Source organism: Marinimicrobium sp. LS-A18, from assembly GCF_000463525.1.
GTDB lineage: Bacteria > Pseudomonadota > Gammaproteobacteria > Pseudomonadales > Cellvibrionaceae > Marinimicrobium > Marinimicrobium koreense.
Window position 1 is genome coordinate 57,672 of record NZ_AWEP01000002.1, and the last position, 57,032, is coordinate 114,703.

53 protein-coding genes and 2 tRNA genes (2 of these 55 cut by a window edge) are annotated in these 57,032 nt (G+C 60.0%); 43 read left to right on the forward strand and 12 right to left on the reverse strand.

Annotation, left to right across the window (positions count from 1 at the left end; translation table 11 throughout):
• Positions 1–207: the beginning of a phosphoribosylformylglycinamidine cyclo-ligase gene (purM, locus tag N645_RS0100260; RefSeq protein ID WP_024459506.1), read on the reverse strand. It extends 861 nt beyond the left edge of the window; 207 of the gene's 1,068 nt are visible here — the first part of the coding sequence; its start codon is at positions 205–207; the stop codon falls past the left edge of the window.
• Positions 208–446: 239 nt separating this feature from the next.
• Between purM and N645_RS0100265 the strand changes: the two genes are divergently transcribed.
• The 4 genes from N645_RS0100265 to ggt all read left to right on the forward strand — a co-directional run bounded on the left by N645_RS0100265 (position 447) and on the right by ggt (position 6,326).
• Complete coding sequence (locus tag N645_RS0100265) at positions 447–1,568, forward strand: DUF2066 domain-containing protein (protein WP_238559174.1); 1,122 nt, start codon at positions 447–449, stop codon at positions 1,566–1,568.
• Positions 1,569–1,608: 40 nt separating this feature from the next.
• Complete coding sequence (gene hda / locus N645_RS0100270; RefSeq protein WP_024459508.1) at positions 1,609–2,319, forward strand: DnaA regulatory inactivator Hda; 711 nt, start codon at positions 1,609–1,611, stop codon at positions 2,317–2,319.
• Between the two features lie 145 nt (positions 2,320–2,464).
• Entirely contained in the window at positions 2,465–4,222 is a 1,758-nt protein-coding gene (locus N645_RS0100275) for a glycoside hydrolase family 9 protein (RefSeq protein ID WP_024459509.1), read from the forward strand.
• A 400-nt stretch (positions 4,223–4,622) separates the two neighbouring features.
• Positions 4,623–6,326 carry a gamma-glutamyltransferase gene (gene ggt / locus N645_RS0100285; protein WP_024459510.1) on the forward strand — a complete coding sequence of 568 codons (1,704 nt, stop codon included), beginning with the start codon at positions 4,623–4,625 and terminating at the stop codon, positions 6,324–6,326.
• 9 nt (positions 6,327–6,335) lie between these two features.
• On the opposite strand, the gene N645_RS0100290 is transcribed toward ggt, so the two are convergent.
• On the reverse strand, positions 6,336–7,295 hold the full coding sequence (locus tag N645_RS0100290) for a tRNA-dihydrouridine synthase (protein WP_024459511.1): 960 nt from the start codon (positions 7,293–7,295) through the stop codon (positions 6,336–6,338).
• A 305-nt stretch (positions 7,296–7,600) separates the two neighbouring features.
• Between N645_RS0100290 and N645_RS0100295 the strand changes: the two genes are divergently transcribed.
• From N645_RS0100295 to N645_RS0100350, 11 genes are all read left to right on the forward strand, one after another.
• Positions 7,601–7,864 (forward strand): OadG family protein, encoded by a 264-nt coding sequence (locus N645_RS0100295; protein ID WP_024459512.1) that lies wholly within the window; start codon positions 7,601–7,603, stop codon positions 7,862–7,864.
• Between the two features lie 43 nt (positions 7,865–7,907).
• Entirely contained in the window at positions 7,908–9,692 is a 1,785-nt protein-coding gene (gene oadA, locus N645_RS0100300; protein ID WP_024459513.1) for a sodium-extruding oxaloacetate decarboxylase subunit alpha, read from the forward strand.
• Positions 9,693–9,742: 50 nt separating this feature from the next.
• Complete coding sequence (locus N645_RS0100305) at positions 9,743–11,050, forward strand: sodium ion-translocating decarboxylase subunit beta (RefSeq protein WP_024459514.1); 1,308 nt, start codon at positions 9,743–9,745, stop codon at positions 11,048–11,050.
• 311 nt (positions 11,051–11,361) lie between these two features.
• The gene (locus N645_RS0100310) at positions 11,362–12,153 is read left to right on the forward strand and encodes a PhoH family protein (protein WP_024459515.1); all 792 of its coding nucleotides are present in this window, start codon (positions 11,362–11,364) and stop codon (positions 12,151–12,153) included.
• Between the two features lie 791 nt (positions 12,154–12,944).
• Positions 12,945–13,427, forward strand: coding sequence for a hypothetical protein (locus N645_RS0100320; RefSeq protein ID WP_024459517.1), 483 nt, complete (start codon positions 12,945–12,947; stop codon positions 13,425–13,427).
• A 103-nt stretch (positions 13,428–13,530) separates the two neighbouring features.
• The gene (locus tag N645_RS0100325; RefSeq protein WP_024459518.1) at positions 13,531–14,409 is read left to right on the forward strand and encodes a hypothetical protein; all 879 of its coding nucleotides are present in this window, start codon (positions 13,531–13,533) and stop codon (positions 14,407–14,409) included.
• Positions 14,410–14,487: 78 nt separating this feature from the next.
• Positions 14,488–15,294, forward strand: coding sequence for a hypothetical protein (locus tag N645_RS0100330; protein ID WP_024459519.1), 807 nt, complete (start codon positions 14,488–14,490; stop codon positions 15,292–15,294).
• 141 nt (positions 15,295–15,435) lie between these two features.
• Positions 15,436–15,822: a tautomerase family protein gene (locus tag N645_RS0100335; RefSeq protein WP_024459520.1), complete on the forward strand. Its 387-nt coding sequence runs from the start codon at positions 15,436–15,438 to the stop codon at positions 15,820–15,822.
• Between the two features lie 473 nt (positions 15,823–16,295).
• Positions 16,296–16,727 (forward strand): hypothetical protein, encoded by a 432-nt coding sequence (locus N645_RS0100340; protein WP_152521593.1) that lies wholly within the window; start codon positions 16,296–16,298, stop codon positions 16,725–16,727.
• An 11-nt stretch (positions 16,728–16,738) separates the two neighbouring features.
• Positions 16,739–17,593 (forward strand): DMT family transporter, encoded by an 855-nt coding sequence (locus N645_RS0100345; protein ID WP_024459522.1) that lies wholly within the window; start codon positions 16,739–16,741, stop codon positions 17,591–17,593.
• 76 nt (positions 17,594–17,669) lie between these two features.
• Entirely contained in the window at positions 17,670–18,779 is a 1,110-nt protein-coding gene (locus tag N645_RS0100350) for a helix-turn-helix transcriptional regulator (RefSeq protein ID WP_024459523.1), read from the forward strand.
• A 56-nt stretch (positions 18,780–18,835) separates the two neighbouring features.
• Here N645_RS0100350 and N645_RS0100355 read toward each other — a convergent pair whose 3' ends face one another.
• Positions 18,836–20,161, reverse strand: coding sequence for a glycoside hydrolase family 2 TIM barrel-domain containing protein (locus tag N645_RS0100355; protein WP_036159672.1), 1,326 nt, complete (start codon positions 20,159–20,161; stop codon positions 18,836–18,838).
• Positions 20,162–20,309: 148 nt separating this feature from the next.
• On the reverse strand, positions 20,310–20,639 hold the full coding sequence (locus N645_RS0100360; RefSeq protein WP_024459525.1) for a hypothetical protein: 330 nt from the start codon (positions 20,637–20,639) through the stop codon (positions 20,310–20,312).
• A gap of 147 nt (positions 20,640–20,786) precedes the next feature.
• Between N645_RS0100360 and queE the strand changes: the two genes are divergently transcribed.
• The 8 genes from queE to N645_RS0100405 all read left to right on the forward strand — a co-directional run bounded on the left by queE (position 20,787) and on the right by N645_RS0100405 (position 26,929).
• Entirely contained in the window at positions 20,787–21,437 is a 651-nt protein-coding gene (queE, locus tag N645_RS0100370) for a 7-carboxy-7-deazaguanine synthase QueE (protein WP_024459526.1), read from the forward strand.
• A 16-nt stretch (positions 21,438–21,453) separates the two neighbouring features.
• A complete protein-coding gene (gene queC, locus N645_RS0100375; RefSeq protein WP_024459527.1) occupies positions 21,454–22,134 on the forward strand; it encodes a 7-cyano-7-deazaguanine synthase QueC in 681 nt (226 codons plus the stop codon).
• A 105-nt stretch (positions 22,135–22,239) separates the two neighbouring features.
• Positions 22,240–22,315 (forward strand) — tRNA-Lys (locus tag N645_RS0100380).
• Between the two features lie 44 nt (positions 22,316–22,359).
• Positions 22,360–22,435: transfer RNA gene (locus N645_RS0100385), tRNA-Lys, on the forward strand.
• A 629-nt stretch (positions 22,436–23,064) separates the two neighbouring features.
• Positions 23,065–24,126, forward strand: coding sequence for a quinolinate synthase NadA (gene nadA, locus N645_RS0100390; RefSeq protein ID WP_024459528.1), 1,062 nt, complete (start codon positions 23,065–23,067; stop codon positions 24,124–24,126).
• A gap of 175 nt (positions 24,127–24,301) precedes the next feature.
• The gene (gene dapA / locus N645_RS0100395; protein ID WP_024459529.1) at positions 24,302–25,177 is read left to right on the forward strand and encodes a 4-hydroxy-tetrahydrodipicolinate synthase; all 876 of its coding nucleotides are present in this window, start codon (positions 24,302–24,304) and stop codon (positions 25,175–25,177) included.
• A gap of 59 nt (positions 25,178–25,236) precedes the next feature.
• Positions 25,237–26,403: an outer membrane protein assembly factor BamC gene (bamC, locus tag N645_RS0100400; RefSeq protein ID WP_024459530.1), complete on the forward strand. Its 1,167-nt coding sequence runs from the start codon at positions 25,237–25,239 to the stop codon at positions 26,401–26,403.
• A 253-nt stretch (positions 26,404–26,656) separates the two neighbouring features.
• The gene (locus N645_RS0100405; protein WP_024459531.1) at positions 26,657–26,929 is read left to right on the forward strand and encodes a PilZ domain-containing protein; all 273 of its coding nucleotides are present in this window, start codon (positions 26,657–26,659) and stop codon (positions 26,927–26,929) included.
• Positions 26,930–26,950: 21 nt separating this feature from the next.
• Here the strand turns inward: N645_RS0100405 and N645_RS0100410 are convergent, their stop codons facing one another.
• Entirely contained in the window at positions 26,951–27,433 is a 483-nt protein-coding gene (locus N645_RS0100410) for a hypothetical protein (RefSeq protein WP_024459532.1), read from the reverse strand.
• 193 nt (positions 27,434–27,626) lie between these two features.
• Here N645_RS0100410 and N645_RS0100415 point away from each other — a divergent pair, with 193 nt between their 5' ends.
• Positions 27,627–28,277: an OmpA family protein gene (locus N645_RS0100415; protein ID WP_024459533.1), complete on the forward strand. Its 651-nt coding sequence runs from the start codon at positions 27,627–27,629 to the stop codon at positions 28,275–28,277.
• A gap of 108 nt (positions 28,278–28,385) precedes the next feature.
• Positions 28,386–29,231 (forward strand): class I SAM-dependent methyltransferase, encoded by an 846-nt coding sequence (locus tag N645_RS0100420; protein WP_024459534.1) that lies wholly within the window; start codon positions 28,386–28,388, stop codon positions 29,229–29,231.
• A gap of 50 nt (positions 29,232–29,281) precedes the next feature.
• Here N645_RS0100420 and nadC read toward each other — a convergent pair whose 3' ends face one another.
• Both nadC and N645_RS0100430 read right to left on the reverse strand, forming a co-directional pair.
• Positions 29,282–30,136: a carboxylating nicotinate-nucleotide diphosphorylase gene (gene nadC / locus N645_RS0100425; protein ID WP_024459535.1), complete on the reverse strand. Its 855-nt coding sequence runs from the start codon at positions 30,134–30,136 to the stop codon at positions 29,282–29,284.
• A 4-nt stretch (positions 30,137–30,140) separates the two neighbouring features.
• On the reverse strand, positions 30,141–30,665 hold the full coding sequence (locus N645_RS0100430; RefSeq protein ID WP_024459536.1) for a TIGR02281 family clan AA aspartic protease: 525 nt from the start codon (positions 30,663–30,665) through the stop codon (positions 30,141–30,143).
• 237 nt (positions 30,666–30,902) lie between these two features.
• Between N645_RS0100430 and N645_RS0100440 the strand changes: the two genes are divergently transcribed.
• The 10 genes from N645_RS0100440 (at position 30,903) to N645_RS0100485 (ending at position 41,844) form a co-directional block, all read left to right on the forward strand.
• Entirely contained in the window at positions 30,903–33,317 is a 2,415-nt protein-coding gene (locus N645_RS0100440; protein ID WP_024459537.1) for a DUF1631 domain-containing protein, read from the forward strand.
• Between the two features lie 71 nt (positions 33,318–33,388).
• A complete protein-coding gene (gene ampD, locus N645_RS0100445) occupies positions 33,389–33,946 on the forward strand; it encodes a 1,6-anhydro-N-acetylmuramyl-L-alanine amidase AmpD (protein WP_024459538.1) in 558 nt (185 codons plus the stop codon).
• The gene (ampE, locus tag N645_RS0100450) at positions 33,943–34,785 is read left to right on the forward strand and encodes a regulatory signaling modulator protein AmpE (RefSeq protein ID WP_024459539.1); all 843 of its coding nucleotides are present in this window, start codon (positions 33,943–33,945) and stop codon (positions 34,783–34,785) included. The genes ampD and ampE overlap by 4 nt, the downstream gene beginning before the upstream one ends.
• A 29-nt stretch (positions 34,786–34,814) precedes the next feature.
• The gene (locus N645_RS0100455) at positions 34,815–35,300 is read left to right on the forward strand and encodes a YajQ family cyclic di-GMP-binding protein (RefSeq protein WP_024459540.1); all 486 of its coding nucleotides are present in this window, start codon (positions 34,815–34,817) and stop codon (positions 35,298–35,300) included.
• Positions 35,301–35,408: 108 nt separating this feature from the next.
• Positions 35,409–36,764 carry an MFS transporter gene (locus N645_RS0100460; protein ID WP_024459541.1) on the forward strand — a complete coding sequence of 452 codons (1,356 nt, stop codon included), beginning with the start codon at positions 35,409–35,411 and terminating at the stop codon, positions 36,762–36,764.
• Between the two features lie 56 nt (positions 36,765–36,820).
• Positions 36,821–37,870: a DUF481 domain-containing protein gene (locus N645_RS0100465; RefSeq protein ID WP_024459542.1), complete on the forward strand. Its 1,050-nt coding sequence runs from the start codon at positions 36,821–36,823 to the stop codon at positions 37,868–37,870.
• A 202-nt stretch (positions 37,871–38,072) separates the two neighbouring features.
• Positions 38,073–38,363 (forward strand): co-chaperone GroES, encoded by a 291-nt coding sequence (groES, locus tag N645_RS0100470; protein ID WP_024459543.1) that lies wholly within the window; start codon positions 38,073–38,075, stop codon positions 38,361–38,363.
• A 59-nt stretch (positions 38,364–38,422) separates the two neighbouring features.
• A complete protein-coding gene (gene groL, locus N645_RS0100475) occupies positions 38,423–40,072 on the forward strand; it encodes a chaperonin GroEL (RefSeq protein ID WP_024459544.1) in 1,650 nt (549 codons plus the stop codon).
• Between the two features lie 228 nt (positions 40,073–40,300).
• Positions 40,301–40,885, forward strand: a complete 585-nt coding sequence (locus tag N645_RS0100480) for a superoxide dismutase (RefSeq protein ID WP_024459545.1) — start codon at positions 40,301–40,303, stop codon at positions 40,883–40,885.
• A 152-nt stretch (positions 40,886–41,037) separates the two neighbouring features.
• Entirely contained in the window at positions 41,038–41,844 is an 807-nt protein-coding gene (locus N645_RS0100485; RefSeq protein ID WP_024459546.1) for a hypothetical protein, read from the forward strand.
• Between the two features lie 8 nt (positions 41,845–41,852).
• Here N645_RS0100485 and N645_RS18500 read toward each other — a convergent pair whose 3' ends face one another.
• Positions 41,853–42,110 carry a Lar family restriction alleviation protein gene (locus tag N645_RS18500; protein WP_024459547.1) on the reverse strand — a complete coding sequence of 86 codons (258 nt, stop codon included), beginning with the start codon at positions 42,108–42,110 and terminating at the stop codon, positions 41,853–41,855.
• A 331-nt stretch (positions 42,111–42,441) separates the two neighbouring features.
• Between N645_RS18500 and N645_RS0100495 the strand changes: the two genes are divergently transcribed.
• A complete protein-coding gene (locus tag N645_RS0100495) occupies positions 42,442–43,962 on the forward strand; it encodes a fumarate hydratase (RefSeq protein ID WP_024459548.1) in 1,521 nt (506 codons plus the stop codon).
• 161 nt (positions 43,963–44,123) lie between these two features.
• The gene (locus N645_RS0100500) at positions 44,124–44,903 is read left to right on the forward strand and encodes a PhzF family phenazine biosynthesis protein (RefSeq protein WP_024459549.1); all 780 of its coding nucleotides are present in this window, start codon (positions 44,124–44,126) and stop codon (positions 44,901–44,903) included.
• Between the two features lie 134 nt (positions 44,904–45,037).
• On the opposite strand, the gene N645_RS0100505 is transcribed toward N645_RS0100500, so the two are convergent.
• The 3 genes from N645_RS0100505 to N645_RS0100515 are packed head-to-tail and all read right to left on the reverse strand — an operon-like array spanning position 45,038 to position 48,260.
• Complete coding sequence (locus N645_RS0100505; RefSeq protein WP_024459550.1) at positions 45,038–46,132, reverse strand: ABC transporter ATP-binding protein; 1,095 nt, start codon at positions 46,130–46,132, stop codon at positions 45,038–45,040.
• Positions 46,133–46,135: 3 nt separating this feature from the next.
• Complete coding sequence (gene argF, locus N645_RS0100510; RefSeq protein WP_024459551.1) at positions 46,136–47,050, reverse strand: ornithine carbamoyltransferase; 915 nt, start codon at positions 47,048–47,050, stop codon at positions 46,136–46,138.
• 46 nt (positions 47,051–47,096) lie between these two features.
• On the reverse strand, positions 47,097–48,260 hold the full coding sequence (locus tag N645_RS0100515) for an aspartate aminotransferase family protein (RefSeq protein WP_024459552.1): 1,164 nt from the start codon (positions 48,258–48,260) through the stop codon (positions 47,097–47,099).
• 375 nt (positions 48,261–48,635) lie between these two features.
• Between N645_RS0100515 and N645_RS0100525 the strand changes: the two genes are divergently transcribed.
• The 3 genes from N645_RS0100525 to grxD all read left to right on the forward strand — a co-directional run bounded on the left by N645_RS0100525 (position 48,636) and on the right by grxD (position 53,851).
• A complete protein-coding gene (locus tag N645_RS0100525; RefSeq protein ID WP_081665761.1) occupies positions 48,636–50,723 on the forward strand; it encodes a TonB-dependent receptor domain-containing protein in 2,088 nt (695 codons plus the stop codon).
• A gap of 262 nt (positions 50,724–50,985) precedes the next feature.
• Positions 50,986–53,403, forward strand: a complete 2,418-nt coding sequence (gene hrpB / locus N645_RS0100530) for an ATP-dependent helicase HrpB (RefSeq protein WP_024459554.1) — start codon at positions 50,986–50,988, stop codon at positions 53,401–53,403.
• A gap of 124 nt (positions 53,404–53,527) precedes the next feature.
• Positions 53,528–53,851, forward strand: a complete 324-nt coding sequence (gene grxD, locus N645_RS0100535) for a Grx4 family monothiol glutaredoxin (protein ID WP_024459555.1) — start codon at positions 53,528–53,530, stop codon at positions 53,849–53,851.
• A gap of 69 nt (positions 53,852–53,920) precedes the next feature.
• Here grxD and N645_RS0100540 read toward each other — a convergent pair whose 3' ends face one another.
• Positions 53,921–54,247 carry a hypothetical protein gene (locus N645_RS0100540; protein ID WP_024459556.1) on the reverse strand — a complete coding sequence of 109 codons (327 nt, stop codon included), beginning with the start codon at positions 54,245–54,247 and terminating at the stop codon, positions 53,921–53,923.
• A gap of 168 nt (positions 54,248–54,415) precedes the next feature.
• Here N645_RS0100540 and corA point away from each other — a divergent pair, with 168 nt between their 5' ends.
• The 3 genes from corA to N645_RS0100555 form a co-directional block, all read left to right on the forward strand.
• A complete protein-coding gene (gene corA / locus N645_RS0100545; protein ID WP_024459557.1) occupies positions 54,416–55,369 on the forward strand; it encodes a magnesium/cobalt transporter CorA in 954 nt (317 codons plus the stop codon).
• Between the two features lie 338 nt (positions 55,370–55,707).
• Positions 55,708–56,358 carry an HAD family phosphatase gene (locus N645_RS0100550; RefSeq protein ID WP_024459558.1) on the forward strand — a complete coding sequence of 217 codons (651 nt, stop codon included), beginning with the start codon at positions 55,708–55,710 and terminating at the stop codon, positions 56,356–56,358.
• A 52-nt stretch (positions 56,359–56,410) separates the two neighbouring features.
• Positions 56,411–57,032, forward strand: partial view of an SDR family NAD(P)-dependent oxidoreductase gene (locus tag N645_RS0100555; protein WP_024459559.1) — the 5' portion only. 101 nt of this gene lie beyond the right edge of the window; 622 of the gene's 723 nt are visible here — the first part of the coding sequence; the start codon lies at positions 56,411–56,413; the stop codon falls past the right edge of the window.

Genomic DNA, 57,032 nt, shown 5'->3' on the forward strand with positions numbered 1-57,032 from the left:
CCCGTCGGTTCCGGATACCAGCACCGGCTCGCGGTAGCCTTTGGGCAGCTCGCACAGGGCGCCAAAGCCACCCAGCCCGCCCATGACCTCGGGGCGGCTGGTGCGTTTGGCCACACCTTTAATGCGATCTACCAGGGCTTCACCCGCGTCGATATCGACGCCGGCATCTTTGTAACTCAGTGACGGTTGCGCGTGTTTTTCAGTCATGAATGGGCTGTGCTCTTGATGTGCTGTCGGGACGACGGCAGCGTGCTGCCGCGCTGGACGGGAATTTTCCGAATCGATGGGCGCGTATTCTATCAGTTTATGGTCGAAATGCGAGCGAGTGCCGGTTTCCGACCCCACGGGAACCTTTCGCCATTTTGACAGCCTGCTACAATGCGGGCTTTTACCCGCCAACCAGAGCGACAGCTGTAACCCGACAACGAGCAGACAGAGGCGAAATCTTGAGGCGATTATTGGCAGTATGGCAGACAGGACTCCGGGCACTGGTCATCGGCCTGACGCTCGGCGGGTTTGCGGTTCCGGCCCAGGCGGAGCAGGTCGTGGACCTGTACAGCGCGAATGTGTTGGTGGCCTCCCAGTCCGCCGCCGAGCGTCGCCGCGGCGCGAGCGAGGGCCTGGAACAATTGATGGTGAGAGTCTCCGGTGACCCCGAGGCCAGTGATCATCCCGCCGTGCGGGAAGCGCTGTCCCGGGCCGAGGACTTCATCTATGAGTTCAACTACGTCTCTACCGATGAGACCCTGGAAGTCGACGGCGAGGAGCGCCCGGCCAGCCGCCTGATGATGAAATTCTCAGCGCCGGAAGTGGAGCGGCTGTTGCGCTCGGCGAGCCTGTCTCTCTGGCCCGCCAACCGGCCGGCGGTGCTGGTCTGGATGGTGCGACGCGACAGCGATGGCTTACAGCGGGTGTCCGACTCTGAAGAGCGCGATTGGCTCAGGGCGCGCGCCGAAGCTCGGGGATTGCCACTGGTCATGCCTCTGGATGACCTGGAAGACCGCCTGGCGCTGTCCGCCCGCGAACTCTGGTCTCTGGACGAGGAAACCATCCGCAAGGCGTCGCAGCGCTACGACGCAGAGGCGATTCTGGTGGGCCGCTACAGCGAAACCTCTGCCGGACAGTGGCGCTCCGATTGGCAGTTGTATCACGACCTGGGCAACCCCACCTTCTACCTGCGCAATGACTCGGTGAACGGGCTGCTGGTGGAGGCGATTGACGAAACCGCCAATCACTTTGCCGGACTCTATGCCATTGTACCCCGGGAAGAGGGGCCGGATGCGGTGTTGATGGAAGTCGGCGGCATCGACGGTTTTGGCGATTACAAGGCGGTCGAGCGCTATCTGGAAGACTTGGCGTTGGTGCGTCGGGCCGAGCTGGTATCGCTTCGCCCGGGCGTGTTGACCCTGCGGTTGGTGACCGAGGGCGAACAGGCGCGACTGCTGGGCACGTTGGAACGCGACGGCCGGCTGGTGCCATCCGCCGACAGCAATCGGGTCAACCTGACCGGCAGCCGCTTCATGCCCGAGGGGACCCAGGCCAACCCGTTGGTTTATACCTGGCAATAACCGCCGTCCCGGCACCAACAAAAGAGAATCAATCACGGCCATGCCCACGCCTCAACAGCTTTCACTGAGCGTCAGTCTTAACGACGACGCCACCTTTGATAACTTCTACGCCCCGGAAGGGGCGACCAACGCCCGCACCCTGGCGTTGCTGAAAGCGCAGGCAGGCGGCCAGGGGGAGCCTTTCATCTATCTCTGGGGGCAGCCGGGCGTCGGGCTCACCCACCTGCTGCAGGCGGCGGGGCACGAAGCGCAAGACGCGGGCCTGAGCATTCAGTACCTCCCGCTACGGGAGCTGGTGGGTTTTGCGCCCCACGAATTGCTGGAAGGGCTGGAGTACCTGGATCTGGTCTGTCTCGACGGGCTGGAAGTGATTGCCGGCAAGCCCGACTGGGAAGAGGCCCTGTTTCATCTATTTAACCGCCTACGCGATGCCCAAAAGCATCTGCTGGTGGCCGCCGTGCAAGGGCCCCAGGAGCTCCCCGTGGCGCTGCCGGACCTGCGCTCGCGCCTGCAGTGGGGCGTTACCTGCCAGGTGCAGGCGTTGAGCGATGAAGACAAGCAGAACGCCCTCCGCCATCGGGCCCGGGCCCGGGGGCTGGAGCTGAGCGAGGATGTGGCTCACTATATTCTGCAGCGGGTGCCCCGGGATATGAACGAGCTGTTCTGTTACCTGCAGCGACTGGACCACGCCTCGCTGGCCGAGCAGCGCAAACTGACCATCCCCTTCGTAAAGAAAGTGTTAAACCTCTGAGTCGATCCTGACGGGCGAAATGGAATAGGGTATTCTTACCGGGCTAACAGTCCTTGGAACCATAACAGGCTGAACGGTCTGTCCGGGGCTGTGGCATCGGTCGATACCCAAAACCATAACCAATAAAAGCCCATGAGGTGTTCCCATGTTGCACACTGCCTATCGCACTCTGGCGCTATCGGCGCTGGTCAGTACCCTGATCGCCTGTCAGTCAGACCCCGCACAAACCGAGACGCCCACCTCGTCGGGTGAGTCCCCATCCATTCAGGTCAACCAGCTTGGTTTCTACCCGCACGCCGCGAAAGTGGCCACCGTACCGGCCGGAGCCGCGGCGGATTTTGCGCTGGTGAATACCGCCACCGGGCAGGTGGTTTACCAGAGTGAGCTGGGGGAGGCGAAAGTCTGGCCGGTCTCCGGCGAGACGGTTCAGTTGGCCGACTTCTCTGACGTTGAAGCGCCCGGCCGCTATGTGGTGCGGGTCGAAGGCCTGGCCGATTCGGCTCCGCTGGAAATCCGCGATGCGGTATACGGCGAGCTGAACGATGCCGTCATCAAAGCCTATTACTTTAACCGTGCCAGCACGGAGCTGCTCGCCGAGCACGCCGGAGACTATGCGCGCCCCATGGGCCACCCCGACGACAGCGTCGCCATTCACAGCTCGGCAGCCTCTGAAGCGCGCCCGGAAGGCACCGAGCTGAGCAGCCCCAAAGGCTGGTACGACGCGGGCGACTACAACAAGTACATCGTCAACTCGGGCATCAGCACCTATACCCTGTTGGCCGCCTATGAGCACTTCCCGGCGTTCTATCGCGATCGTGACCTGAACATCCCGGAAAGTGGCAACGCCGTCCCCGATCTGCTGGATGAGTCCATGTGGAACCTGAGCTGGATGCTCACCATGCAGGACCCGCATGACGGCGGTGTGTACCACAAGCTGACCACCCTGAACTTCTCCGGTGCAGTAATGCCCCACGAGGCCACCGAGCCTCGCTATATGGTTCAGAAAGGCACGGCGGCGGCGCTCAACTTTGCCGCCACCATGGCGGTGGCCAGCCGCGTATACGCCGACTACGAGGCCGAATACCCGGGCTTCTCCGGGCGGGCGCTCTCGGCGGCGAAGGCCGCCTGGGATTGGGCCAACGCCAACCCCGATGTCATCTATCGCAATCCGGAGGATGTGCGCACCGGCGAGTACGGCGATGATGAATTCTCGGACGAGTTTGTCTGGGCCGCGGTAGAGCTGGCCCTGACCACCGGTGATCAGCGTTACTGGGACGAGGTCGAATTGGCCGAGGCCGCCATTGAGGTGCCTAACTGGGCCGATGCCGTCGGTCAACCCTGGATGTCCATGGCGCAGCACCTGGAACAGGTACCCGAGGCGCTGCAGGCGCAGGTGAAGGACAAGGTGGCCGGTTTGGCGCAGCACCTGCGCGATGAGTGGCGGGCATCGGCCTCCGGTGTTCCCATGCGCGCACAGGACTTCGTCTGGGGCAGCAACGGCGTGGCCATGAACATGGCGATGATGATGCTGACCGCCCACCAGTTGAGCGACGACCCCGAGAACCTGCAGGTGGCGCAGTCCCTGATGGATTATGTTCTGGGGCGCAATCCCACCGGCTACTCCTACGTGACCGGTTTTGGCGCGCGCACCCCGCAGCACATCCATCACCGCCCCTCCGAGGCCGATACTGTTGCTGCGCCGGTTCCGGGCTTTCTGGCCGGCGGCCCTCACAGCGGCCAGCAGGACGCCGGTGACTGTCCGGTCGCTTATCCGTCGGATAAGCCCGCCAAATCCTATCTGGATCACTGGTGCAGCTATGCGTCCAACGAAATCACCATCAACTGGAACGCACCGCTGGTCTATGTTTCCGGCGCATTGGAGGTATTGAGCGAGCGCCAGTAACGGCCTGTTGGGTGGCAGGCCCTGCGGGCTTTCCGTATAATGTCACCCAACAACGCATTCGAATAAAAACCCACCTTGATCCCCAGGCGATTATCACGCCCAGGGGGCGGTGGGTTTTTTTATGGCTGCGCGATTGACCGACAGACGTAACCGGAGATGTTTATGCGCCGTTTATTGCAGTTTTGCTGGGTTCAACACCGGGTCATTACCCGAGGCAAATTGATCGGTGGAATGAATATCGAAGGACGGCGCAGTGACAGCTTCTGGTTCTGACACAGTGACCGCTCCCTCACAACACAAACCCCGCACAACGCGGGGTTTGCTGTTTTTGCGGGCCCACAATGCTAGTCTTCGCACTACTTTTATCACTTCTTGGATAACACAGGATTCAATTTTCACTATGTTTCAGCGCTCACTGAAAAAGGGCTTGTGGGTCAGTGCGGTACTGCTCACCAGCGCCTTGGCAGCCCTGGTCCGGGCCGATGATTATGCCGCGGTGACCCCCGACGGTCGCGGGGCCGTTGCCACCGTTCAGCCGAGAGCCACCGAGGCGGCCATGAAGGCCTACGCCGAGGGCGGCAACGCGATTGACGCCGCCGTGGCCGCCGCCTTGACTCTGGGGGTGGTGGACGGCCACAACTCCGGCATCGGTGGAGGAATTTTTGCCGTGGTGCACTGGGCCGACGGTCGGGTGGAGGCCATCGACGGCCGGGAAATGGCCCCGGGTAAAGCCCATCGCACTATGTACGTGCGCGATGGCGACTATCGGCCCGAGCTGAGCAAAAAAGGCCCTCTCGCGGTGGGGATTCCCGGCGCCGTGGCCGCTTACGATTACATGATGAAGAAAGGCGGTAAGGCCCGCTTTGCCACGCACCTGGAGGCGGCCGCGACCCTCGCCGACGAGGGTTTCGCCATCGATGGCATTTTTGCCCGCCGCCTGGCGCGCCACGCGGAGGACCTTCTGGAGTATCCCGGCTCGGCCGCCATTTTCCTGACCCCCGAAGGTGAGCCCTGGCCGGTGGGGCACCGCATCCGCCAACCCGATCTGGCCCGCACCTATCGTGCGATTGCCAGCGAAGGCCCCGAGTACTTTTACGGCGGTGGCTTTGCCAAAGCCGTCGGTGACTGGATGGCCGAGCACGGTGGCATCGTGACCCGGGAGGACTTTGCGAACTACGAGCTGCTACGCCGCAAGCCGGTGGTCAGCGACTATCGCGGTTACCGGATTTACGGCTTCCCGCCGCCCAGCTCCGGCGGTGTGCATGTGGCCCAGATGCTCAACATTCTCGAAGGGTTTGATGTCGATGCGCTCTCAGAAGCGGACCGCTACCACCTGCTGGCGGAAGTCATGCGCCTGGCCTTTGCCGACCGCGCCTACTGGCTGGGCGACCCGGCGTTTGCGTCTGTGCCCAAGGGCCTGATCAGTGAACGCTATGCGGACAAACTGCGGGAGCGGCTGTCATTGACGTCGGTGGCCGAGGTGACGGGCCACAGCACGCCCCCCAAATCCCGGGAGGAGCTGTTCGGCAAACACACCACCCATATCGCCACGGCGGATCAGGATGGCAACTGGGTGGCCATTACCGCCACAGTGAATACCAACTTCGGCTCCAAGGTGGTGGTGCCGGGCACCGGGGTGATTCTGAACAACCAGATGGATGACTTCTCGGCCCAGCCCGGCGAACCCAATGCCTACGGCCTGTTGGGGGCGGAAGCCAACAGTATTGCCCCGGGTAAACGGCCGCTGTCCAGCATGAGCCCCACGGTGGTGACCCGCGGTGGCAAGCCGGTACTGACACTGGGAGCGGCGGGTGGCCCCACCATTATTACCCAGGTGGTGCAGGCGCTGGTGAATCACATCGATCTGGGCATGCCGCTGGAGGATGCGCTGGTGATGGACCGCATCCACCACCAGTGGCGGCCCAATCAGTTGTTCGTGGAGAAAACTCTGATTACTCCGCTGCGCACCGCGCTGGAGGGAAAAGGGCATGAATTGCGTCGACTGGGCGATTATGGCTCCACCCAGGCCATTGGCCTGGATGAACAGGGGCGCTTTATCAGCGTGGCCGAGCCCCGTCTGGAGGAGCGCAACAAAGTCGAGTAAACCGCTTGCTCAGGCCGCTTGGCGAAAGGCGGCCTCAAAGCGCGCCGGCTCCCGCTCGCGTTTGATCTGCTCAAAAAACGTGGCCGCCTCCGGGTACTGGCGCTGCAAGTACATCAACCACTGCTTGATGCGATTGCCGCAGTACTTGGAGGCGTTTTTGGTGCCCCAGTGAGGCTGGCTCATCCGGTAATACCGGTGCAGCATCTGGCAGACCTCGTGCCAGGGCATGGGGGTGTACTCTTCCCCCGCCACCTGCGCCTTGATGGCCCGCGCCAGGTCCGGCCGCGCCAGTAATCCCCGCCCGAGCATAAACCGGTCGCAGCCGGTCACCGCACGGCAGCGCTCAAAATCCTCCGGGCTCCAGATCTCCCCATTGGCGATCACCGGCATCGCCACCGCCTCCCGAATGCGGGCAATGTACTCCCAGTAGGCCGGCGGTCGGTAGCCGTCGCGCTTGGTACGCGCATGCACGGTCAGCTCGTTGGCCCCCGCCTCGTAAACCGCCAGGGCGTTGTCGAGATAGCGGCTGGCATCGTCAAAACCGAGCCGGATTTTGGCGCTGACCGGCACGGTGTCGGGCAGCGCATTGCGCACGGCAGCCACAATGGCGTGCACCCGCTCCGGTTCGCGCAGCAGGCAGGCCCCGCCATCGCTTTTGTTCACGGTTTTGGCTGGGCAGCCAAAATTCAGGTCAATGGCGGTGGCGCCAGCGGCCACTGCGCGTTGGGCATTGCGGGCCACCGGCTCGGGTTGCCCGCCCAATAGCTGAACCTTCACCGGGGTGCCGCTGGGGGTCAGGCAGTGTTGCTCGATCTCCGGGGCGTAGCGCAGGAACACCCGCCGGGGCAGGCTGCTGTCGGTCACCCGGATAAACTCGGTGACACAGCCATCCAGCCCGCCCAGCGCGCTGAGCAGGTCCCGAACCTGATAATCGACGACGCCCTCCATTGGGGCGAGAAACAATTGCATGACTGGGCCGAACTCCCGGTGTGGAAAAGGCGGCCATTTTAACGGCATCTGGTTGCCATTGCAGGCCCAATCCCGCCCTGATTGCAGCCAGAAGTTGTAAGTTTATGAAAGATAAGAGAAAATGGCCGGCCGTTTTGCGCTTGGCAAAAGCTCCTCGAGCCACTGCCAAGGGCAAAAAATGTGACGCAGTTGCCACATTTTGGGAATCAAGCTACATTGGCGCGCCTCGCTCCACCGGACCGAGGTGGCCCCGCGCGGATACGTTCCGCTGTAGCCAATGACTTATCGTACACAGGGTGCCCGATATGAGTGACACACTGATGCAACAAGGCGTAGACCTGATGCTGTATGGCATGGGGTCCGTCGTGGTGTTTTTGACGCTGCTGGTGATTGCCATGGTACTTATGAGTGGCAGCATCAACCGTTGGTTCCCCGAGTCCAAAGCGCCTCAGGAACCCCGCAGCCGCAAACCCTCCAGCGCCGCCCGCCCCGCCGCGGGCAAGGTCGATGACAAAACCCTGGCCGCAATCAAGGCCGCCATTGAGCAACATCGCGCCCGTCGCCGATAGCCGATGGTTCCGCGAACGCTAACTGTGAGAAAGGTACAACGCCATGAGCGATGCTAAAAAGCCGTTGGGCATTACGGAGCTGGTACTGCGGGATGCCCATCAGTCCCTGCTGGCCACCCGGATGCGCCTCGACGACATGCTGCCCATTGCCGAGAAACTGGATCAAGTGGGTTTCTGGTCTCTGGAAACCTGGGGTGGAGCGACTTTCGACGCCTGTATCCGCTACCTGGGCGAAGACCCCTGGGAGCGCATTCGCGAGCTCAAAAAGGCCATGCCCAAAACCCGCATGCAGATGTTGCTGCGCGGGCAGAACATTCTCGGCTATCGCCACTACGCCGATGACGTAGTGGACAAGTTTGTCGAGCGCGCCGCCACCAACGGCGTGGACGTGTTCCGCGTGTTCGATGCCATGAACGACATGCGCAACATCGAAACCGCCATGAAAGCGGTCAAGAAGCAGGGCAAGCACGCTCAGGGCACCATCTCCTATACCATCAGCCCGGTGCACGACATCGAGTTGTGGGTGGATCTGGCCAAGCGCATTGAAGACATGGGCGCTGACTCCATTGCCATCAAAGACATGGCCGGCCTGCTCAAGCCGTATGTGGGTTACGAGTTGGTGACCCGCCTGAAAGAAAGCTGTTCCATCCCGATTCACATGCAGAGTCACGCCACCACCGGCCTGGCCCACGCCACCAACCTCAAGTGCGTGGAGGCGGGCATCGACAATATCGATACCGCCATTTCCTCCATGTCCATGACCTACGGTCACAGCCCCACCGAGACCATGGTGTCCATCCTGGAAGGCACCGATCGGGATACCGGGCTGAACCTGGAACTGCTCGAAGAAATCGCCTCCTACTTCCGCGAGGTGCGCCGCAAATACGCCAAGTTCGAAGGCTCCCTCAAGGGCGTCGACTCGCGCATCCTGATTGCTCAGGTGCCCGGCGGCATGCTGACCAACATGGAAAACCAGCTGCGTGAGCAGAACGCGGAAGACAAATTCGACGCAGTGCTGGAAGAAATTCCCCGCGTGCGCAAGGACCTGGGCTACATCCCGCTGGTGACCCCGACCTCACAGATTGTCGGCACTCAGGCGGTGATGAACGTGCTCACCGGTGAGCGCTACAAAACCATCACCAAAGAAACCGAAGGTGTGCTCAAGGGCGAGTACGGCGCTACGCCAGCAGACGTCAATAAAGAGCTGCAACAGCGCGTTCTGGATGGTGGCGAGCCGATTACCTGTCGCCCGGCGGATAAGCTGGAGCCGGAAATGGACCGCCTGGCCAAAGAGCTGGAAGAAGTGGCCAAAGAGAAAGGCATCAACCTCACCGAGGGCGAAGGTCGCATCGACGATGTGCTCACGTATGCCCTGTTCCCCCAGGTTGGTCTGAAATTCCTGGAGAACCGTGGCAAACCCGACGCCTTTGAACCGGCACCGACCGGTAAAAAGGGCAGTGCGGTGACCACCGACAGTGGTGAAGAGGTGTACACCGTCGACGTGGAAGGCCAGAAATACACTGTGACCGTCAGCGACGGTGGTGATGTGACCGGCCTGGCCCCGGTGGGCGGCAGTGCCTCCAGCGGTGGTGCAGAAGCCGCACCCGCCGGCGAAGGTGAGCCGGTTCCCGCTCCGCTGGGCGGCAACATCGTGAAACTCATGGTCAAGCCCGGTGACCAGGTGGAAGAGGGCGATACCCTGCTGATTCTGGAAGCCATGAAAATGGAATCCGAAGTGGCCGCGCCCCGTGCCGGTACCGTGACCAGCGTGCATGTGCAGGCCGGAGACGCGGTGACATCCGGCGATCCGCTTCTGGATCTGGCGTAATCGCGAACCGCCTGGACCACTACTTCCAGCAACACTGTTGAGAACGTTTTATGCAGAATTTTATTCGATTGTGGCAGGAATCGGGCATCAACCAGATGGAGTGGGGCACCTTCACCATGATTCTGGTGGGGCTGTTGCTGCTGTTCCTGGCCATCCGCAAAGGATTTGAGCCGCTGCTGCTGGTACCGATCGGCTTTGGCTGCATCATGGCCAACATCCCCGGTGCTGGGCTCGCCATGTCCGCGACCCAGCAGGCCATTGATGTGGGCGGCGTGAAAGTGCTCGCGGATCTGGCCGAAGTCTTCGGCGTTGCCGCCAGCACCTCGGCGGAAGAGCTGATGGCGCTGTACAAAACCGCTTCGGCCTCTGAGCTGGCGGCCGCACACAAGGTGGCCCTGGACTACGGCTACACCAATGGCATGATCTACAACTTCTATCAAGTGGCTATCGGTTCCGGCGTTGCGCCGCTGGTCATCTTTATGGGCGTGGGTGCCATGACCGATTTCGGTCCGTTGCTCGCCAATCCGAAAACCCTGTTTCTCGGCGCGGCCGCCCAGTTCGGTATTTTTGCGACCGTAATGGGGGCGGTTGGCCTGTCTGTTACAGGCCTGATGGACTTCTCCATTGCCGATGCCGCTGCCATCGGGATCATCGGTGGTGCGGACGGTCCGACCGCCATCTACGTGTCCAGCATTCTGGCGCCGGACCTGCTGGGTGCCATCGCCGTTGCGGCCTACTCTTATATGGCGCTTGTGCCCCTGATCCAGCCGCCGATCATGCGCGCGCTGACCACCGAGTCCGAGCGGCAGATCAAAATGGAACAACTGCGTCCGGTCAGCCGCCTGGAAAAGATTGCCTTCCCGGTGATTCTGCTGATTCTTGTGGCGCTGTTCCTGCCCTCCGCCGCACCGCTGCTGGGCATGTTCTGCTTCGGTAACCTGATGCGCGAATGTGGTGTGGTGGAGCGTCTGAGCGATACCGCCCAGAATGCCCTGATCAACATCACCACCATTTTCCTGGGCTTGGCTGTAGGTTCCAAGCTGGCGGCCTCCGCCTTCCTGGATACCAAAACGCTGGGTATCCTGTTGCTGGGTATCATCGCCTTCGCCATCGGTACCGCAATGGGCGTACTGGTGGCCAAGTTCATGAACCTGTTTGTGCGTCACAAGATCAACCCGCTGATCGGTTCCGCCGGTGTATCCGCCGTGCCCATGGCCGCTCGGGTATCCAACAAGGTAGGGCTGGAGGCCAACCCCCAGAACTACCTGCTGATGCACGCCATGGGGCCGAACGTCGCCGGGGTGATCGGTTCCGCCGTCGCCGCAGGCGTTATGATCTCCATCGTGTCATCCATGTAAAACCCTTTTGCCGGGCGCTCGATGCGCCCGGCAAAATCCCCCCTCCCGCTTTGCCTTTTCCGGTTTGCTGCATCAAAAGCATTGACCCCCCAATAAAAACCACCTACTATTTTTGGTAAGCGCTGATTCATCAGTGCGTTTGTCACCCACCTGCCAAGAGGAGGAGCCTGCCAACAGAACATGTCGGGGCGCCTCTGTCACCCCGAAAATCGCGTTACCTTTTGAGTCTTACAGGGCCGGGCCCTTGGCCATCCGTAGCGTTGCCAGCCCGAGTTGTCCCTGATCACCTGGAACCTGATGGGGAATTATCCATGGCGAAACGATCTCACGCGAAGCGCAAAAGACATCAGAACCACGCCGCTGAAGAGCGGTTCCACCAAGACGACCGCGGCCGACACTGGGCACCCCCCAACGGCAACATCGTCGAAATCAATGCCTCCCGACAACTGCAAACCGCTTACGCTCCACCCCGCGCCAACAAACCCCTCACCGCCTACACCACCGCCCAGCAAGACTACATCGACGCGATCCAGCGCTACCATTTAACCTTTGGTATCGGCCCCGCCGGAACTGGCAAGAGTTACTGCGCCGGTGCCATCGCTGCCGAAGCGCTGGAGTCCGGGCGCATTGAGCGGATCATCCTCACACGGCCCGCCGTGGAAGCAGGGGAACAACTGGGCTTCCTGCCCGGCGCCCTGGATGAAAAGTTCTCGGTCTACATCGACGCGTTTCGTGAAATCCTCGCCGAACGACTCGGCGCGGGCACCGTAGACTACTGCCTGCGCCACGGTCGAATTGTCGCCGCGCCTTTGGCATTCATGCGCGGTAAAACCTTCAACAACCGAACCTTCGTCATTCTCGATGAAGCCCAGAACACCTCACCCGCACAGATGAAAATGTTCCTGACCCGCATCGGCGAAGGCTGCAAAGTGGTCATCAACGGGGATATCGAACAAAGCGATATTCGCGGACACAACGGCCTGGCGGATGCCGTAAACCGGCTGGGCGATCTACCCAATGTGTATATCCATCAATTCGAACGCGCCGATATTGTGCGCAGCGGGTTGGTTCGGGATATTATGGACCGCTACGAGCTCACCTGATCCCCATCATCTTCCGGCGCCCTCGGGCGTCGGATTTTCTGATGCCCCTCTAGTCGAAAACTCGAAGTAGTTCCCTCGAATATTTGCTGATTAAAAAATGATCGACTTATACAGTATATTGGCGAGTGCTCTGAAAATTGGCGTTTGCCACGTCTTTACAGTGCACGCCTTCTCTCCGAAGAAACTAAAAAAATAAATTAAATCAATGAGTTGCTGCCATTAAGTCGGTAGATAACAGGCGAGACCGGGAACGAAACCGAGCCGGCACGCTTTCCGTCTGGCCAATCTGTGCTAAAGTTTCAGACAATTCACTAATATCAATGAGTTAGCGGCTTTGATGGGAAAAGTGCTGGGTGGGAAAGCGTGCTGGCTCAATATTAAAATGTTAGGTGAAAAAAATGATAGCCATTCCGTGGGCATACCGCCTGGCTGTGCTCTTTTGCATAGGCTATTGGCTCCTGTGGTTTATCCCTCAGGCCCAGATTCTTATCGGCCAAGATGGTGGGTGGTTCTTCGGTACCGGAATAATATCGCTTTGGGTTCTGCCAGTGATGTTGCTGGCGTGGCTCCATCCCGCGGTGAGGAAAATGGTGTACTCTCACCATAGTAGGTGGCTTGGCAACCTTTGCTTGGTTACGATAGCGTTATTCTGGGCGTGGGGTATTTATCTAATAGTCGGTTTTTATCGCCATGGCATATAAAGCACCTAACAAAGCCATTAAATTCGCTCCCTTCGGTCGCCGGACCTCGTTTTACTCGGCCGTTTATGGCGGGCGTTAACTGGATATAGCATGAAGCAAACCATTACGATAATTCTACTTGTTTTGAGCTTTCCTAACTGGGCGTGCTCATTCGCTAGGACGACTAAACCGTTCGAGGTTGATTCTACTGGCTCAATAGATCCTCAGCGCACCGAATTTGAAGTGAGTGAAATTGTTCGAGGTAGCGATGATGGCGATCTGCACTCCTGTTCTGATGCAGGTATCATCACTTTAAAAGCCTTAAATCCTCCACCGGAAACGGGATTCATATTTGAAATAGTAAAAGGCGAATTTGAAGACCGTCTTTTTACGGACGCGCCAATAACACCCGCGGATTTCAAGGAGCCCGGTGAGTTTACGTTTATTTGGCTTGACGGCTCCAGCTATGAGCAGGAGCCCTTTGATATAGTGGTGCAAGTAACCCCGATTTCAAGAACCGGTAATATTGGGGAGCCTACAACGCTGGAGGTTTCCCATCCAGGCGTCAAAAAGCCCTGGTGGCGGTTCTGGTAATCCCAGTTAACAATCCAAGGCAGTGGGACATATTTTGCTTCGCTGCGCTCAAAACGCAAAATATGCCCCTGCTTGGGGGCGTTATCTGAGCTAGGAGGGTGTGGTGCAAGGAATTTGTCAGCTTTGCCATTCTGAGTCGGTGTTAAAAGAAAGCCACTTCATTCCAAAGTTCATTGGTAAGTGGGTAAAGCGAACCGGCATTACAGGCTACATTCGGGAAAGTAACGAAGTTCATAAGCGTGCTCAGGATATCGCGAAAGAGTACTGGCTTTGTGAGGATTGTGAAGCGCTGTTTTCTGAGTGGGAGCGAGAGTTTGCAAACAAAGTTTTTTACCCATTTGCAGATAAAGGTGAATCAGTAGCAAATTACGGTGAATGGATGTCAAGGCTATGTGCCTCGTTGTCTTGGCGGACGCTTACATTTATTCGTAGTAAAAATGAATCCGAACAAAAATCTGACGATTACAACAAAGCTCTAGATGATGCTGAGCGACATCTGGAAAAATTTCTTCTGGGTGAAGAATCAAATCTTAATCAATACGAACAGCATGTATTTCCTCTAGAGCGAATTGAATCAACAACCGAGTCAGGGTTGCCGCCAAATATCAATAGGTACTTTTTGCGTACAATGTCTATGGATATTGTTGGTAATTCGACAGATTTATACGTATATACAAAACTTCCCTGTTTCATTGTTTTGGGTGTGATTAAAGCAAAGGATCTGAAAAAGATGAGATCTAGTAGAATAGCCATTAAGAATGGAAAGATTAGCCCCAGAGAATATTGGTGGCCAGATGGTTTCATTAATTACATTGTTGAGAAGGCCCAGGCTGTTTCAGATGCATACGACAAAATACCGGAAAAGCATAAAGATAGCTTCGACGAGCACATAAGGAAAAACCCGGATAAAGCGGCAAGCTCAAAGCTATTTGAGGCGTTCAAACATGATCACGACCAATTTGGCAAGAAAGTATTCAGATAACAGTCGGCGGCAGTCGGACCCAGTTTCCGCTCGTGCCTCGCTACAACTGGTCCGCTGCGCCGGGCATTAGGAAGACTGATGAAACCAGAAGAAGAACATCCAAAAGAACAAAATCCTGTTCGTAGAAGCTGGGTAGCCCCAGTTTTGACGACACTTGCTGGCATTCTTGTTTCCATTCTAGTTGCCTGGTATCAAATAAACCGCAGCGAAGAGCAGGCGGTGCAGGCACAGATCGAGCGATCGAAGGCGGTGAAGAGCGAGCTCGTGCGTGTTGTTGAAGAACATATCATCAATGAAAAGCCGCTCGATATCTCAAGCCTCGCCCGCCTCGCCGAGTTCAGGGCTCGGCGAGAAGACCTTTTGGTCGTGCCTACCGTGTCGGAGATTGTACAAAGTGCGGAATTCAACATTCTTACGAGCCAATACCTAGAATTCGAACGGAAGGAGAAATTCAAGAGCTATTTCAGTCAGATATACGCGGAGCTGGCCATCCCGGCAAGCCTCAACTATGACGGTCCTTTTGAAAACACTGTTAACGACATCTACGCCAGCATACAGAAAGGAAATGTGTCTGAAGTGGCAAGCAAGGTTAACGTGCTTGTTACGAGCTTTGACGCAAGACTGAAGGAGCTTGAAGCTCAACAAAAAATCAAAAACCGTAAGAACTTTGAAGATCTCGTGAAGGAGCTAATCGACGATCCTACGCTGATTGTCGTGACCCTGATAGCTTACGTGTCTTTGCTTTACGTCTTTTGGATGTTTCGTAGACGGATTCGACGACGTAGATTTATTGATCCGGAGACATACGAGGAGTATTTGCGAGAGCGGGCAGAGGTACTACATAGAAATTCAGACTATGGAGGTCCCGATAAAACATTTTCCTAACAAACGCAGCCACAGTAACGGCTTTTCCGTTCCGGCTCCGCCTCCATGAATCTGCACCACTTTGACGGACACTTTGAGTGCAAGTTTGATGTAGGTCCACTACGCCGGTTATAACAGCGTTACAGGTATTAAGGAGATAGCATGATTATCGTTTATGGTGTCAAGGATCAGCTCAACCCAATAAAGGCCAAAATGTCGGATATCATCCATAGCTGCATGAAGTCCGTTCTGGGCATGCCGGAAGATAAGCGTGCGCATAGGTTTGTGTCCCTGGAGCGAGAGGATTTCTATTATCCTGGTGGCAGAAGCGACGCCTATACTGTCATTGAAATCAATATGATGTCCGGCCGGAAGCCGGAAACGCAAAAGGCTCTCATCAAAGAGCTCTTTCTAGAGCTCGAATCACAGCTATCCTTGGCGCCTGTTGATATTGAGATCACCATTAAGGAGCAGCAGCCGTATCAGTGGGGATTCCGCGGGATGACAGGGGATGAGGCAAATGACCTCAAGTATAAAGTCAACGTGTAATCAAGGCATTGGAATCGCTCCCTGCGGTCTCGGGGTCTCGTTGTGTTCGACCGTTTATTGCGGGCGTTACCGGGATTTAGTGTTCCGAGTCCTTTTGGTTTTATCGGCAGTGTTTCCAGCTCTGGCGTTCGCAGAAACGCTCCATGAGCCTGACCTTGTGGGCACCTGGGTGCCTTCTGGCGAAATGCCGAGAGAGGGAGGGGTAGCCAATTACACGTTAACGGTAGGGCATGACTTCAGTGCGACCTACATCTCTGCAGATAAAGGATATGAGCTTTCTTGTGATTACAAGCCAAGCAGTAGCCAAGATTCCATATTCGTCTGGTACTGCTATTTTAAGGGTCACCACCTTATTACGTTGTCATTAGGCGGATGGAAATTGGAGTCAGGGTCATTACTTTACGGTTATGAGTATTGGCTGGGCTATCCTGAGCCAGGTGAAATACACGGAGGGCTTCCGGTAAGCCTTGAGCTTGAAAGCTCATGATCAGAAGCCGAAGTTGGCAGCCTTTTGGCTACTACTGACCGAAAACTTGCGCCGCTGTGAAGCGGATAAAAAAATTATGGAGTGTCCTATGTCAGAATCTGACATTGTTCGATTAAAAAGCAGAGTTCAGCCGATATTCGACACCGTCCTGGAGTGTCACTACACAGGTGAATTCAACGCTATTTCAAGAATTTTCCCGTCACTATCGAGCGAAGTTTTTGATGAGGCGGTAGGTGTCCTGAAACCGATGGGTAGGCCAGCTCGGGTGGAGTTTTTGGGCGCTATAAACAAAGTCAGTGAAATCAAGCTTCTTTGGAAAGTTTCTTACCACAGCTCTGATGAAGAGTTGCTGTGGGAGTTGTTGATAGATGGCCGTAGTGATGAACTGAAGTTTGTGGGCTTGGGGTTTGATAAGTAGGGTAGCGCTATATGCCCAACACTCGACTCTTCTTCATCTCTCTGCTCGCTATGGTGGCCTTCGCCGGCAATTCTCTGCTCTGCCGGGTTGCCCTGGCTGCTGGCGAAATTGATGCGGCCAGTTTCACGACCGTTCGCCTTGTATCGGGTGCGGCCATCCTTGCTGCCCTGGTGAGCTATCGGCGTAAGCCACGTGCATTTGGGGGAAGCTGGCTGTCGGCGTTTGCGCTGTTTGCCTATGCGGCGGGCTTTTCATTTGCCTACCTTGATCTGTCCGCCGCCACGGGCGCGTTGGTGTTGTTCGGTGCGGTTCAGGCGACCATGATTGGTGTCGGGGTGTGGTCTGGCGAGCGCCTTAATGGCCGTCAGATCCTCGGTGTCCTGGCGGCGGTGGCTGGTCTGGCGGCACTGTTGCTGCCGGGGGTGGAAGCGCCGCCGCTGTCTGGGGCGCTATTGATGCTCGGGGCTGGTGTTGCCTGGGGTGTGTATTCCCTGCGCGGGCGCGGCCTCGGTGATCCCACCCATGAAACGGCGGGAAACTTCATTCGTGCGGTGCCGATGGCCGTGGTATTGAGTGTGTTGTTTTACTCAAGCGCGGAGATCGCGCCCGTTGGGGTGCTTTACGCGGTGGCGTCGGGGGCGCTGGCCTCCGGCCTGGGGTATGCGATCTGGTATATGGCACTGCCCCATCTAAGGGCCACGACGGCGGCCACGATCCAGCTGAGTGTGCCGGCCCTGGCGGCGGTCGGCGGCGTGATCGTCTTATCGGAGCCGGTGACGCTGAGGTTGGCCGTGTGCTCTATTGCCATCCTGGGTGGGGTGGGGCTATTTATTGCCAGCAAGCGAGGCACAGCGGGTAGCCAATGATCGACGAAAAGAAGGTAAAATGAGGGTTTGTCAGGATTAAGTTCAATAATAAAAATGTGATTTCAGGGTAAATAACATGGCAGTGATGCTGCAAAATGAGCCTGAACTGTTGCAGGCGCTTTATCATTCTCTTACTGACCGGGAAGGTTTTCATGCTTTTCTCGAAAAGCTGACTCGCGCCATTGGCGGTTGTGCGGCGCAGTTGTTGGTGATTCAGCGTCAGCCGTTGCGTATGGAACACCTTTGGTACCACGGTCTGACCCGGGAGTTTCTGGACTGGTACCTTGAAAACAACATGATTGCCCAGGATGTGGTGACCAATCAGGCGGTCAAGCAGTCCCCGGGCCTGTTTCAGTCCGCTTTGCCCCTGTTGCCGGACTTCCGGCCCGACCAGGATTATTCCAGGTGGGAAAATGATCAGGATATGCTCGATTCGGCCTGGCTGGTGGTCGACACTACCCCTACCCATAGTTTTGTGCTGACCATTCAGCGAACCGTGGCCCAAGGGCCTTATCAGCAGTCTGAGCTCGACTCACTCGATCGGTTGGTGCCGCATATCCGGCAGGCGGTTCAGTTGTATCGGCAACTGGAAGCACGCACTCAGGATAATGCCACTCTGGCCGCGGTGATTGACGTTCTTCCGGATGCCACCTTTTTGCTGGATAGCCTGGCGACAGTGTTGCACTCCAATAAAGCGGCCAAAGATCTGATAGACCGCGAGCGGTGCCTGGTGGTGCGCGACCAACGCTTTAACTTTGCCGAACAGGATGTACACCGGGCCTTCTTCCGGGCATCGGCGATGGTCGTCCGATCCAGCATGGGCAAGGAAGACTATTGTAGTGAGACGCTGTTTCTCAAGCGGGCGGGGCGAAGCCCTTTGATTTTTGTGATACGTCCCATTGAGAGTGGCGAGCTATTGGCCGGTGGCGCTTTGGTAACGGTCTATGAGCCGGATAGCCGGCCTCTTCCCCGCGCGGTACACATCGCTAGCTACTTTGATCTGAGCAGTGCGGAGGCTCAGGTTTGCGAGAGGTTGGTGGCGGGGCGTGAAGTGCAGGCAATAGCCGATGAGCTTGGGCGCAGTGTTGAAACCGTGCGCTCCCATCTCAAGCATATTTTCCAGAAAACGGGTTGTTCGCGACAGGGAGAGCTGATCAGTCGGGTGCTGGCGGCGCTGTTAAGGTAGGCAGGTATCCGGCCCGGGGGGCGAATACCTGCCTATTGACCCTTCTGTAACGTCTGTTACTCGTGGTCTTCGGCGCTACCGACAAAGAAGGGCACGTTGGCGGCCGCGGCCCGGTTGTGCTCTGTGGTCACATAGGCGAACAGCCGGTAGGGGCCAGTTGCTTCCGGAGCGGTGAAGCGCATGGTGCCGTTGCCTTGGTCTTCCACGATCAGGCCTGGAACGCTCTCCGGCCGGTCCTCCCGGTCGCCGCCGGATTTGATGTCGGTGCTCTCCGGCAGGAACTCCCAACGAATGTTGAAAGGCTCGTTGTCCGGATGCGTCACGTCCAGGGAGACCTCGTAGGTCTCGCCCGGCTCCAGGTAAATGCTGTCATACGCGGTTTGACCGTCGATCTGGAAGGAGCGGATGCTCGGCGCGCGGTGTTCGGGCCACTCGCCGCTCCACAGGTGGTGCATGGTATCGACCACTTCGGTGGCGTGGCCGGACTCCAGGAACAGGCCGTACCAGGTGGGTGTGGTTTCCTGTTTTTGTCCCCACAGGAAGGCATAGGAACCCAGCCCTTTTTCCTCGTCGGCGAGAATGGCGGACTCGTAGCGCTGCCGATAGGCGGCGGCTTTTTCGGTGCTGGTCTGCTCGATGGGGACGCCCCAGTCAGTGTTGGCAATTTCCCAGTGCCCGGTGGGGCCCCACTCGGTGACCGCATAGGCCCCTGGCCAGCCCACATCCCGCACCTTCTGGGGCAATGTATCGAGTTCGCCGTAGGTGTTGATGCTCAGGTAATCGATGCTGGGGACGCGCGCCTGGATCAGGTCGGACTTTTCCTGATCAATGCCGGCGGTCACGGTGGTGATCAGGTGGTGCGGGTCAAGCTCCCGGATCATCCGGGCGATGTCTTCCACCGCGTACCAGACGTTGGTGTCGGTGTAGAACAGGTCCAGCTCGTTGCCGATGCCCCAGGTGAGCAGGGCGGGGTGGTCTTTGTAGCGCAGTACCTGCTCCCGGATTTGCGCTTTCTGTGCTTTTACCGCCTCTTCGTCACTGTAATCAAAGCCGTGGCGTTCTTTGCCCATGCGCAGCCCCAGCATGACTGTCAGGCCGTGGGCCTGGGCTTCGTCGAGAATGCGTTCGGCGTTATCGGTATCCCAGGTGCGTACCGAGTTCGCGCCCGCCTCGGCCAGTTGCTCCAGGCGACTGGTGCCGCCCGCGCCTCTGATGAAGTAGGGTTCGCCTTCCCGATAAATCGAGTAGTGGCCATTGTCGTCCTGCTTGAGGGTCGCCGGAACGGCCTGGGAGTCGGTGGATGGCTGCTCGGCCGTGTCGGTTGGGCCGCAGGCGCTTAACGCCAAAAGGCCGCTCAGCAGCAGAAGCATTTTTGTATTCATTCGGTATCTCTCTTGTTATGGCATGACCGGATCGGTTTCCGTCGGGCAATTGTTATGGCAGATGGTCAGAGTGACAAGAGAAGGGCGTAAAGTGGGACCTGAAAACTGCAAGGTGGGAAGTGGGACGGCTGAATGATGAGCCTTTAGGTCAGTCTTCGACCCATTCCCAGCGTACCGGCTGCCCGAAATCATCCAGAATCATTTTCTTCCGGGGGCGCTTGGGTTTGGGGCGCTTGGGCGCGGGGATGGGGTGCTTGCGGGATTCCACCCGGGCGACCACTTCGGTCATGGGGGTCCGTCCGGCGAGGGGGTTTTCGCTGGCGCGGGGCGTGAACAGGGGGGTAAGAGGCCCTTTGGGGTCGATGCGGCCACTCAGGCCGCGGGGTACTTCCTTCACCTTGCCGCCGGAGCGCAAATACTCTTCCAGCTGTTGGTCGAGCTCGGCGCGGATTTCACGTTTGGTCTTGGTGGGTTTCATAACACTCGCGGCAGGAAAATCGGGCCAATCAACAAGAATACCAGCCTGCCGCCGGGGCGGCAAACCCGGCGGGCTCGCATCTGCTGCGGCCTTTGGGTAAACTGCCCGCTGTTAAAGCCCCCGTCAGCGCCACCGGCCCGGAAGTTCATGACCGACGACAGTCTCCGTATTACCGAAATCTTTTACTCCCTGCAGGGCGAGGCCCGGACCTTGGGGCGCCCGACGGTGTTTGTGCGCCTGACCGGTTGCCCCCTGCGCTGTCATTACTGCGATTCCGAGTACGCCTTTCACGGCGGTGAGCGCATGACGCTGACGAGTATCCTGGAGCAGGTGGCCGGCTATCAGCCCCAATACGTCTGTGTGACCGGCGGTGAACCCCTGGCCCAGCCGAACTGCCTGCCGCTGCTCAAGCAACTGTGCGATGCCGGCTACTCGGTGTCGCTGGAGACCAGTGGCGCCATGCCCCTGGATGAGGTGGACACCCGGGTCAGCCGGGTGATGGACCTGAAAACGCCGGACTCCGGGGAGCTCGACAAAAACCGCTGGGAGAACATCCCCCTGCTGCAGCCCCACGACCAGGTGAAGTTCGTGCTGTGCAGCCGGGGCGATTATGAATGGGCCAAGTTCAAACTGGATGAGTACCGCCTGGCCGAGCGGGTCGATGATGTCCTGTTTTCCCCGAGCTTCGGGCAGCTCGAACCGCGCCAGTTGGCCGACTGGATTGTCGAGGACAACCTGCCGGTGCGCTTCCAGATTCAGATTCACAAGCTGCTCTGGGGCGACGCCCCGGGGTACTGATTGAGGAGCAGCCATCATGGCGAACCCGAAAGCGGTCATTCTGGTCTCCGGTGGCCTCGACTCCACCACGGCTCTGGCCATCGCCCGCAGCGAGGGCTACGACTGTTACACCATCAGCTTCGACTATGGCCAGCGTCACCGGGCCGAGTTGCTCGCCGCCGAGCGCACCGCGCACGCCCTGGGCAGCCTGGAGCATAAAGTGGTACGGCTGGACCTGCAGAGCATTGGCGGCTCCGCGCTGACCGATGACTCCATCGCAGTACCGGAAACGGAAGGCGAGGGCATCCCGGTCACCTACGTGCCGGCACGCAACACCATTTTCCTGTCCATTGCGCTCGGCTGGGCCGAGGTGCTGGGCGCCAATGACATTTTTGTCGGCGTCAATGCGGTGGATTATTCGGGTTACCCGGACTGCCGGCCGGAGTATGTGGCGGCCTATGAAACCATGGCGAACCTGGCCACCAAGTCCGGCGTGGAAGGGCAGAAGCTGCATATCCGGGCGCCGTTGATGCGCTGGTCAAAGGGCGAGATTATCCGCCAGGGCCAGGCATTGGGTGTGGATTACGCGCTGACGGTGTCCTGTTATCAGGCCAACGAGGCCGGCGAAGCTTGCGGGCGCTGCGACAGTTGCCGGTTGCGGCGCGCCGGATTTGAGGAGGCCGGGGTTCCGGATCCGACCCGCTACCGGGCAGGCTAAGCCGGGAGGCCGGGTTAAGCTGTTGGTTTGTTTGGCGTTTTTTTGCCTTTTTCTTTCAAAAGCGCTTGTTTTTTTTGTCTGAATCTTTATCATACGCGCCTCTTTGGGTCGTTAGCTCAGTTGGTAGAGCAGTTGGCTTTTAACCAATTGGTCGCTGGTTCGAATCCAGCACGACCCACCATCTTCGAAAATCCGGATGCCACCAGGCATCATCTCGCCAGTTTTGGGTCGTTAGCTCAGTTGGTAGAGCAGTTGGCTTTTAACCAATTGGTCGCTGGTTCGAATCCAGCACGACCCACCATTTTCTCCCCTCCGACGCTTAATTTTTTGGTTCTTCAGTAGCGTTTCGTCCGGACCAGGGTGGGGTATACCGTTTGTAGACCCGCCGTGAACCCATGATGTGCATGGATGCACGAATGCCGCGATGGCAGGAGCCATGGAGCGGCCCATGGGGGCTTCTCGTCGACATCCATGTCTCCGAGAGTCTACAAACGGTATACCCCACCCCGGGCCTCCGTGGAACTAGTAACTTCTGTGCCTGGCATCCTGACTCCACAAATACGAAATTCGTTATTGTTCAAGAACGCTCCTATAAAACCATCGGAGAGAAATCTAGAGCTCGTGCCGTGCTTTGCTACGGAGTATTAGCCAAGGGTGCTATTTCCCGGAACTGTAATCTGGCACAGCGGAGGGAAGGTAGGGGGCTTCGGGACCGTCACCCGCCTGGACGGCGGGTGATGAGCCCCCAGGGATGGGTTCACGGCGTGTCCCGAAGCCCCCTACCTTCCCGCAGCCCTCAGATTCGAAGCACTTGAAATAAAGGAATGCAGAGGGCGGAAGAGTGTCAAAAGAAGTAGCTTTGGGGCACTTTTCATCCCTGTGGTATTATGTCGCCCCAACCCGCTACAGGGGTACATGTGAGGTGATTCTATGACCGCGGACAATGTAATCGTGACCGAAACCGCCCGGAAAACCCCGGAAGAACTGGTTCGGGAACACCTGGACCGCGCCTGGAGTGCCCCCCGGTATACCCCCGAACAGGAAGCAGAATACCGCGAGCGTATTAAAGCGTTGTTACAGAAACACAACGCCGTGCTGGTGGCCCACTACTACACCGACCCCATGATCCAGGCGCTCGCCGAAGAGACCGGGGGCTGCGTGGCCGACTCCCTGGAAATGGCCCGGTTCGGTAAAGAACATCCCGCCCAGACCCTGATTGTGGCCGGGGTGAAGTTCATGGGTGAGACCGCCAAAATTCTCACCCCGGAAAAGCGTGTGCTCATGCCCACGCTGGAAGCCACCTGCTCCCTGGATCTGGGCTGTCCCGCCGATCAGTTTTCCGAATTCTGTGATCAACACCCGGATCGCACCGTGGTGGTGTACGCCAATACCTCGGCGGCGGTAAAAGCCCGAGCTGACTGGGTAGTGACCTCCAGCATCGCGAAGGATGTGGTCGACTATCTCGATCAGAAGGGCGAGAAGATTCTCTGGGCGCCGGACAAGCATCTGGGCGATTACGTGCAGCGCGAGACCGGGGCCGATGTTTTGCTCTGGGACGGTGCCTGCATTGTGCACGAAGAGTTCAAGGCCCGTGGCCTGGAAGACCTCAAGGCGCTCTATCCCGAGGCGGCGGTGCTGGTGCACCCGGAGTCGCCGGAGCCGGTGGTGGCGCTGGCGGATGTGGTGGGGTCTACCTCGCAGCTGATCAAGGCTGCGCAGGAGTTGCCCAATCAGGCGTTCATCGTGGCGACGGACCAGGGCATTTTTTACAAGATGCAGCAGCTGTGTCCGGACAAGACGTTTCATGTGGCGCCCACTGCCGGCAGTGGCGCGACCTGTCGCAGTTGTGCGAACTGCCCCTGGATGGCGATGAACGTGCTGGAAAACCTGGCGAGTGTCTTCGAACAGGACGATAACGAGATTCATGTGGACCCGGAATTGGCCCGCAAGGCCATGATTCCGCTGCAGCGGATGCTCGATTTCCGCAAATAAGCCCCGGAAAGGGGCTGAATCCGGGCGCGCCGCTTGTGTCGTGGAGCGCCCCTCAGTACCATTGCGCCTTTGTGTTTCCCGCCCATGCCACGGTCACCGGCGCGCCGTGCGAACCCTCGGCAGGCGATGAAGTCAGAACCTACACGTTATAGTCAAGCTATTGGAGCTCCCGCGCATGATACAAGGCAGCATGGTCGCCCTGGTCACTCCCATGACCCCCGACAACTCCCTGGACTGGCCCGCCCTGCGCAAACTGGTGGACTGGCACTTGGAGCAGGGCACCAACGCCCTGGTGGCGGTGGGTACCACAGGCGAGTCCGCCACACTGGATATTGACGAGCACCTGGAGGTGATCAAGGCGGTCGTGGAGCAGGTTAACGGACGAATTCCGGTGATTGCCGGTACCGGCGCCAACTCCCTGACCGAGGCACTGGAGTTGACTCACGGTGCCAAGGCCGCCGGCGCGGATGCCTGCCTGCTGGTCACCCCGTACTACAACAAGCCGACCCAGGAAGGCCTGTACCTGTTTCATAAAACCATCGCCGAGGCGGTGGATATTCCCCAGTACCTCTACAATGTGCCCGGCCGCACCGGCGTGGACATGTTGCCGGAGACGGTGTTGCGACTGGCCGCGATCTCCAATATCAAAGGCATCAAGGAAGCCACGGGCGATATGGTGCGGGCGAAAACCCTGATTGAGCAGTCGCCGGAGGACTTCATCATCATCTCCGGGGACGATGCGACGGCCGTGGAATTGATGATTTTGGGTGGCAAAGGGGATATTTCCGTTACGGCGAATGTCGTACCCCAGGCCATTGCGGAACTCTGCGCGCTGGCGATTGAAGGTCGGGCGGAGGAAGCCCGGGCACTGAACGAACGGCTGATGCCACTGCACCAGGCCATGTTCCTGGAGGCCAACCCGATTCCGGTGAAGTGGGCGTTGATGCAGATGGGGCGGATTCAGTCCGGCATCCGTCTGCCCATGACGCCACTGTCCGAGCGGTTCCATGAGCAGGTGACCGAGGCGCTCCGGGAAGCGGGCCTGGTCTGAGTGGTTGCCAGAAATAGATAACAGAGGTTCGCACAACTCACTGGAGAGTTTGGAATTTTATGCGCATTGTGTATTGGTTGTTGGTCGGGTTCAGTTTCACGCTGTCCGGCTGTAGTGCCCTGTTTGGAGAAGAGGGCTATTTCCGGAATCGCGAGGATGACTATCTTAAAGCCGCGAGTCTGGACCCCCTGAAGGTTCCCGATCATCTGAACGCTGAGACCGTGGGGAAACTGTACGAAGTGCCAGAGCTGACCCAGGAAGACGTCGCCTACGCTCAGGACACCGAAGAGTTCGAGGCGCCGCGCCCGGAAGCCCTCTCAGCCACTGCGCTGGTGGAGCGGGTGAAAATCCAGCGCCTGGATGACGACCGCTGGATTCTGGTCAACGTCGACCCGGCGGAGCTCTGGCCCCGGATTCGGGCCTTCCTGGCCGACAATAACCTGCAGGTGGCGTCCACGGATACCGACCTGGGGTTGATGGAAACCAGCTGGCTGTCGTTCAAAGATGACCCGGATCGTATCGACCGCTATCGCATTCGCATTGATCGCGGGGTTCAGCCGGATACCAGTGAGATTCACGTGCTGCACATGAGCCTGGACCGCGAAGAAGCCACCCAGGCCCAGCTCAGCCAATGGCCGGCCGCCTCCAGCAGCAAGGAGCGTGAAACCTGGATGGTTGATGAACTTGCCGCCAATCTGGCCGCCGAAGATCTAGGCGCGGCCGGTGGTACCTCGCTGATTGCCCGGAATATCGGTGGTGAGGTCAAAGCCCGCATTGTCAGCGTTGACAGCGAGCCGGTACTTGAGCTTGAGCTGGCCCGAAGCCGGGCGTTGGCCACCCTGACCCATTCGGCCGAACAGGAAGGCTTTACCATTTATGACAGTGACCCGGCCTCGGGTGTGTTCTATCTGGGTTATCGCGAACCACCGGAGAGCCCGCCGGGCTGGTTGGCCCGCCTGTTCGGGGCGGAAGAGAATCCCCAGCCCCCGGAAACGCCTTACAGCCTGGCCGATCTGCGGGAGGTCCTGCCGGACAACCTGTTGACCATGCCCGCCCAGGCGGAAGCTGCCCGGGAGCGGGCTCCCAAGGCACCGGGACACCTGTTGATCTTTACCGAGCAGTCCGATGGTCTGTACCACGTGCGCCTGCGCACCGCCTATGGGGAGCGGATGTCGGCGCGTAAGACCCGGGAAATGCTCTCGGTACTGCGTAAAAATCTGATTTAACGGAAGATCGATTCACGAGCCGCTGGTATGGGCGGCTCGTGGGCCCTCAAAAACGCCAGCGAACCGGTTTCGCTGGCGTTTTTGCTGGGGCTTGCTTATTCTGAAAGAAAGCCGTAAAACAGAATAATTGATTATTTGGGCATAATGGCCTTCGGCTGTTGCCCAGCGTGAACCTTCGGGGACTGGCTACTCGGCCGCCGGAGTGGTTCGGGGCGGAGACCCGCCCCGACATTGACAGGAAAAGGAGCTCACCGTGATTGATCGTCGGCAATATGAGCGGACCTCCGCCAGCATACGCGTGGAGATGACCCACCCCAGCTTTGGCACCATCGTGGGTTTTACCCAGGACATTTCCGATGGTGGGGCCCGGGTATTGATTGAAAACCAGCCCAAGCCACCGGTGGGAACCCTGGTGATGGTCCGGTTTCGCAAGATGGTGGGGCCGATCAATGATGAGCCGGTGCAGATGCGGGTGATGCATCAGTTGCGCAACACCGTGGGTCTGATGTTTGATTCCGGCAACTGAGTCGTTCGACTGCCCGACCCGTCAGCTTGCCTTGGTGCAGTGCTCAGGGAGGCGAACCTTTCCCACTGCATTGTCGGCCAGTTGCCGGGCATCCCTGCACTCAAGCGCCGCATTTCCCCGCAAATCCACCTCCTTCAGGCGTAACAGCGACAATAGTGGCTCGGCGGATTCGATCTGATTGTTTTCCAGCAACAGCACTTCCAGTCTCGACAGTGTTCGCAGTTCAGCGACGTCCTCCAATTGGTTGTCATTCAGGCTGATGGCCCGCAGGGCGGTAAAGGTGGACAGGCCCGCCAGCGACTCGATGCCGGCACTGCTGCAGTTCAGTTGGGTCAGCTGAGTGGCTTCGGTGACCTGCCGGTCTTCGATGGTCTGTTGCACGCAGTCGTGCAGCGCGGCGTCGGGAAGGCGGAAGTCGGTAAACAGTGTGGGCGGGTTATACACCGGGTTGTCGTTGATGCTCACCGCATAGCCGGTACAGGCGGTCAGTGCCGTCGCTGTCATTAAAATCATCCAAATGCGAAAAGTGTGCGCTAGACTGTTGCTGTGAACCATGGCTCTGCCTATAGTGTCGAAACCTGAACTGCAATCAATGATGGCAGTTGGAGGCGGGAAAAGCTACCGGGTTCCCGTCGGTTTGAGTCTTCCGCTTGGGCGGGCTTTTACGTTTTTGGAATTTAATGATAGAGGAATAGCAATGAAACGTTTGCTGGCTTTGTGTGCAATCTTCACTCTCGCAGCTTGTACCACAACCGATCCCTACACCGGGGAAGAAAAAACCAGTAATACCGCCAAGGGGGCTGGCATTGGTGCCGTAGCGGGTGCCATTATTGGCGCGGCTTCCGCCAGTAAGAGCGATCGTGAAAAAGGTGCCCTGACCGGTGCCTTGGCCGGTGCGGCGATCGGGGGTGGTGTCGGTAACTACATGGATCGTCAGGAAGCCAAGCTGCGCGATGAGCTTCAGGGTTCCGGTGTGCAGGTTCGTCGTGAAGGCGATCGTCTGTACCTGATCATGCCCGGCAACATTACCTTCGCCACTGGCCGCTACGAAATCCGCTCGGATTTCTACAGCGTGCTGGATTCGGTAGCCAAAGTACTGGCCGAGTTTGATCAGACCGCCATCAAGGTCAGTGGTCATACCGACTCTACCGGCGGTAATCAGCTCAACCAGACCCTGAGTGAGCAGCGCGCCGCCAGTGTGCGCGATTACCTGATCCGCCGCGATGTGGCCGCCGGTCGTATCCAGGCCTACGGCTATGGTCCGCGCTATCCGGTGGCCAGCAACAGCACCGCCGAAGGCCGTGCCGCCAACCGTCGGGTAGAGCTCGAATTGCTGCCCATGCAGTAAGCGAGTTTGACGAGCGCAGGGACGCGCTCCGCATTCCCTCTCGATTGATGATGTGTGCCTTTCCCGGCACAGTCCCGCCCCCGTTTATGCCCTGATGAAGCAACTACTATGAACACCTTATCGGCGACCTGGCCGCTGGTTGTTATTGCCCAGTCTTCCGACGCCCGAGCGGAAGCGGCGGCAACGGCCCGCGAGCTGGATGTCCCCCTATTGATCAATGCCGAGCCGGAGCAGCTCTCCGAGCCAACCTTTGCCCTGGTGTATGACGACCACGGCCTGGCCTTACATCACACCGGACGCAAGGTCCCCGGGCCGGTTCAGGTGGACTTCCTGGGCGGGGCGGTGGATCATCGGCGCCGCTTTGGGGGCGGCAAAGGGCAGATGATCGCCAAGGCGGTGGGATTAAAGCCGCATGTATTCCCGCACGTGCTGGACCTGACCGCGGGGCTGGGGCGGGATGCGTTTGTGCTCGCCTCGCTGGGTTGCCGTGTGCAACTGTGGGAGCGTTCGCCGGTGGTCTATCGGCTGTTGGCGGACGGCCTGGCACGCGCCAGGCGGGGCGCCGAGCAGAGCGGTGACGGCGACCTGATGGAGATTCTCGGGCGCATGTCTCTGCAATTGGGTGACGGCGCAAGTTACCTTGCATCACTCGCTGAGGGCGACCCGAAGCGTCCCGATGTCATCTATCTGGACCCGATGTTTCCCGAGCGCCAAAAATCGGCCGATGTGAAAAAAGAAATGCGGGCGTTTCATACCCTGGTGGGGGCGGATGCCGATGCCGATGAGCTGTTGGCGCCAGCGTTGGCCAAGGCGCGCTACCGGGTCGTGGTCAAGCGGCCCCGCAAGGCGCCGGACCTGGCCGGACGGGCGCCCGGGCACCGGATTGAAGGCAAGAGCAGCCGGTTTGACGTCTATGCGCTGCACAAGCTGCCAGAGCGTCTTCATGACGAGTAGGCAGAGCGCCTTAATGATGAATAGCCAGAGCGGGCCGGATTGATCGGTCGCTAGGCCTCTTCCACCGACAATCGCATCGACAGGTCCAGCGCTTTGCAGTGTTTGGTCAGGGCCCCGATGGAGATGTAATCCACGCCGGTATTGGCCAGGGTGGCCAGCGTCGCGTCGGTCACATTGCCTGAGGCTTCCAGTTTGGCCCGGCCACGGTTGCGGGATACCGCGATGCTCAGGGCCTCGGGCGAGAAATTGTCGAGCATGACAATGTCGGCACCGGCGGTCAGAGCCTGTTCCAACTGCTCCAGCGATTCCACTTCCACTTCCACCGGTGTCTCGGGGGCAATTTCCCGCGCTTTACTGACGGCCTCCGCGATACCGCCACAGGCGGCGATGTGGTTCTCTTTGATCAGGAACGCATCGAACAAACCGACCCGGTGATTGGCACAGCCCCCACAGCGCACCGCGTACTTCTGTGCCAGGCGCAGACCGGGCAGGGTTTTGCGGGTATCCAGGAGGGTGACCGGTGCGTCCTGGACCCGCTGCACGTAAGCGGCGCTGATGCTGGCGGTTCCGGACAGCGTCTGGACGAAGTTCAGTGCGGTGCGCTCTCCGGTGAGCAGTGCCCGGGCATTTCCGCTCAACTCGAACAGCAACTGGTCCGGCTTTACCGAATCCCCGTCCTGAACGTGCCAGGTAATCCGGGTGTCCGGGTCGAGTTGCCGGAACACTTCCTCCACCCAGGGGCGACCGCAAAAGCAGCCCGCCTCGCGGGTGATGACCCGGGCGTGGGCGACCCGCTCGGCGGGAATCAGAAGGGCATTGATATCGCCACTGCCAATGTCCTCGGCCAGCGCGGCACGGACGTTGGCCTCGATGGCCCGTTGCAGGTCCGGATTGAGTTCGGTCATGGAGTCAGTCACCTTGGTAACGCAGAGTGAGGCGGTCGCCTTGCTGGCGGAATTCTACCTGTCCGAGGGCGCTCATGCCCAGCAGTACCTGGTCGCCGCCCATGGCGGGGTTGATGCTGGCGCTGACGTCGCGCAGTTGGATGGTGCCGAGCTCCAGGCGTTCGAGTCGGGTGGCGCGCACTTCAATTCGGCCGTTGGCGGTCATGGCCCACTGCCGGGCTCCGGCCCGCAGGCCCGCGCGTTCGGCCAGATCCTGGCTGACGACCACGTCCGTGGCACCGGTATCGAGCAGAAAAGTGGCTTCCTCTCCGTTGATCTGTCCGGGAACCACATAGTGTCCCGACCGGTTGCGACGCAACACGACCTCCTGAACGCCATTGACGACCTGGCCCTGGATCGAGCGGTTGGGGTTGTCCTTGCGGTCTTCCCAAATGCCAAAGGCCCAGGTGAGCAGTGCGAGCCCGATGATCCAGGCTGCAACCAGCATGCCGCGTCCGGCCTGCTGGCCGGGCATTTGCTCCTGTGTCATAACTGCCCCGTGGTGAGCGATTCGGTGGTCATCAAAATGTCACGGGTTTTTATACCCGCAAAGCCCGGTTTTTCTCGTTTGTCAGCCAAATTTTTCTAAGCAAATGAAGCTGTTAGCCGAAATTGTGATAGGGGTCTCGATATTATCATTTGTCGCTGGGATGTGTCCTGATCCTCGTTATACTGATTATCGTAACTGTAAACTGCCCCGACAGTGATCACCCTCAGGAACATCACCATGAACGATTCCGTGCAACCCCAGCGTGAAAATGTCGTCCCGCTCAACCCCGAGCGACGTCAGCCAGCGACCGTGTCGTTGGCGCGCCTGCCGGCGGCCATGCACAGCGTGCGCGACCGGGCACGGCAAACCCTTCAGGGGCTGCTGCGGGATCTGTTCGACAAGGCGGATGATTCCCTGTTCGAGCTGGCCGACCAGGCTACCAGCAATCAGGAGCAGAACCTGTACTTTGATTCCATGCGTGAGGTCCGGTTGCAGCGGCGCACCCTGGAGCAGGCGTTTTTCCTGGGGCTTGACCGGCGCTTTGCGGCGCTGCTGGAACCCGGTGAGTCAAACCGGCAACAGCGGGAGGAGGCTTCCCTCGAGGAACTGAGCCTGGTTCAGAACGATGAGCTGGAGCAGATGGTGGCGACCGAGAGCATGGTCAACAAAGCCAACGAGCAGTTCGCCGAGGCCGTCCAACATTTGACGCTGCGGATGGATCAGTTGGTGCCAGTGAAGGTGTACCAGAAGAACAATCCCCTGGGGGCCGACGCCATCTGCACCGGATTCACCGAGGCCGCCAAGGCGCTGAAGATCGACGTCAAGGCTAAGCTGGTACTGTTCAAGCTGTTTGATAAGTGGGTGGTCTCGCGATTGGGGTCGATGTATGAAAGCGTTAATCAACAACTGATTGATGCCAACATCCTGCCATCCCTGAAGGCGGGCGCGCCCGCAACCCGCCGGCAAAGAGCCGGGGCGCAGCCCTCGCGATCCGCCCGGGCCGAGCGTGCCCAGCGGGAGGATGAATCCAACCAGGTGCTGCACACCTTGCGGGACCTCCTGTCCAACCAGGGCGGGGCGAGTCAGAGCCAGGATTCCGGTGCCGGCGAGTCGCTGGACACCCAGGATCTGGTGCATCTGCTCTCCCAGGCACAGCAGCAAGACTGGGCCAGCCTGGATCAGGGCGCCGGTGCGGTCAACGTACCGCAGCTGGTTCGCGGCCTGGTCAAAAATACCCGTCGGCAATCGCTGAACCAGGTGGATGAGGATGTCATCAATCTGGTCAGCATGATGTTCGAGTTCATTCTCGATGATCGCAATCTGGCCTCGCCCATGAAGGCCTTGCTGGGGCGGTTACAGATTCCCCTGATCAAAGTGGCGATTGCGGATAAAAGTTTCTTCAGCAAAGGCGGGCATCCCGCCCGTCGGCTGCTCAACGAGCTGGCCATGGCCGCGCTGGGCTGGCAGGACACCGGCGAAGAGGGGCGGCGCAAAGACACCTTTTACCAGAAGGTGGATCAGATCGTTCAGACCATTCTGGCGGATTTTGAGAGCGATGTCGGCATCTTCGACCGCATGCTGCTGGACTTCCGCGCCTACCAGGAAAAAGAACGGCGCCGGGCTCGCATTCTGGAGCAGCGCACACTGGACGCGGAAGATGGCAAGGCGCGCTCTGAGCGTGCCCGGGCCGAAGTGGATGCGGCACTCAAGCGCCTGACCCAGGGGCAGACTCTGGCGGTAGCGGCCAATACCCTGCTGTATGAAGCCTGGTCCAAGGTGCTGTTTATCATCTGCCTGAAGCAGGGCACGGACAGTGACGACTGGCGGGAAGCCCTGGAATCCGCCGAGCAGCTGGTCTGGAGCGCCACGGCTCCCATGGATCGCGACAATCGTCAGAAGCTGCTCAAGCTGGTGCCCGAATTGTTGCCGCAGTTGCGGGCGGGCCTGGAATCCATTGCTTACAATCCGTACGAAATGAACCAGCTGTTCAAACAGTTGGAGCAGCTTCACCTGTCCCGCCTGCGGGAGGCCAGTCAGCCGGCGCCGACCGTCGAGCCATCTCAGAAGGGCCCTGATCCGGTCGCGACCGAGGCGGTAACCGCCGAGCCAGAAACTGCCCCTGAGGCGAGTGCTGAAACGGCGTCCGATGAAGCCGCTCAGGCGCCCGTGTTCCAGGTGGTTGAAGAACCGAGCGCGGCTTCTGATGAGACTTCCAGTCAGGCTGACAGCTCGGCTTCCGGGGCTGAGGATTCAACTCCCATCGCGGAAGGCTTGGTTTCGAGCGCTGAAGGCTCCTCTCCCGAATCCACCCCGTCTTCTGTGGTGACCGGTGAGGTTGGTGTCTCTGACGATGGGCCGCTGCCCGCGTCGGACCCTCATATGGCGCTGGTGTCCAACCTGACCCAGGGGAGCTGGTTCGAGCGTCAGGATGAGCAGGGACAGGCGTTCCGCTGTCGCCTGGCGGCGATGATCAAGCCCACCGGCAAATACATTTTTGTCAATCGCTCCGGTATGAAGGTGGCGGAAGAAACCCGCGAAGGACTGGCGCGAGCGCTCAAGTCCGGCCGGATGCGAATCCTCGACGATGGCATGTTATTCGATCGCGCGCTCGAAGCGGTAATCGGCAACCTGCGCAGCTCCCGCGCCCGGTAACCCCGACCACCAACAGCGACAAAGGCTCCCGGCCCCTGTATCATTCACGCCATGAATGACTGGAGGAGCCCGTGAGCGTATCCATTCAGGACGGCTGGCTGACTTCGGCCCGGCGCTGTCCGTCTCCCAACTATAATGAGCGTCCACCGGGCGAGGCCATCAGCCTGCTGGTGGTTCACAATATCAGTCTCCCGCCCGGGCAGTTTGGAACCGGGTGTGTGGAAGACTTCTTCTGCAATCAACTCGACATCAATCGCGACCCCTATTTTGAGCAGATCCGGGATCTTCGGGTGTCGGCGCACCTGTTTATTACCCGGGATGGTGAGTTGGTGCAGTTTGTGCCTCTGGATCGGCGCGCCTGGCATGCGGGCGCCTCCGAATTTGACGGTCGGACCGAGTGCAACGATTTCAGCATCGGCATTGAACTGGAAGGGTGTGACGACCTTCCCTACACCGAGCCGCAGTATCGGCGTTTGGCCGAGGTCACCCGTCTGTTATTATCCTGCTATCCGGCGCTGACGCCGGAGCGCATTACCGGCCATTCGGATATCGCCCCCGGACGGAAAACCGATCCGGGCCCGGCCTTCGACTGGCGCCACTTTCGCTCACAGCTCTCGGAACGCTTATGACCTTCCTCAGTGTCTTTCTGGTTCTCGTCCTGGTGCAGTGGTGGGGCTCTGGCGCGCCCCTGCAAAAAGACGGGTGGTTTGATCGTTATCTGCACTGGCTCGAGCAGCGCCCCAGCCGTGCGTGGCCCAAGTTGCAGTTGTTGCTGGCGGTGGTGGTGCCGGCCCTGGTGCTATGGTTACTGACCTGGGCCGTGGCCGGGGGCCTTTCGCAGGGCTGGCTGATTTTTATTGCCGTCCCGGTACTGCTGTACAGCCTTGGCCGAGGTGACTTTTCGGCCGAGGTGCAGGCCTATGTGGAGGCCAGCGAACGGGAGGACTCGGTGAGTGCGGCCCGCCATCTGGCGGCCCTTCAGGGCAATGCGGTGGAAGACGCCGACCCCGAGGACTGGGCCAGCATGCATCGTCAGGCGCTCAAAACCATTGCCTATCGCGGGTGCGAGCGGATGTTCGCGGTGCTGTTCTGGTTTCTGGTATTGGGCCCGGCGGGCGCTTTGATGTACCGCCTGAGTGTGCTTTACCGGGAGCGCTCCGAATCGGCCCAGGTGCACCGCTGGCTCTGGCTGATGGAGTGGCCGGTGGTTCGTGTCATGGGCTTTACCTGGGCCATGGCGGGCAATTTCGACAGTTGTTTTTTCCGTTGTCAGCGCGATCTTGGCGATACCCGTCAGGGAACGTCGGTCCTGCTGTACGATCAGATGCTGGGTGCTTTGGGCAGGACCGAGCCGGAACCCGCCGACTCGGCGGTGGACCTGGATATGATTCGCGCCAGCCAGCCCCTGTATTCCCGTTCCCTGCTGTTGTGGGTCTGCGTGCTGGCGTTGATTACGCTGCTGGCCTGATCCTGAATTGATGAGAGTGAGGTAGTTCTATGCCGTCTTTTGATGTGGTGTCCGAGGTCGATAAGCATGTATTGACCAATACGGTGGACCAGGCCAACCGCGTGGTGGGCAATCGCTACGACTTCAAGGGTGTGGATGCCCAGTTTGAGCGCAAGGACTTCGTGGTGACGCTCACCGCTGAAGCAGATTTCCAGCTGCAACAGATGCTGGACATTCTGCAGGGCACCATGGTGAAGAACAATATTGATATCGCCTGCCTGGAGATCAAAGACCCGACCACCGTCGGCAAGCAGGCGCGTCAGGAAGTGATCGTGCGCACCGGGTTGGAAACCGAGCTGAGCAAGAAGATGGTCAAGCTGATCAAAGACAGCAAGCTCAAAGTGCAGGCCCAGATTCAGGGCGACCAGCTGCGGGTTACCGGCAAGAAGCGCGATGACCTGCAACAGGTCATGGCGTTGCTACGCAGTGCCGAGGGCGTTGATATGCCGCTGCAATTCACCAACTTTCGAGATTGATCAGCTGGCGTCACTGGCTGCCCAGAGGCTGTATCTGATCGCCAAACGCTGTTCCTGATCGCCAAACGTTGTCCCTGATTTAATGTACCGCGACCAACCGAGCGTTTCATGACCGATATCCCTGAATCCCCGTCCCGCTCCTGGCGGGACTCGCTGTTGATTTATCTGCACCCCCGGGTCGCGTCCATGGCCTTTCTGGGCTTTTCGGCGGGCCTGCCCTATATGCTGGTCTTTTCCACCCTGACCGCCTGGCTGACCGAGGCGGGGGTCACCAAGGCGAGCATCGGGTTTTTCAGCTGGATCGGCATTACCTATTCGGTCAAAGTGTTCTGGGCACCGGTCGTAGACCGGTTTCAACTCCCGTTGTTGGGGCGCCTGCTGGGGCGCAGACGCAGTTGGATGCTCTTGGCTCAGTTGCTGATCGCCGGCGGGTTGATTGGCATGTCGGTCACCGACCCTGCGGGGGAGCTCGAGTGGATTGCAATATTCGCGCTGGTGGTCGCCTTTGGGTCGGCAACCCAGGATGTGGCGATTGATGCCTGGCGGATTGAGGCGGTGTCCCTGGAGCGTCAGGCGGCCATGTCCGCCACCTATGTATTCAGCTATCGGCTGGCGGTATTGATGGCCAGTGCCGGTGCGCTGCATATGGTGTCGTTTGCCACCTGGCCCGGGGTTTATCTGATCATGGCTCTGCTCATGGGCGTGGGCATGGTGACCGTACTGCTGTCCAGCGAGCCCGCAGTGACCCGCCATTCGGACGCGGCTTTTCTGGAACAGCGGGCACAGGATTACCTCGAGCGTAGTGCTCATGTGGCCCGCCCGGTGCGCAATGCCGTTGCCTGGTTCATCGGTGCGGTGGTATGTCCCTTTGTGGATTTTCTTCAGCGCTATGGCGCCCAGGCCTTACTTTTACTGCTGATCGTGGGCGCGTTTCGCATCACCGATATCAGCATGGCGTCGATGGCCATGCCTTTCTATCTGGAAACCGGCTATACCCGAGCCGATGTGGCCAATATCAGCGGCCTGTATGGTGCGGCGATGACCGTTCTGGGAGGCATCGTTGGCGGGGTGCTGGTGCCCCGTTATGGCCTGTTGCGCGTCCTGCTGGCCGGGGCCGTGCTGGCGGCGGCGACCAATCTGCTGTATTCGATCAATGCGCTGGTGGGCGCGGAGCTCTGGATGCTGGTCCTGACCATCAGCGGTGAGAACTTCTGCGGCGGCTTGGCCATGGCGTCGCTCATCGCCTGGATGTCCAGCCTGGTCAGCAGCGACTACACCGCGACTCAATACGCCCTGTTCAGTTCACTGATGACCCTGCCGGGCAAAGTCATCGGCGGCTTCAGCGGAATCGTGGTGGAACAGGTCGGGTTTTTCTGGTTTTTCATTTATGCGGGGGGGCTGGGAGTCCCGGCAATTCTGCTGGTGCTCTGGTTGATGCTCCGTACGAGAACCGGTTCGCTGTAGTCGGACCGACCAAGTGTGGTAAAGTGCGCCTCCTTTGGATCAACTCCCGACGATGCATGCCGGTATACCTGACGACTCAACAGTGGCGCTTGGCCCTGGCGGCGTACCTGGCGCTGTCAGCCCCCGTATCTGCGGGAATGCTGGAGCTGCGCAACGGTGATCGCATCGCCGGTGACTTCGTGTCGGCCAGTGAGGACAGCGTCGTCTGGCAGTCCGAGTCGCTGGGGCGGCTCACCATCGACAAAAACAAAATCTACGACCTGCAAACCACCAAGCCCTTGAAGATCAATGGGGTTGGGGAGCCCTGTATGGTAGAGGGGATGGAGTTTGAGCACCTGGTGTATCTGTGTGGCGACGATGCGGTGTCGCGCCGGGTGCCCCTGGTGTCTCTGGCCATGATCATTCCCTACGAAACCTATATCAGCGGTGACAGCAGCACGCTGAACGGGCGGGTCAATGTCTCGGGGACCTACGCGCGGGGCAACGAAATCAAGGATGACTGGAAAATCAGTGGCGGCGTGGAGTACCGACTGGTGGACTGGCGCCACAGCGGCAATTTTGAGTATGCCAGTTATTCGCGCAGCAAGTCCGAACCCGACGTCCGCTGGGGTGGTCGTTACGTGCTGGACTGGTTCTTCCGGGAGCGCTGGTTCCTCAACAGTGATGTGCGCTACGGGCACGATGAAACCCGGTCGATCGATCGCTACTACAACATCGGTGCCGGTACCGGTTACCAATTCTGGGAAAACAACCGGACGGCGCTGGCGATGACCGGCGGTCTGGTGTCGGTCACCGAGCAGTACGAAGTGCCCGAGAACCCCGCCCCTGACTTTGTCCGCAAAGAAGACCGGATCGCCTGGCGTCTGGGTACGGACTTCCGCTACAAACTGCCCCTGGGGGTCTCGTTTTTCCATCGCAACGAATACGTGCGCTCCTTTGAGCAAGACCGGGACTGGCAGCTCAACTCCACCACCGGTTTCAGCTCGATGCTGGTCTCTACGGTGTATTCAGAGGTCAAGCTCGATTACGAGGTGGACAACGACCCTCAGCCCGGCACCGAGCGCGAGGATATCCGGCTCGTGGTGGGGCTGACCTACGAGTGGTAGCGCCCCTCGCCCAAAATAAGCAAAAAAATCCTCGTCAGGCTGTTGAAATTCCTCCCCGGCACCCCCAATTACCTGTGACACACGCATTACGCCCGTCTGGCCTCTGGCCGGCCGGGCACGCGGCTTCGGCTGCACACTAACGTCATCCGGGGCAACCCGGCTCATTTTCAGTGTTTAACACGCTAGTTGGAGATAAGAGTCCATGAAAATTCGTCCTTTACACGATCGCGTTGTGGTTCGCCGCAAGGAAGAAGAGGAAAAAACCGCGGGCGGTATCGTCCTGCCGGGTTCCGCCAAAGAGAAGCCCAACCAGGGTGAAGTGGTGGCCGTCGGTAATGGCCGCGTACTGGACAGTGGCGATGTTCGCCCGGTCGACGTCAAGGTTGGCGATGTGGTTGTGTTCGGCAAATACGCCGGCAGCGACACCATCGAGGTCGACGGCGAAGAGCTGGTCATCCTGAGCGAAAGCGACATCAAGGCTGTGCTGGCCTAAGCCCGGCACGGAATCTTTAACCGACTATTGTCTGAACAAGTTACTGGAAGGAAAGCACTATGTCTGCAAAAGAAGTTAAGTTTGGCGACAGCGCCCGTCAGCGCATGCTCAAGGGCGTCAACGTACTGGCCGACGCCGTAAAAGCCACCTTGGGCCCCAAGGGTCGCAACGTGGTTCTGGAGAAGTCCTTCGGCGCCCCCACCGTGACCAAAGACGGTGTGTCCGTTGCCAAGGAAATCACCCTGAAAGACAAATTCGAGAACATGGGCGCCCAGATGGTGAAAGAAGTGGCCTCACGCGCTTCTGACGAAGCCGGTGACGGTACCACCACCGCTACCGTTCTGGCCCAGTCCATCGTGACCGAAGGCCTCAAATCCGTGGCTGCCGGCATGAACCCCATGGATCTCAAGCGCGGTATCGACAAAGCCGTTACCGCTGCGGTTGAAGAAATCCGCAAGCTGGCCAAGCCCTGTGAAGACAGCAAGGCCATCTCCCAGGTAGGCACCATCTCCGCCAACTCCGATCGCGACGTGGGCGAGCTGATCGCCAAGGCGATGGAGAAGGTCGGTAAAGAAGGTGTGATCACCGTTGAAGAAGGTTCCAGCCTGGAGAACGAGCTGGACGTGGTTGAAGGTATGCAGTTCGACCGCGGTTACCTGTCTCCCTACTTCATCACCAACCAGGACAACATGACCGTCGAGCAGGACGACCCCTACATCCTGCTGGTGGACAAGAAGATCTCCAACATCCGCGAGCTGCTGCCGACCCTGGAAGCCGTGGCCAAGGCCAACAAGCCGCTGGTAATTGTGGCGGAAGACGTCGAAGGCGAAGCCCTGGCGACCCTGGTGGTCAACAACATGCGCGGTATTGTGAAAGTGGCCGCCTGTAAGGCACCGGGCTTCGGCGATCGTCGCAAGGCCATGCTGCAGGATATCGCCATCCTGACCGGTGGCACCGTAATCTCTGAAGAAGTGGGCCTGGACCTGGAAAACGTCACTCTGGAGCACCTGGGCCGCGCCAAGCGCGTGACCATGTCCAAAGAGAACACCGTGATCGTTGACGGCGCCGGTAACAACGCCGACATCGAAGCGCGCGTGAACCAGATCCGCACCCAGATGGAAGACACTTCCTCTGACTACGATCGCGAGAAGCTGCAAGAGCGCGTGGCCAAGCTGGCCGGCGGTGTGGCCGTGATCAAGGTGGGTGCTGCCACCGAGATGGAAATGAAAGAGAAGAAGGCTCGCGTTGAAGATGCGCTGCACGCCACTCGCGCCGCCGTTGAAGAAGGTGTGGTTGCCGGTGGTGGTACCGCTCTGGTACGCGCTGTGGCCGCCATTGCCGAGCTGAAAGGCGAGAACGAAGACCAGAACGCCGGTATCGCGCTGGCCCGTCGCGCCATGGAAGCACCGCTGCGTCAGATCGTCACCAACGCCGGTGAAGAGGCCTCTGTGGTAGTGGATCGGGTCAAGAAAGGCGAAGGCGCCTATGGCTACAACGCCGCGACCGGTGAGTACGGCGACATGCTGGAAATGGGTATCCTGGACCCGGCCAAAGTGACCCGTACCGCTCTGCAGGCGGCCGGCTCTGTCGCTGGCCTGATGATCACCACCGAAGCGATGGTGGCTGATGAGCCGGAAGACGAGAAGGCCGGTGGCGCCCCAGATATGGGCGGCATGGGCGGAATGGGTGGCATGGGCGGCATGATGTAAGTCGTCTCAAGCCCTGAAAGGGCGGGCCTTGGCCCGCCCTTTTGCTTTCAGTGATATACTGAGCGCTTACTTTCGTACCACCATACCAACAGCCAGGCTAACTGGCGTTTCCCAGTCCGGAGCAGGGCGACCCGTTCGACCCATCCGGCTGTGCTAGGATTGAGCGGCTATTTCAGTGGGTTAACCCCGCCGCTACTCATTTTTTCAACCGTGTTCAGGAGAACGACTATGGCTTTTGAATTACCCCAGCTGCCTTATGCAAAAGATGCGTTGGAACCCCATATCTCCCAGGAAACCCTGGAATACCATTACGGTAAACACCACCAGACCTACGTAGACAAGCTGAATGCGGCCGTTGAAGGCAAGCCCGAAGCGGACAAGAGCCTGGAAGACGTTATCAAGAGTGCCAAAGGGCCTCTGTTCAATAACGCCGCTCAGGTGTGGAACCACACTTTCTACTGGCACTGCCTGAGCCCCAACGGTGGCGGTGAAGCCACTGGTGCGGTAGGCGAGGCCATCAACAAGGCCTTTGGCTCCTTTGACAAGTTCAAAGAAGAGTTCTCCACCAACGCCGCCAACAACTTCGGCTCCGGCTGGACCTGGCTGGTGAAGAAGTCCGACGGCTCCGTCGCCATCGTCAATACCAGCAATGCGGAAACGCCGCTGACTGACGAGAGCGTCACCGTGCTGCTGACCGTGGATGTGTGGGAACACGCCTACTACATCGACTATCGCAATGCCCGTCCCAAGTACCTGGAAGCCTTCTGGAACCTGGTCAACTGGGAGTTCGTCAACGAAAACTTCGCCAAGTAAGTTTTATTGACGTGAAAACCCCGCCCGGCCCGGCCGGAGCGGGGTTTTTTTATGTCTGGCAAAATTGCCCGGTATCAGACCCGTTCCCTTCTTTTTCGGGCCCAGAACTGCTATAAACGCAACCACGAAGTGTAGTGAACTCAGGTGTTTTTATGGAACGCAAAGAGCCGACGATCTCCGGCACGATCAAACCCGAGAAAGACGAAGTGGCGGCCCGCCAGGGTCGAGCTGCGGCGACGCCTCCCGGCGGCAATGCGAAAGGCCCTAAACGTCCTGGGGGCGGGGGCGGTACACCTCCGCCGCCTCAGCGCCCGGCCGGTGCCTCTTCCGGTGGCCAGGGGCTGGCGATTGCGGCGCTGATCATTGCCGTGGCCGGCGTGGGCGCCAGCGGTTTTCTGGCCTGGAAGTGGACCGGCGCCGAACAGAACCTCGCCCAGGCCAATGAGCGGTTGGAAACCCTGGAGAAACGCATCGCGATCACCTCCAGCGAGTCCAGCGAATACGTCGAGGAAATTCAGGAAAAACTGGAGTGGGCGGATTCGGAAATTCGCAAGCTGTGGGGCGTGTCCTACGATACCAACCGCAAGCGGATCGCCTCCAACCAGGAGGGGCTGGAGTCCCTGAAGCGGGAATTGGCCAGTGTGAAGGAGTCCGCCTCCAGCGCCAGTCAGGGTCTGAGCAGTCTGCGCTCGGCCTTTGACAAAACCGAACAGCAGGTCAGTGAAGTCGGCTCAGCGATCGAGCGGTTGCAGGCAGCGGCCGACTCGGTGGAAGCCCAGGGCCAGCGTCTGCAGAATCTGTCGGAAGAAGTGGATCAACTGGAAGAGGGGCTTGGGCGTTTGCGGGGGCTGGCGGACCGGGTCGGTACCAACGAGGAAGCCATCGAGGCCATCGACTCCTATCGTCGTAGCATCAACCGCGACATATTGACCATCAAGGAGCAGTTGTCCTCACCCTGATCGCCCGCTCAGCCCCGCGCGACGAAATAGCGGGGCTCTGGTTGAGTGCGATCGGCGAGCGATTCGCTAGTTGCCGTTTCCGGTAGTGGCTGGACGCCAAGGCGGACTGACGTCTCATTCCAGCGATTGATGGCCCTCTCCAGGGTTTCCTGGTGAGGGCCTTTTGATTTGCAGCTCTGACAAACCACACAATAATCCAGCCCACTGTGCGCCAAGTGCAAGTGGTTGCTGCGGCAAAACGGACAAGGTTCTAGGGCCGTGGCCATAAGGCATACGCTCCAGTGCGTGACTCACTTGAGAGGTTTTGAGGGGGGAGGGGACTCTTGCCGGGCAGAGCGCTCAGCGGTGGTTGCGCGGTTCGCAGGGCGCAGATTGTGAACCGGTCAGGACGGTAAAACCGCGATTGCCCGAACGGCTGATGGGCATCCAACATGATCACTTAAACTCCAGAGGACCATATTCAGAGTGTAGCGCAGCGCCGCCCGAATGCAAACGGTTGCAGCGTAAAGTTGGCGCAGTGCGCCGGTCCTCTCCGGGCAAGTCTCCGGCAATTCATGTAAAATTGCCGCCACACTGACAAGCTGTAGAGAGACTTCCATGACCACCGTGATTCGCCAGAACGACCTGATCGACAGCGTCGCCGACGCGCTGCAGTTCATCTCCTACTATCATCCCGTGGATTTCATCCAGGCCGTGCACCGTGCCTACGAGCGCGAAGCCAACCCGGCGGCCAAGGATGCCATGGCCCAGATTCTGATCAACTCGCGCATGTGCGCTACCGGCCACCGCCCGATCTGTCAGGACACCGGCATCGTGACCGTCTTCGTCACGGTCGGCATGGACGTCCAGTGGGAGGCGGATATGAGCCTCACCGATATGGTCAACGAAGGCGTGCGTCGGGCCTATAATCACCCCGACAATGTGTTGCGCGCGTCCATTCTGGATGACCCGGACGGCGCCCGGAAGAATACCGGTGATAACACCCCGGCGGTCATTCACTACAATATCGTTCCCGGCAATACCGTCGACGTTCACGTGGCGGCCAAGGGCGGCGGCAGTGAAGCCAAAACCAAATTTGCCATGCTCAACCCCTCGGATTCCGTGGTGGATTGGGTGCTGGACATGGTGCCCAAAATGGGCGCGGGCTGGTGCCCGCCAGGCATGCTCGGCATCGGCATTGGCGGCACGGCTGAAAAAGCCATGCAGATCGCCAAAGAGTCGCTGCTGGATCCGGTGGACATTCAGGAGCTGCAGGAGCGCGGTGCCAGCAACCGCAGCGAAGAGCTGCGCCTGGAGCTGTACGAAAAAGTGAACCAGTTGGGCATTGGCGCCCAGGGCCTGGGTGGTTTGACCACGGTGCTGGACGTGAAAGTGAAGGACTACCCGACCCACGCGGCGAACAAAGCGGTGGCCATCATCCCCAATTGCGCCGCCACCCGTCACGCCCACTTCACCCTCACCGGAGAGGGCCCGGCCCTGCAGACACCCCCTAACCTGGACGACTGGCCGCAAGTGGCCTGGGAAGCCGGCGACAATGTCCGTCGAGTGAACCTGGATACCGTCACCAAAGAGGATGTGAAATCCTGGCAACCCGGCGACACCATCCTGCTCTCCGGCAAAATGCTGACCGGCCGAGACGCCGCCCACAAGAAAATGGTGGACCTGATCGCCAAGGGTGAAGAGCTGCCGGTGGACCTGACCGGCCGTTTCATCTACTACGTGGGCCCGGTCGATCCGGTGCGCGATGAAGTGGTAGGCCCCGCCGGCCCGACCACCGCCACCCGCATGGACAAGTTTACCCGCACGATGCTGGAGCAGACCGGTCTGCTGGGCATGATCGGCAAAGCCGAGCGCGGCCCGGCGGCGATTGAGGCGATTCGCGATAATGAGTCGGTCTACCTGATGGCGGTAGGCGGCGCGGCCTATCTGGTGTCCCAGGCGATCAAGTCGTCGAAGGTGCTGGGCTTCCCGGAGCTGGGCATGGAGGCGATTTACGAGTTCGAGGTGAAGGATATGCCGGTCACCGTGGCAGTAGACAGCAAAGGCGAATCCGTCCACCAGACCGGCCCGAAAATCTGGCAGGCCAAGATCAAAGACGAAGCGATCAAGGTGGTGTAACGTATTTCGCCATTTGATTGGTAGTGGTAACGGCGGATGCGCTTCGCTTATCCGCCCTACGGATACCACGGCAGCCCGCGTAGGGCGGATAAGGGCGAAGCCCGCATCCGCCGTCACCCAGGCATGACGCAACAAACGATCGCAAGGTTAATAGGGCGCTTATGAATCTAACCCAATACCAAGTAGATGCCTTTACCCAGCGTCCCTTCGAAGGCAATCCCGCCGCCGTCGTGCCTCTGGAACAATGGCTCGACGACGCCCTGATGCAGACCATCGCCAACGAAAACAACCTCTCGGAAACCGCCTTCTTTGTGCCCGAAGACGATGGCTTTGGGCTGCGCTGGTTTACTCCCGAGGCCGAAGTCGACCTCTGTGGTCACGCTACGCTGGCTTCCGCCCACGTCCTGTTCGAACATATGAACTACCCACACCCAAGTATCCGCTTCAGCACCCGCAGCGGCGACCTGGTGGTTGAGCGAAGGGGTGACCGGTTGGCCATGGATTTCCCCGCGCAACCTACCCAGCCCTGCGACTGTCCTGATGAGCTGGTGAGGGGGTTGGGAATCACGCCGGTTGCCGTGGAAAAGAGAGTAGATTATCTGGCAGTACTGGAAACTGAGGCTCAAGTGCGAGCCTTAGAACCGGATCTGTCCGAGCTGAAAAAGCTCGACTGCCGGGGCATCATGGCTACCGCGCCGGGGGACACCAAAGACTTTGTCAGCCGCTTTTTTGCTCCGTCGGTAGGAATCGCCGAAGACCCAGTGACCGGATCGGCACACTGCCAGCTCGCTCCCTATTGGGCCAAAAGATTGTCCAAAAACACTCTGGCTGCCCGACAGATTTCCAAACGCGGCGGCGATGTGGATTGCGAGCTAAAAGGCGATAGGATGACGCTGGTGGGGTCGGCGGTTACGGTGATCAAATCCGAGTTGTTGTTGTGACGGAAAGTTGGGTAACGGCGGATGCGCGCTTCGCGCTTATCCGCCCTACGCTGACTGCGGAGGTATGCGTAGGGCGGATAAGCGCGAAGCGCGCATCCGCCGTAACCCAAGGTCTAAGGTATGACATGCGTGACCTAGGACTCGGTGGTCTCTAAACCGTAATGACTCCCGCCCACCGCTTGCTCTTCCCGCCGGAAGACAATCAGATGATCCGCTTCAATACGAATGCCCACATGATCGCCGATGGCGTAATCATGGTGACTGGGAAAAGCGGACTGAATGCGGCTGCCGGTGGGCAGCTGTAACGTATACAGCGTGGCGGTGCCGGCAAATACCTTGGCGACCACTTCGGCGCGCTTATCACTGCTGTCATCGTGAATGACATCGTCCGGGCGCAGCAGAATATCCACCGGTGTATTTTCCAGCCACTCGTAACATCGGTTGCCTTCGATATCGCCCAGTTCCGTGCGCACCGTATGCCGGTCCAGCAGGTAACCCGCGAGAAACACGCCCTGCCCGACAAAGTTGGCGACAAAGCGCGTGGCGGGTTCATGGTAGAGATTGAACGGCGTATCCCACTGTTGTAACTGTCCGGCATTCAATACGCCGATCCGATCCGCCATGGCAAAGGCTTCGGACTGGTCGTGGGTGACCATGATGGCGGTGATGCCGCGCTCTTTCAGAATGGCCCGCACCTCGAGTGCCAGGGCCCGGCGCAGTTCCACATCCAGACTGGAGAAGGGCTCGTCCATCAGCAGCAGTTTGGGCTCGGGCGCCAGGGCACGGGCCAGGGCGATGCGCTGTTGTTGCCCGCCGGAAAGCTCGTGGGGATAGCGGTGGCCCAGGTCCTCGAGCTTGACCAGCTGCAACAGCTCGTCACAGATCCGGGCCTTCTCCCGGGCGCTCTGGTCTTTCAGACCAAAGGTCAGATTGTCCCGTACGTTCAGGTGCGGGAAGAGGGCGTAATCCTGAAACACCATCCCCACCCGGCGTTGCTCCGGCGCCACGGACTGCTCGGCCGAGGCCAGCAACTGTCCAGCCAGCTCAATGCGACCCGCCGAGGGTTGCAGAAACCCGGCGATGGCGCGCAGTACGGTGGTTTTACCGCAACCGCTGGGGCCGAGCAGGCAACAGATGTCGCCTTCGGTTAACGACAGTGACAGATCTTCGACGACCCGTTCGCCGTCGTAGCCACAACCGATGTTGTCGAGTTCCAGCAGTGCCGACATAAGTTACCGTGAGTGGTTGAACAGGAATTCGATCAGGGCCTTCTGGGCGTGCAGGCGATTCTCGGCCTCTTCCCAGACCACCGATTCCGGAGAGTCCAGCAGCTCGGCGCTGATTTCCTTGCCGCGATAGGCGGGCAGACAGTGCATGAACAGGGCGCGGTCGTGGGCGTGACTCATCAGCTCGGCATCGACCTGATAGCCGGCGAAGGCCTGTTCCCGCAGTTTTTTCTCATCCTCCTGGCCCATGGAGGCCCAGGTGTCGGTGACCACCAGATCGCTGTCTTTCACCGCTTCTTCCGGCGTGCGGAAAATGCTCACCCGATCGCGCGCGGCATCGAGCAGGTCTTGGCGGGGCTCGAAGCCTTCCGGACAGGCAATACGCAGCTCGAAGTCCCACTGCTGGGCGGCGTTGATGTAGGACTGACACATGTTGTTGCCATCGCCCACCCAGGCCACTGTCTTGCCCTGGATGGGGCCGCGGTGTTCGAGGAAGGTCTGCATGTCCGCCAGCAATTGGCAGGGGTGGAAATCATCGGTCAGGGCGTTGATCACCGGCACCTTTGAGTATTCCGCGAAGCGCTCCACATTGGCGTGCTCGAACGTGCGGATCATCACGATATCCACCATGCGCGACAGCACCCGGGCGGAGTCCTCGATCGGCTCGCCGCGGCCCAGTTGGGTATCGCGGGGCGAGAGGAACAGGGCGTGGCCGCCCATCTGCGCCATGCCGGCTTCAAATGAAACGCGGGTACGGGTGGAGGATTTTTCAAAAATCATCCCCAGCACCTTGTTCTTGAACAGCTCTTCGGATTCGCCCCGGGCCTGAATGGCCTTGAGTTCAATGGCGCGATCCAGCACCGCATTCAGTTCGGCGGGCTCGAGATCCATCAGGGTCAGAAAGTGTCTTGGTTGGGCCATAACGGCAACTCGTTGTATTGCTTGGGGCCGGTTCCCGGCCTGTGAATTAAAAGGCGCGAATCAATTCCACCACACCGGTGACCAACTGCTCGGCTTCCGCTTCCGTCAGAATAAAGGGCGGCAGCAGACGCAAGGTATTGCCGGCGGTGACGTTGATCAGCAGCTCGCGCTCGCGGGCCTGTGCCACCAGTTCGGCGCAGGGGCGATCGAGTTCCAGGCCGATCATCAGCCCTTTACCGCGAATGTCCACCACCTTGGCATCGTCCTTCAGGCGCTCGCGGAACTGCTCCAGCAGCCAGTCGCCCATCTGGGCGGCACGGGCGATGAGCCCCTCGTTTAGCAGGGTTTCCACCACGGCAATGCCGGCCCGGCAGGCGAGTGGATTGCCACCAAAGGTGGAGCCGTGGCTGCCCGGTTGAAATATCTCGGCCGCCTGTCCGCGCGCCAGGCAGGCGCCAATGGGGACACCATTGCCCAGGCCCTTGGCCGTGGTCAGCACATCCGGCTGAATGCCGTTGTGTTGAAAAGCAAAGTAGCGACCGGTACGACCATTGCCAGTCTGAATTTCGTCCAGCATCAGCAGCCACTGATTCTGATCGCAGATTTCCCGCAACTGGTTCAGGTAGCCCGGCGCGGGCACCCGCACACCCCCTTCACCCTGCACCGGTTCCACCAGAATGGCGACGATGTTGGCGTGTTGAGCGGCAGCGGCGCGCACGGCTTCCGGGTCGTTGTAGGGCACCCGAATGAAACCTTCTACCAGGGGAGCGAATCCCTCTTGCGCCTTTTTGTTGCCAGTGGCGCTGAGTGTTGCCAGGGTCCGGCCGTGAAAGCTGTTTTCCATCACCAGAATGGCCGGGCGCTCAACGCCCTGAGCAGCGCCGTACTTGCGCGCGAGCTTGATCGCCGCTTCGTTGGCTTCCGCCCCGGAGTTGGAGAAAAACACCCGCTCCATACCGGTCTGCTCGCACAACAGGTCCGCCAGTTGACGCTGGGGCGGAATGTTGTACAGGTTAGAGACGTGCAGCAGGGTGCCAGCCTGATCGCACAGGGCGCGGGTCACTGCCGGGTGGGAGTGGCCCAGCCCGCAGACGGCGATGCCACTGATGGCGTCGATATAACTATTGCCCTGATCGTCCCACACACGGCTGCCCTCGCCCCGAACCAGGGTCAGAGTGCGAGTACCGTAAGTGTTCATCAATGTGTCCATGGTTTACTCCACAGCCATCCGCTCCAGAGAGCCGGAAAACAGAATCAATAAAACCGCCAAAAGCCCGTTGTCGTGAACAGGCAGCCAGATCTCGATAAGGCGGGGATCAAACAGGGGGTTCGGAACGCTCCGAGTCGGCCTTGAGCTCGCCGTGTGTGGCCTGTAAGGGCGGACGGCATGAACCCGTAAATGGCAAAAAAGCAATACTATAGCCATTTTACGGCGTTGGCAAATGGCATCCATTCGCGTTGCCTGGCCGTACTCATGGCCGTTTTGTGTATGGTTCTGGCCTACAGGCCGGAGGCCGAACCCGGTATCATGGCCGCGCCCTGGTTCGGGGCCGAATTCTGACAACGATCCCCAAGGTGGTAGTTCATGGCTCGACATTTCGCCTCTGTTTCAGTCCGAGCATTGCGCTCGGCGCTCCTCGTCCGTGCGGCTCCGTTGTCCATCGCCGCCCTGATTGGCGCCGGCGCTCAGGCCCAGGGGCTGGAAACCCTGGTGGTGACCGGCGAGGCGAGCGAGGGAGATGCCTTACCCGGGGCGGCGTCCCTCGCGATGGATCGCCAACAGCCGGGGATGAGCATCGACAGTGGCGAGCTGCTACAGGGGTTGCCCGGCGTGCAGGCCGACAGCCGTTCCAATTACGCCCAGGATACCCGGGTGACGCTGCGCGGTTTTGGCGCCCGGTCGGCGTTCGGTGTGCGCGGCATTGACCTGCAGTTGGACGGTATTCCCCTGAGTACGCCGGACGGCCAGGGGCAGCTCTCCAGCGTACCGGTGGATGAAGTGGATCGAGTACAGGTCCTGCGCGGCCCGCTGGCGGCGTTGTATGGCAATGGCGCCGGCGGGGTGATCCAGTTTGACAGCGCCGCGCCCGAGCAGAACCGTCTCAGCGGGCGGGTTTTGGCCGGGGAGGGCGATCGGCAGCGTCAGGCAGTGACCGGCGAATGGCGCGAGGGCGCCTGGGGCGCTCGGGTCCACGGTTCGCGCTTTACCAGCGATGGCGAGCGGCCCCACGCGGAAGCCGAGCGGCGCCAGGCTGGGGCCCAGCTGTATTATCAGGCCGACAGCGGCATAGAAACGGTGGTGCGCCTGGACACCAGCCACGATCCCCTCTTGCAGGATCCGCTCGGTCTGTCGCCGGAGCGCTGGCGGGAGGACCCCCGTGCAGGCAACGAGCGCGCGGAGCTGTTCAATACCCGCAAGCGTATTCGCCATCAGCAGGGTTCGGTCACGATGCGCCAGGCGGAGGGTGAGCACCGCTGGCAGGCGGCGATCTGGCAGGGCCAGCGCGAGGTAGACCAGTGGCTGCCATTTGCCGGGGACGACGTGACCAGCTCTGGCGCGGTAATTGATCTGACCCGGGATTTTTCCGGCCTCCGGGCCAGCTACACCCGCAATCTTTCCCTGCTCGATCGCCCGCTGGAGGCGACCCTGGGGGCGAGTGTCGAGCGCCAGGAGGATCGGCGTCGTGGCTACGTCAATGATCAGGGCGAAACCGGAGCCCTACGCCGTGACGAGCTGGGTGAAGTCGACAGTCGGGATCTGTATGGGGTGCTGACCTGGCAGCCCACCGATCGGTGGGAAATCACCGGCGGGGCCCGCCACAGCGACCTGTCCTTTGCGGTGGATGATTATTTTGTGGTGCCGGCGGATGGCGATAACCCGGGCAATCCGGACGACAGCGGTGGCCGGGACGATGATTTCGTCGCGTTGGCCCTGGGCACAACCGTTCGCCTGAACACCCAGTGGGAGGCGTTCGCCGGGGCCGGTCGGGGCTATGAAACCGCGACCCTGACCGAGATGGCCTACCGGAACGAGGGCTCCGGCCTGAATACCGCGCTGTCGCCGGCGGAAAACCGGCAGATTGAGGCGGGCCTGCGCTGGGGTCTGGCGTCGCCGCATCGGGTGACGGTGAGCCTGTTCCGGATCGACAGTGACGATGAGCTGGTGGTGGATCAATCCGAAGGTGGCCGTACCACCTACCGCAACGCCGCTGAGACCGAGCGCTGGGGGCTGGAGGCCTTCGGTGAGCTGGCTCTGGCGCCGGGCTGGTGGGCGCGTTTCAGTGCCAGTTACTTGGACGCGGAGTATGCGTCCGGGCCCGAGGCGGGCAATCAGCTGCCGGGCATTGCGGATACCAATCTCTATACTCAGTTGCGCTGGGAGCCGCTGCAGGATGATCGCCTGGGCACGGCGCTGGTGGCCCGCTATCGTGGTGAGGTGGCGACCGGCGATGACAATGCGGTGTTTGCGCCCTCGGCGGTCACCTGGGATTGGAGTGTGGATTCGGCCCATCAGTGGGGTGATTGGTTGGCCTCGTGTTGGCTGAAGCTGGAGAATCTGACCGATGAGCAGTATGTAGGTGCGGTAATCGTCAATCAGGGCAACGGCCGCTCGTTCGAGCCCGCCCCCGGTCGGCAGGTGAGTGCCGGATTGAACCTCGAATACCGGTGGTAACCGGAGCGTCCGGGCGCGAGCGGGGTAAACCCTTACGGGACACGCCGTGAATACATCCCTGTAGGCTCGAATCGCGGGTCCCCCGCTCCACGGTCCCGTAAGGGTTTACCCCGCCCGCGCCCTCCGTGCCATCGGTCGCGTAGGGCGGATCGGTCCGACGTTTCGGAGCGCAAAGCGCGCATCCGCCGTAAATACCCCCAAAATCCGCGCAGACAGGTAAATTAATGCCCCACTCTTCGACGCTACTAAACCGTAAAAACCAATGAAATCAACCTCTCTCCCAAACCTCCCCCTAAGCGACTACCACGCCGATTTCATCAACGCGCTCGGCCGAGGCCCGCTCCTGCTGGAAGCCGAGCCGGGTGCGGGGAAATCGACCCTGGCGCCGCTTTGGGCGCTGGAGGCGGCACCGGACGGGCAGCAGGTCTGGTTGGTGCAGCCGCGCATTCTGGCGGCGCGGGGCGTGGCGCGGCGGCTGGCTTCGCTGTATGGGGAGTCGGTGGGCCAGACGGTGGGTTATCAGGTGCCGTTTGACCGGCAGGTGTCCGAGTCGACCCGGCTGGTGGTGATGACGCCGGGGATTGCCCTGCAGCGTCTGCTGGCCGACCCGGAGTTGGCCGGGGTGGCGACGGTGATGCTGGATGAGGTGCACGAGCGGGCGCTGGATCAGGATACGGCCTGGGCCTGGCTGCAGGAAGTGGCGGTGCTGCGGGAGGATCTTGCGCTGGTGTTGATGTCGGCCACGCCCGATCCGGCGCTGCAACAGCAGGTGGCCCAGCGGCTGTCGGCCCCGGGGCGATGTTTCCCGGTATCGGTGCAGTATCTTGCGCCCCGGCGGGATACCCGCGGGGCCGCGGAGCGTCTGGATGAGCAGTTGCTACGGGCCCTGTCCGAAGTGGCCGATTGGCGGGCGCAGACCGTGTTGGTGTTTTTGCCGGGCTGGCGGGCGATTGAAGACTGCGCCTCGGCGCTCGCGCGCCGGGAGCCGTCTGTCCGGCTGGCTCGCCTGCACAGTCGGGTACCGGACCAGGAGCAGCAGGCGGCGTTGGATCCGGCCAGTGGCCCGCGGGTGATTCTCGCCACCAATATCGCCGAAACCTCGCTGACCATCGCCGATGTCACCCTGGTGATTGACTCCGGGCAGGTACGCCGTTCGGTGTTTGAGCAGGGCACCGGCGTGAGCCGTCTGCAGACCCGGCGGATCAGTCAGGCCAGTGCTGAGCAGCGTCGCGGCCGGGCGGGGCGGGTGCAGGCAGGGCACTGTATCCGGCTCTGGTCCCAGGAGGAGGCGTTGGCGCCGGCGGAGCCGCCGGAGGTGCGCTCCACCGACTATGTGCCTCTGGCTCTGCGCTTGGCGCACTGGGGTTCCCCCGTGGAGGAGTTGCCCTGGCTGGAGGCGCCCAACGGGCTGGCGTTGGAGCGGGCGCGCCAACAGTTGCAGGCTTGGCGGTTACTGGATGAAGCGGGCCGGGTGACCGACGCCGGACGGCAGGTGGCGGCGCTGGGGACCCATCCGCGCCTGGCCCGTTTTCTGCAAACGGCTCTTTATGAAAAGACGCTTGAGAGCGGGGCGCAGAAGACTTTGCCGGAAGGCGCTTTGCTGCTGGCGCTGGCCCTGCACTTTGACGCCCTGGAAACGTCGGATCAGTGGCAGGCGGCGGCCCGGAGCCAGCGCGCCGGTCAGCGCACCTGGCAGCGTCAGGCGCAGCGCTGGCTCAAGGCGTTGAGCGCCGTGGAAAGTCGGGCCGAGCTGGACCCGGCCTGCCTCGCCGATGCCTTTCGGGACCGGATCGGTCATCGTCAGGATTCGGGCCGGTACCGGCTCAACAGCGGCATCAGCATCGCGCCGAATCGGCCCCTGGACAGCGAGTGGGCGGTATTTGCCGATGTGCAGGCCCGGGGCAAAGGGCACAGCGGCGTCGGCTGGCCGTTGACGTTGAACGCCGAGCAGCGGCGCGCCCTCAGTCAGTGTGAATCCCGTCTGAGCCATCGCGGCAAGGGCTGGATGATGCACACCACCTGGCGGATGGGGGGCTCGGTGACCGCCGAGGATCGGCACCCGGTCAGCGGCGAGGCGCTGGCCGAGGCACTGGTGGCGGATCTGCGTGAGCGCGGGCTCAGTGCCTACCCCTGGTCCGAGGCGGCCACAGGCCTGTACCGACGGGCCCGGCTGGCCAGTGAGTCGGGGGTGCTGGACCTTCCGACGCTGGATGAGTCGGCGTTGTTATCGACGCTCGATCAATGGTTTGCCCCCTTCGTGACCGATAGCCTTCACCCCGACCGGTTGCCCTGGCGCGAGGCGCTGGCGTTTTATCTCGGGCACGATGCCGTACAGGCGCTGGACCAGTTGCTTCCGCTGCAAGTGACGCTGCCCAGCGGCCGCTCGGTGTCGGTGGACTACCCGGAAAACGGGACGCCGACAGTGAGCAGCAAACTGCAGGAATTTTTCGGTTGTGACCGGTTTGAACTCGCCGACGGGCGGGTGCCACTGCGGCTGCACCTGGCCTCGCCCAACGGCAGCCCGCTGGCGATTACCGCGGATCTGGGGTCATTCTGGCAGGGCGCCTATGGGGAGGTGCGCAAACAGATGCGGGGCCGCTATCCCAAACACCCCTGGCCGGAAGACCCGGCCAGCCATCCGCCTACCCGGCTGACCAAGAAGCGACTGGGCGCCTCCTGACTGGTTTCCGCGCGCCGGCTGCGTTAGAATGCGAATACTTGACTCGCCTGCTAGGTCTTTCCCGGGCGAGGGTAAACCACGAATTTTGTTCACCTTATTGGCACAAGAGAGGTCAGGCAGTCCTATGGACGAAGTACAGGCAACCATCAAGCAGCAGATCGAAGAAAACCCGGTGATTCTCTACATGAAGGGCTCGCCCAACGCACCTCAGTGCGGTTTTTCCCAGCGCACCTCCCAGGCGGTGATGGCCTGCGGTCAGCGGTTTGCCTACGTCGATGTGCTGGCCAACCCCGAAATCCGCTCCGGTCTGCCCCTGTACGGCAACTGGCCGACCTTCCCGCAGCTGTGGGTCAAGGGTGAATTGATCGGCGGCTGTGATATCGTGATGGAAATGTCCGAAAGTGGTGAGCTCAAGCCGCTGCTGGAAGGCGCTGCCGCCAAAGAGTAACTCTGGCACGCCCTGCATTCCGGCGGTCAGTCAGACCGCCGGAGTCCCCCCGCTCAACGTCTGTAAGCCTCAGAACCAGGCGAGATAAACCAGCAGAATGCCCAGCAGAGCCAGCCCGCTGAGCGCAATCAACGCCACACCGAGCTTCTGGTAAAAGCGATCCCGCTTATGCTGTTGCCGGGTTTGTTTCCCGATGTCGTGAACCTGCCACACCAGCTCCCGGGAACGCTCCAGCTTGGCCCGGGTCTCCATCAACACCTGAATATCCCGGTCGATCACCGCAACCGCACCGGCATCACCTTCGACCCGTTGACGAGCGGCCCGCAAATTGGCGAGCTGTTGCTCCAAGCGCAGCATTTTGTCATCGATATTGGCGGAGACTTCATTAATTTTCATGGGGCACGGATCTTTAGGGTTTTATAGGTCACAAACCACCACCATAGCAGATTCGGGCCATGGGCGTCTGTTGTATACTGTGCATAACACAGCGTTCAGATCACTGTGCTATTGTGGGTGGCAAACGGCGGGTGACCCACCCGAAGGACGAGACGAGGAGAACGATCCATGCTGAGAATGTTTAATATCCGGGGCGCGACCCTGCGCGACCAACCCGTGGATGAAAACAACCTCAAAACCGCACTGGATGATGCGGTCTGGATCGACGCTCACGAACCCTCCGAAGAAGAACGCGAACTGCTCAACACCTTCCTGCGGGCCGAACTGCCCGAATCCGACGACGTGGAAGAAATCGAATTCTCCGCCCGCTACTTCCAGGACGCCGCCGGCCTGCACGTCCACTCCCTGTTCCTGTCTCCGGGAGAAGGCCGCCACAGCACTGTCACCGTCGCCTTCATCCTTCAGGACAAACGCCTCATCACTCTGCGCGACGGCGACCTCGCGGACTTCCGCCTGCTGCGCATGCGCGCTCGGCGCGGTCAGGTCCAGGCCAGCTCGCCCCAGGACCTGATGATCACCATGTTCGAGCAGAAAGTCGAAAACCTCGCCGACGTCCTCGAAGACATCCATCGCAAACTTGAAGACGTCAGCCACATGGTCCTGGAAGACGACGACGCCGAACTCGAAGAAGCCATCGACCGGCTCGCCAAACTCGAAGACAGCAACGGCAAAATCCGCCTCTGTCTGATGGACACCCAGCGGTCCATCTCCTTCCTGCAGCGCCACCTGCGAGAGCACTTCGAACTGCAGGAAACCGCCCGGGAAATCAAACGAGACGTGGACACACTGATGTCCCACACCGCCTTCCTGTTCGACAAAATCAACTTCCTGATGGACTCCACCCAGGGCTTCATCAACATCGAACAGAGCCAGATCATCAAAACCTTCTCCATCGCCGCCGTGGTCTTCCTGCCCCCGACCGTGGTCGCCAGCGTGTACGGCATGAACTTTGAGATGATGCCCGAGCTCGACTGGCAATTCGGCTACGTCTGGGCCCTGGTCATCATGGTGCTGTCGGGCATCGCACCCTATTGGTATTTCAAGCACAAGGATTGGTTGTAATTTTTTAGCAGTGGGTGCAGGCGGTGTGGGGTGCAGGCTTCCCAGACACGCCGTAAACCCATCCATGGGGGCTCGGATCGCGGGTCCCCCGCTCTACGGTCTGGGAAGCCTGCACCCCACACCGCGGAAAGCACGGCAGTACAAACTCGCTACAATGTGCAGAGGGCCGGCATGAGGAGTTCCTTTTCAAGACCGTCAGCGGAGGGACTCCGCGCGTCGAGCCCCCATGGACGGGTTTACGGCGTGTCTTGAAAAGGAACTCCTCATGACGGACCGGTCGTGACGCACGCAGGTTTGGTTAAACGTATTTTTACTGAAAGAGAACCGAGGAAATCATTTTGTTTGAAGCAGTACTATTCGATTGTGACGGCGTTCTGGTCGACTCCGAAGTTCTGTCCACCCGCGCCTTGCATCGCTCGATTCAAAGCCTGGGCATGAACTACACCGAAGCCCAGGTTCATCAGGAATTCACCGGCCACAGCTGGCCCGACTGCGTCAAAATGGTCGAACAACGCCTCGGCAAACCCATCCCCGACATGCAACGCTTCCTCGACCAGAATCGCGAACACTCCGAGCAACTCATGCGCACCCAGCTCGAAACCATGCCCGGTATCAAAGACGCCCTCGAACGGCTCGAACACCCTTTCGCCGTCGTCACCAACTCGCGCACCTTCGAACTGCAACTCAAGCTTAAAGTCACCGGCCTCGAAGACTTCTTCCCGGTCGAGCGACGCATCGACTGCCAGAAATTCGATGTTGCCAAACCCGATCCCGCCATCTACCGGAAAGCGGCTGAACACCTCGGCGTCGACATCACCCGCTGCCTCGTCATCGAAGACAGCGTGCCCGGTCTGACGGCCGCCACTGGCGCCGGTGCCACCGTCTGGGCCTATCGTCCTCACGCCAACGAGCAGCAACTCAAAGACTTCGGGGTCGATCGGGTATTCCACGACTGGTTCGAATTCTCGGTTCCCCACGCCCAAGCCTGATCCCGGCGAGGCTCCCGGTCGTACTTCAGAGGGAGACGACCGAGGAGTCCCCATGAAACCCTATGCCCTAGTGTTCGGCGCCAACAGCGCCATCGCCCAAGCCCTGATGCCACACCTGCTGAGCGAATATCAGGTGCTTGCCGTCAGCCGACAGGCACCTGCCCAACTGCCCGAAGGGGTTCAGCACTTTACCTGTGACTACAGTGAAGCCGCGCTGGCGGAGCTGGCTGAACAGATCAAAGAAAACGGTGGGCCGGTGACCGCACTGTTCTGTGCGGTGGGGGTGTTGCATGGCACGGCGGAGGGGGAGCACCGCTACCCGGAAAAGAAACTGGCCGAACTCAACAGCGCTCAGCTGACCGAGTATTTCGCGGTCAACAGTATCGTGCCCGCGCTGATCATGAAGTATTTCATTCCGCTGATGCCCCGCTCGGAGCCGAGCAAGGCGGTCATGTTGAGCGCCAAAATTGCCGGCATCAGCGACAACCGGTTGGGCGGCTGGTACGGTTATCGTGCCTCCAAGGCGGCGCTCAACATGCTGGTGAAAACCGCCTCGGTGGAGTTGGCCCGGTCGCACCGCAAGCTGAGTTTGATCGCGTTGCACCCCGGTACCACCGATACGCCCCTGTCCAAACCCTTCACCCGCTCTCTGGGGCCTGACAAACTGTTCAGCC

Excerpts from the sequence above, each read along its gene's own strand:
- hda (WP_024459508.1), top strand. The coding sequence starts at position 1,609 with ATGCCCACGCCTCAACAGCTTTCACTGAGCGTCAGTCTTAACGACGAC.
- N645_RS0100275 (WP_024459509.1), top strand. The coding sequence starts at position 2,465 with ATGTTGCACACTGCCTATCGCACTCTGGCGCTATCGGCGCTGGTCAGT.
- ggt (WP_024459510.1), top strand. The coding sequence starts at position 4,623 with ATGTTTCAGCGCTCACTGAAAAAGGGCTTGTGGGTCAGTGCGGTACTG.
- N645_RS0100290 (WP_024459511.1), bottom strand. The coding sequence starts at position 7,295 with ATGCAATTGTTTCTCGCCCCAATGGAGGGCGTCGTCGATTATCAGGTT.
- N645_RS0100295 (WP_024459512.1), top strand. The coding sequence starts at position 7,601 with ATGAGTGACACACTGATGCAACAAGGCGTAGACCTGATGCTGTATGGC.
- oadA (WP_024459513.1), top strand. The coding sequence starts at position 7,908 with ATGAGCGATGCTAAAAAGCCGTTGGGCATTACGGAGCTGGTACTGCGG.
- N645_RS0100305 (WP_024459514.1), top strand. The coding sequence starts at position 9,743 with ATGCAGAATTTTATTCGATTGTGGCAGGAATCGGGCATCAACCAGATG.
- N645_RS0100310 (WP_024459515.1), top strand. The coding sequence starts at position 11,362 with ATGGCGAAACGATCTCACGCGAAGCGCAAAAGACATCAGAACCACGCC.
- N645_RS0100320 (WP_024459517.1), top strand. The coding sequence starts at position 12,945 with ATGAAGCAAACCATTACGATAATTCTACTTGTTTTGAGCTTTCCTAAC.
- N645_RS0100330 (WP_024459519.1), top strand. The coding sequence starts at position 14,488 with ATGAAACCAGAAGAAGAACATCCAAAAGAACAAAATCCTGTTCGTAGA.
- N645_RS0100335 (WP_024459520.1), top strand. The coding sequence starts at position 15,436 with ATGATTATCGTTTATGGTGTCAAGGATCAGCTCAACCCAATAAAGGCC.
- N645_RS0100345 (WP_024459522.1), top strand. The coding sequence starts at position 16,739 with ATGCCCAACACTCGACTCTTCTTCATCTCTCTGCTCGCTATGGTGGCC.
- N645_RS0100350 (WP_024459523.1), top strand. The coding sequence starts at position 17,670 with ATGGCAGTGATGCTGCAAAATGAGCCTGAACTGTTGCAGGCGCTTTAT.
- N645_RS0100355 (WP_036159672.1), bottom strand. The coding sequence starts at position 20,161 with ATGAATACAAAAATGCTTCTGCTGCTGAGCGGCCTTTTGGCGTTAAGC.
- N645_RS0100360 (WP_024459525.1), bottom strand. The coding sequence starts at position 20,639 with ATGAAACCCACCAAGACCAAACGTGAAATCCGCGCCGAGCTCGACCAA.
- queE (WP_024459526.1), top strand. The coding sequence starts at position 20,787 with ATGACCGACGACAGTCTCCGTATTACCGAAATCTTTTACTCCCTGCAG.
- queC (WP_024459527.1), top strand. The coding sequence starts at position 21,454 with ATGGCGAACCCGAAAGCGGTCATTCTGGTCTCCGGTGGCCTCGACTCC.
- nadA (WP_024459528.1), top strand. The coding sequence starts at position 23,065 with ATGACCGCGGACAATGTAATCGTGACCGAAACCGCCCGGAAAACCCCG.
- dapA (WP_024459529.1), top strand. The coding sequence starts at position 24,302 with ATGATACAAGGCAGCATGGTCGCCCTGGTCACTCCCATGACCCCCGAC.
- bamC (WP_024459530.1), top strand. The coding sequence starts at position 25,237 with ATGCGCATTGTGTATTGGTTGTTGGTCGGGTTCAGTTTCACGCTGTCC.
- N645_RS0100410 (WP_024459532.1), bottom strand. The coding sequence starts at position 27,433 with ATGACAGCGACGGCACTGACCGCCTGTACCGGCTATGCGGTGAGCATC.
- N645_RS0100415 (WP_024459533.1), top strand. The coding sequence starts at position 27,627 with ATGAAACGTTTGCTGGCTTTGTGTGCAATCTTCACTCTCGCAGCTTGT.
- N645_RS0100420 (WP_024459534.1), top strand. The coding sequence starts at position 28,386 with ATGAACACCTTATCGGCGACCTGGCCGCTGGTTGTTATTGCCCAGTCT.
- nadC (WP_024459535.1), bottom strand. The coding sequence starts at position 30,136 with ATGACCGAACTCAATCCGGACCTGCAACGGGCCATCGAGGCCAACGTC.
- N645_RS0100430 (WP_024459536.1), bottom strand. The coding sequence starts at position 30,665 with ATGACACAGGAGCAAATGCCCGGCCAGCAGGCCGGACGCGGCATGCTG.
- N645_RS0100440 (WP_024459537.1), top strand. The coding sequence starts at position 30,903 with ATGAACGATTCCGTGCAACCCCAGCGTGAAAATGTCGTCCCGCTCAAC.
- ampE (WP_024459539.1), top strand. The coding sequence starts at position 33,943 with ATGACCTTCCTCAGTGTCTTTCTGGTTCTCGTCCTGGTGCAGTGGTGG.
- N645_RS0100455 (WP_024459540.1), top strand. The coding sequence starts at position 34,815 with ATGCCGTCTTTTGATGTGGTGTCCGAGGTCGATAAGCATGTATTGACC.
- N645_RS0100460 (WP_024459541.1), top strand. The coding sequence starts at position 35,409 with ATGACCGATATCCCTGAATCCCCGTCCCGCTCCTGGCGGGACTCGCTG.
- N645_RS0100465 (WP_024459542.1), top strand. The coding sequence starts at position 36,821 with ATGCCGGTATACCTGACGACTCAACAGTGGCGCTTGGCCCTGGCGGCG.
- groES (WP_024459543.1), top strand. The coding sequence starts at position 38,073 with ATGAAAATTCGTCCTTTACACGATCGCGTTGTGGTTCGCCGCAAGGAA.
- groL (WP_024459544.1), top strand. The coding sequence starts at position 38,423 with ATGTCTGCAAAAGAAGTTAAGTTTGGCGACAGCGCCCGTCAGCGCATG.
- N645_RS0100480 (WP_024459545.1), top strand. The coding sequence starts at position 40,301 with ATGGCTTTTGAATTACCCCAGCTGCCTTATGCAAAAGATGCGTTGGAA.
- N645_RS0100485 (WP_024459546.1), top strand. The coding sequence starts at position 41,038 with ATGGAACGCAAAGAGCCGACGATCTCCGGCACGATCAAACCCGAGAAA.
- N645_RS18500 (WP_024459547.1), bottom strand. The coding sequence starts at position 42,110 with ATGGCCACGGCCCTAGAACCTTGTCCGTTTTGCCGCAGCAACCACTTG.
- N645_RS0100495 (WP_024459548.1), top strand. The coding sequence starts at position 42,442 with ATGACCACCGTGATTCGCCAGAACGACCTGATCGACAGCGTCGCCGAC.
- N645_RS0100500 (WP_024459549.1), top strand. The coding sequence starts at position 44,124 with ATGAATCTAACCCAATACCAAGTAGATGCCTTTACCCAGCGTCCCTTC.
- N645_RS0100505 (WP_024459550.1), bottom strand. The coding sequence starts at position 46,132 with ATGTCGGCACTGCTGGAACTCGACAACATCGGTTGTGGCTACGACGGC.
- argF (WP_024459551.1), bottom strand. The coding sequence starts at position 47,050 with ATGGCCCAACCAAGACACTTTCTGACCCTGATGGATCTCGAGCCCGCC.
- N645_RS0100515 (WP_024459552.1), bottom strand. The coding sequence starts at position 48,260 with ATGGACACATTGATGAACACTTACGGTACTCGCACTCTGACCCTGGTT.
- N645_RS0100525 (WP_081665761.1), top strand. The coding sequence starts at position 48,636 with ATGGCTCGACATTTCGCCTCTGTTTCAGTCCGAGCATTGCGCTCGGCG.
- hrpB (WP_024459554.1), top strand. The coding sequence starts at position 50,986 with ATGAAATCAACCTCTCTCCCAAACCTCCCCCTAAGCGACTACCACGCC.
- grxD (WP_024459555.1), top strand. The coding sequence starts at position 53,528 with ATGGACGAAGTACAGGCAACCATCAAGCAGCAGATCGAAGAAAACCCG.
- N645_RS0100540 (WP_024459556.1), bottom strand. The coding sequence starts at position 54,247 with ATGAAAATTAATGAAGTCTCCGCCAATATCGATGACAAAATGCTGCGC.
- corA (WP_024459557.1), top strand. The coding sequence starts at position 54,416 with ATGCTGAGAATGTTTAATATCCGGGGCGCGACCCTGCGCGACCAACCC.